The sequence below is a fragment of the Nocardiopsis sp. iso_237 genome (genome assembly GCF_056173345.1).
In genome coordinates this window covers 2003105-2059542 of record NZ_CM149669.1, presented here as the reverse complement: position 1 = coordinate 2059542, position 56438 = coordinate 2003105, and the positions used below count along the sequence as shown (strand labels likewise).

The following is a 56438-nucleotide window of genomic DNA, read 5'->3' as shown; positions in this document are numbered from 1 at the left end:
TCGGACGTGGAGTGGGTGGCGCAGCTGGTGCAGCTGCGCCACGCGCACGAGTTCCCGGACCTGCGCACTCCGCAGACGCTGCCCGCGCTGGCGGTGGCGGTGGCGCACGGGTTCCTGTCCGCCGACGACGGCGTGGTGCTGGAGCGGTCCTGGCGGCTGGCCTCGCGGGTGCGCGGCATGGTGATGCTGGTGCGCGGCCGGGGCGGTGACTCGATCCCGCACGACCTGCGGGTGCGCGCGGCACTGGCCCAGGCCATGGGGTACGGCGACGACGACGCGGTCGACACGGACGGCGAGGGGACCGAGGAGGACGGCGCGGTGGCGGAGGGCCCCGAGCCCGAGGGTCCGGCCGAGCAGCTGACCGAGTCCTACCTGCGGACCACCCGGAGGGCGCGCGCGGTGATGGAACGCGCCTTCTACGACGACTGAGGGGCGCCCCGGGCGGGGAGCGTGACCGTGACCGTGAGCCCTCCGCCCTGGTCGGCCCCGCGCGGGCGCAGGTCCAGGGTGCCGCCGTGGACCTGCGCGACCCGGGCCACCAGTGCCAGGCCCAGCCCGTGTCCCTGGCCGGCGCCGACCCGTCCCGCGCCCCGCAGGAAGGGCTCGCGCAGGCGGGCGGCGGCCTCCCTGGTGTACACGGGGCCGGTGTTCTCGACCCGCAGGACGGCGCCGCCGGTGCTCGGGTCGCGGCCGGTGGTGACGAGGGCGATGGCCGCCCCCGGCTCTCGGAGGTTGTGCCGCAGGGCGTTGCGCACCAGGTTCTCGGTGAGCTGGGTGAGCAGCGCGGTGTCACCGACCGCCGGGGCCGGGGAGAGCGCGTCGTCCAGGCGCACCCCCGCGCGCCGTGCCTCCTCGGTGGTCTCGGCCACGACGCCCCGCGCGATGGCGGCGAGGTCGGCGGGCTCGGACACGGCGGTGACGGCGTTGGCGTCGGCCAGCCGCAGCAGCGCCTCGGTGAGGGCGATCGCCCGGGCGTTGGTGAGGTCCAACCGTTCGAGGAGGCGCGGGTAGTCCTGTCCCTCGGGATCGCGCCGGGCCACGTCCAGGAGGGTCGCGTTGACCGCCAGCGGGGTGCGGAGTTCGTGGGAGGCGTTGGCGGCGAACCGCTCCTGGGCCTCGAAGGCGTCCTGGAGGCGGTCCAGCATGTGGTCGAAGGCGTCGGCCAGCTGGCGGAACTCGTCGTTGCGGCCGGAGAGTCCGACCCGGTGCCCGAGCCGCCCGGTCGCCGCGACGAGGACGGCGTCGTTGATCCGGTTCAGGGGGCGCAGCACCCATCCGGCCAGGTACCAGCCGCCGACCAGGCCGATCACCGCCAGCACCAGCAGGACGCCCCCGGAGACACGGACGACGGCCTCCAGGATCTGCGGGCGGGCCGCGATGGGCTGTCCGAGGTCGCTGGGGTTGGCGGCGGTCAGCGGGTAGTTGGGCACGTAGCGCAGCACCACGTACACCCCGGCCAGCACGGCCAGGCCCGCCACGACCAGGAACCCGGCGTAGCCCAGGGTGAGGCGCAGGCGGGCGCTGACCCGTACCTGCCCGCCGTTCACCGGCCCTCCCCGGGGACCACCAGGCGGTAGCCCACGCCGGGGACGGTCACGATGGGGTCCGGCTCCCCCAGGGCCCTGCGCAGCTGGGACACCGTGACCCGGGGCGCGCTGGTGAAGGGGTCGGCGTGCTCGTCCCAGACCTTCTCCAGGAGCGTCTCCGCGCTGACCGCTCCCCCGTCCGCCCGCATGAGCAGTTCGAGGACGGCGAACTGCTTGCGGGGCAGCCGGAGGTAGCGGCCGGAACGGTGGGCCTCCCGGCGGTAGGGGTCCAGGCGCAGGTCGCCCCGCTCCAGCACCGGCTGGACCGTGGCGGCGGGCCGCCTGGCCAGCGCGCGCAGGCGCATGACCAGCTCCTCCACCGCGAACGGCTTGGTGAGGTAGTCGTCGGCGCCCAGGGAGAAGCCGTCCACCTTGTCCCGGAGCCGGGCGGCGGCGGTGAGCATGAGCACCCGGGTGCCGGGGTGGTCGCGGGCGACGACCGCGCACACCTGGTCGCCGTGGGTCCCGGGGAGGTCCCGGTCGAGGACGACCACGTCGTAGTCGTTGACCCCGATGCGCTCCAGCGCCGCGTCACCGTCCAGGGCGACGTCCGCCGCGATGGCCTCGTGGCGCAGCCCCGCCTGGAGGGCCTCGGCCATGAAGACCTCGTCCTCGACCACCAGCACGCGCATGCGCTTCCCCCGTCACTCGGTCGACGACCCAGTCTAGGCAGGGGAGGTGTTGCGAAAGTGTTGGCTCGTCGGCACACATCCGCGCAACACCGCCCCTGGTGACCTGGGGCCTTCGGTGCCGGACACGGGGTCCGGTCCACGGAGGAGGGACGTCCCATGCGCTGTCGACCGACCGTTCTGGCCACCACCGTCGCCGCGGCGGTCCTGACCCTGGCGGGGTGCGCGACAGCGGGGGCGAGCGACGGCGGGAAGTCGGGGACCGGCCTCCCGGTGACCCGGCTGACCCCGCTGGGCGACGACGACGGGTTCGTCCCCGAGGGCGAGGGTCTGGACCCCGCCGAGGACGTGCCCGCGCTGTCCGGGCTCGACCCGGACCTGTTGGCGGCGGTGCGGGAGGCCGCAGGGGCGGCGCTGGAGGAGGACGGGATCGAGGTGCTGGTGACCAGCGGATGGCGCAGCGAGCGCTACCAGCGGTTCCTGCTGGAGTCGGCCGTGGGGGTGTACGGGAGCGAGGAGGAGGCGGCCCGGTGGGTGGCCTCCCCCGAGGACTCCTCGCATGTCACGGGTGCGGCGGTGGACGTGGGCCGGACCGACGCCGCGTACTGGTTCGCCCAGCACGGGGCGCGGTTCGGGCTCTGCCAGACCTACGCCAACGAGGTGTGGCACTACGAGCTCACGGTGGAGTCGGGCGGGACCTGCCCGGCGCCGAAGGAGGACGCCTCGGCGGGCTGAGCCGGACCGGGCGCCCTCGCAAGGGCGCCCGGTGGACTCAGCGCTGGCCCCAGGTGACGGCGGTGGCCGGGCCGACCCGGTTGGCGCCGGGTTCCCAGTCCGCGCCGTCCGGGGACACCCGGACCAGCTTCCACTCGGTGTCGGGGCCGAGGGTGACACGGCCGGACCACTGCGGGTAGGTGGAGGCGTCGGTGCTCAGCGGGGCACCGTCCGCCGGGTTCCACGACCCCAGTTCGGGGGTGGAGCCGACCACGAACACCTCCTGGCCGGGCCGGGTCTCGACGGTCGCGGTCAGGGTGTCGGGCTCACCCGGCTCGCCGCCGCAGTCCCGCTCGCACTCGCCGCCCACGTGCAGCGCCAGGGCGCCGTCGGCGGGGACGGTCGCGCTGACCCGGCCAGCGGAGACCGTGGCGGTGCCGGGGCCGGAAGCGTTGTCGTACTCGCCGTCCGGGAGCGAGGTCGGGGCGGTCAGGGCCCAGTCTCCGCCCGAGGCGTTGAAGGCGGCGAACCCGGCCGCGCCCCGGTCGAAGGCCACGCGGGAGGACCCGTCGCGGGCCCGTTCGGTCAGGCCGGTGTCCCCCACCGCGGACCGGAAGGCCACCATGCCGCTGACGGCCTCGTTCCGGTGCTCGCAGACCCACGCCGCGCCGGAGCAGTCACTGTCCTCGGTGATCCACCCGGCGGGGTTGCCGTCCTCGCCCGCGCTGGGCGGGCCCTCGCTCACGTTGCCCTCGAAGTCGTAGCTGGACATCACCACGGGGGTGCCGTAGGGGTGGGCGAGCATGAACGCGGTGGCGAGATAGTAGCGGTCGCCGTCCACGTACGTGAGGGTCGGCTCGTAGCGCTGGGTGTCGTGGTTGTCGACGAAGACCACGGCCTCGTCCGAGGTGAGGCCGCCGTGGTCGGGCATGTCGGTGAGACCGGCGATGTCGCCGTTGGCGAAGCCCGAGGCGACGGAGCGCTTGTAGTCGAAGTTGGTGACCTGGCCGTAGGGCGTGTAGGCGGTGTAGGGGATCGTCTGGTCGCCGTAGACCTCGTGGAACACCCGGGGGGCGCCGCCGAACCCGGGGACGTCGTCCAGGGCCCCGATGATGGCGCCCATGTCGTCCTCGGGGACGTGCTTGGAGGCGTCCACCCGGAAGCCGCCGACCCCCATGGCCACCAGTCCGTTCAGGTACCGGACGATCTGGTCACGGACGTGCGGGGAGCCGGTGTCCAGGTCGGCCAGGTCGAGGAGCTGACAGTTCTGCACCTCGTCCTTGTCGTTCCAGTTCTCGATGGTGTCGTAGCAGGGACCGAAGTCACCGTGGGAGTAGGCGGCCGTGCCGTCCCCGAACAGGTCGGGGTACTCGTAGCGCTGCCACTCGGTCCCGGCACTGCCGGTGCTGGTGCCCTCGGCCGGTCCGGTCATGTGGTTGACGACGGCGTCCACGTAGATCCGGACACCGTTGTCGGCGCACGTGGAGACCATCGCCTGGAAGTCCTCGGCGGTGCCGCGCCGGGTGTTGTCGATCCGGTAGGAGACCGGCTGGTAGTCCTGCCACCAGGGGTGGTTGCCGCCCTCGGAGAAGGGGACGACCACGTGTTCCTGCGGCGGGGAGACCTGGACGCCGCCGTACCCGGCGGGGCCGAGGAAGTCGGCGCACTCGGCGGCGACGGAGTCCCAGTTCCACTGGAAGAGGTGGACGATCGTGTCGTCGTTGGCGTTCTGCGCGGAGACGGGTGCGGCGTCCTGGGTGGCGGCCTGGCCGGGTACCGCCAGCAGGGCGGCTCCCATCAGGGCCGCTCCGGCGAGGGCGCCGACGCGGGGTGTTCTCATGTGCGCTCCTTGGGGGGAGGTGCCGCATTCTCTTGCAGTTTGCGCAAGAGTTTGCGTTGAGGTGACGAAGGTAACAGACCGACCTCACCCTGTGAACACCGCGTGAACACCGGATCACGCGGAAATGCGGCCCTGATCTGGCCGAAAGGGGCTGCAAGATTTTCCAGACGAAAAAGCCGGTGGCGGTCCGGAGCACTCCGGACCGCCACCGGCGGCAGACCCGTGCGGGCGGGTCGGGCGGGCGTCTACCAGAAGACCGCCACACCGATGTTGACGATGGCCAGGACCCCGGCGATGATCGCCAGGTTCTTCGCGGGCTTGCGCAGGTTGAGCACACCGACGACCACGACGCCCAGGGCGATCACGAGCTTCACGCCGATCTTGACGTGGTTGAGGTCGGCGGTGTCGGCCATCTCGGCCACACCGACCAGCAGCAGACCCGTGACGAACTGGAGCAGGGCGCTGTGCAACAGCACCTTGGTCGCCTTGACGTTGTCGGTCATCAGCTGCATGAGGAAACCGGCAATGATCCCGGCCAGGCCGATCATGTGCAGGAACACGAGCGCGGAGTAAAGGAAGTCCATGGCCGTAGACTACTACGCGTTGTAGTTGAAGCCCTCGTCTTTCTGACGCCATGACGTAACAAATCGGACACCCGGCCGGTCAGGTGCCGCGCGAGGCGCCCCACTGCCGCCAGAGCAGCCACACCAGCCCCATCAGTACCCCCACCCCCAGCGCGCGGACCAGACCCTCCCGGTCCACCGCCTCCCCCACCTTCGAGAGCACCGTGCGCTCCCCGACCAGCAGGGTGTCGCTCGCACAGGCCACGGGATCGGCGTCCCGGTCCAACAGCAGGCAGGCCGTGCTCACCACCCGCTCACCCGGCTCGGCGTCCTCCGGCACCCGGACCCGGACGGTGTAGTCGGCCTCCCCGTCCCCGGGCAGGTCCACCCTCCAGTTGGCCACGCCCTCCTCCAGGACCCCGCCCTGGCCGACCTCCCGCACCTCCAGGGGTTCGGGCACGTGCTGGGCGAGCAGCCCCTCCTCGACCTCCCCGGCTCCGCCGTTGACCACGGTGGCCCGGTAGACGACCTCCTCGCCGGGGAGCGGCGGCTGGTCCACCCCGGACAGGGACAGCCCCACCGTGTCCCCACCGCCGTCAGCCGAGGCCGGGGACGCGCACAGCCCGGCCAGGGCCAGCCCCGCGACCACCCCTGCGGCCCTTCGCCCGAACGCGCCCCGCCGGTCGGTCCCGCAAGCGACCCGAGTCATCCCACGCCTCCTGAGCATCGCTGAAGGGCCGACCAGGCAGCCTCCGGGAGGAGACGACCGGCCCCCCACACACTTGCCCGGCTCAGGGCTCCCGAGTCAAGGAAATGCCGGGGCGTTTGGTGAATCGGCCGTGGTCAGGCGGCGCTTAGGGCGGATTGCGCCCGTCTTAGGACGCGAGGGTCCGAAGACGGTGGGGAACCGCTGAATCCTCCCGATGCGCCGGGTCCGTTCTTAGTCGGATCGTGGAGGTCACCGGGGCGGAACACGGGTCCTCCCCGCAGCCGGGGAGACCGTGCTCCGCGTCCCGCCGCCCCAGGACGGCCACCAGCTGTCCGAGCGGGCCGCCCGCCCCAGAGCCGAACAGGCCCTGACCACCAGCAGAGGAACCACCATGACCTTCGAGGATCTGCGCTCCGCCACCGCCCACGCGATCCGTGACGAACGCCTGCGCCGGGCCGAGCTCAGCCGCCGCACCCGCCTCCAACAGGCCGAGGCCCGGGCCCGCGCCAAGGAGGACCGGAAGCCGCCGCGACCACGGCGAGCATAATGAGGGGTATGCCCCTGTTCTCCGATACCAGTCCGCTCTTCGTGGGACGCCGGGACCACCTCCGGCTCCTGGCCGAGCAGGCCGACCGCGTACGCGTCGGACCGCCGGAGACGCTGCTGGTCGGCGGGGACGCGGGGGTCGGCAAGAGCCGTCTGGTCTCCGAGTTCGCCGCCACCCGGCCCGCCGGGACGGTGTTCGTCGGGGCCTGCCTGCAACTCGGCGTGGACGGTCTGTCCTACGCCCCCTTCACCGCCGTACTCCGCCAGGTCCTGCGCGAACGGGGACGCTCCCCGTTCGACGCGGCCGCGCCGGGCGGGGTCGGTGAGTTCGCCCGGCTCCTCCCCGAACTGGGCGAACCCGCCTCGGACCGCCGGGAGAACCGGGGCATCCTCTTCGAGCAGGTGCTGCGCCTGTTCGAACAGGTGGCCGGGGAGGCGGGGGTCACCGTCGTCCTGGAGGACCTGCACTGGGCGGACGGCGCCACCCGGGACCTGTTGGTCTTCCTCGCCCGCAACCTCTCCCGGCCCGGAACCCAGTTCGTCGCCACCTACCGCAGTGACGACCTGCACCGCGCGCACCCGCTGCGGCGACTCCTGCCCCAGCTCGAACGCCTGCCGGGCGTGGGCCGGATCGTGCTGGAGCCGTTCACCCGGGAGGAGGTGGGCGCCCAGGCCGCGGCGATCCGGGGCGAGGAACTGGAGCACGACGCCCTGGACACGCTCTTCCGGCGCAGCGAGGGCGTCCCGTTGTTCGTGGAGGCCCTGGCCGCGGCCGAGACCTGCCCCTCCGACGACGACCCGGACCTGCCCGACCACTTCCGCGACCTCCTCCTGGAGCCGGTGCGCCGCTTCGACGAGAGCACGCTCTCGGTCCTGCGCGTGGCGGCGGTGGGGGCCGTGGCCGACGGCATCGAGCACGAGGTGCTGCACCACGCGGCGGGGCTGCCCGAGCACGAGTTGGAGGCCGCCCTGCACGTCCTGGTGGACTCCAACGTGCTGCGGCCCCGGCGCACCGGCTACCGGTTCCGGCACGCGCTGCTGCGCGACGCGGTACACGACGAGATCCTGCCCGGGCCGCACTCCCGGCTGCACCTGCGCTTCGCCCAGCTCATCGACGAGTACCCGGACGCCGTCCCCGAGGACCGCCGCGCCGCCGAGCAGGCCCACCACTACCACGCCGCGCAGGACCTGCCCCGGGCCATGGAGGCCGCCTGGCGGGCCGCCGTCCAGGCCAGCAAGACCCTCGCCTTCGACGAACGCCTGGGCATGCTGGACCGCGTCCTGGCCCTGTGGGACCGGGTCCCCGGCCCCAGCGACCGGGTCGAGGGGCACAGCTGGGCGGAGGTGGTGAGCCGGGCGGCGGGCGCGGCGCTCTCGGCCAACCGCAACCGGCGTGCGCTGGAGCTCGTCGACGCGGCGCTGGCGACCCTGGACGAGGACGCCGACGACGACGGGACCCTCACGGCGCGGGCGGTCCTGCTGCGCCAGCGGGGCCAGGCCCGCTCCTCCCACGTGCGCAACGGCGGCATCGACGACCTGGTCCGGGCCCTGGAACTGCACCCGCCGCACATGCCGGGATACAGCCAGCTCCTGGCCATCCTGGCCCGGGAGGGCGCCATGCTGCGCGAGGACCGGAACCCGACCCCCGAACGGAGGATCCTCCAGGAGCTGAACGACACCGGCCGCGGCTCCAGCACGTTGGCCGAGTTGGCGATCGACGCGGCCGACACCGACAGCCTCTCCGACCGGTGCGCGGCCGCCGACGCCCGGATCACGTTGGGCGGGGTCCGCATGCGGGACGGTGACGTCGAACACGGGCGCCCGCTGGTGGAACGGGGCATGGCGGAGGCCATCGAGCTGCGCGAGCCCTACATGGAGGCGCGCGGAGCCGGGAACCTGGCCCACTTCCTGCGTGAGCTCGGCCACCACGAGGAGGGCCTGCGCGTGCTGGAGGAGTCGCTGGCCCGGCACGAGGCGCTGGGCTGGGCGCCCTACCACCGGTCCTTCCACCACCAGAACCGCGCCGAGATCCTCTTCGAGACCGGAGAGCTGCGGCAGAGCCGCGAGGTCCACCGGCGCCACCTGACCGGGGGTCAGGGGGACGACAAGCACCGGCACTACGTCCGGGCGGTGGAGGCACGGGCCGCGGCGGCGATGGGCGACGCGGTCGCGGCGCGGGCCGAGGCCGGGTCCAGCGGCGACCGCTCCATGCTGGACGCGTACCGGACGGACGTCGTGCAGCTGCGCACCACGGGGATGCTGGACGCCGCCCTGGCCGAGGGTGACCTCGCCGAGGCGCTGTCCCTCTCCCGGGACGTCCTGGAGCAGGCGGCCCTGGAGTGCTCTCCGGGGTACACGTGGCCGCTGCTGGAGCAGATGGCCGAGGCCGCGCGCCTGGGAGCGGAGCGGGCACGCGGAGGTGCGGGGTTCGGGGAGGCGGTCCGGTTCGTGGGCGGGACGGTCGGCTCCATCGCGGGGAGGCTCCCCCGCAACGGCCTGGTCCGACCGGCGTACGCGGCGACCGTACGGGCCCAGCTCGCCGAGGCCGAGGGGGCCGAGCCCCCGGCCCTGGCCGCGTCGTGGGCCGCCGCCGTGGCGGCCTGGGAGTCCACTCCCCTGCGGCTGTACCTGGCCCGGACCCGGCTGCGCGAGGCCGAGGCCCGCGTCGCGGCCGGGGAACGGTCGCGTGCGGTGGAGCTGACCCGCCTGGTGCACGGGACGGCCGTCGAGTGTGGTGCGTCACCTCTGACACGCGCGGCCGAGGACCTGGCGCGCCGCCTCGGGGCGGGGCTCTCCGGCGGGTCCGTGCCGCCTCCCGCGCCCGCCGGCCTCACCGCCCGGGAGACGGAGGTCCTGCGGCTCCTGGCCTCGGGCGCGACCAACGCGGCGATCGCCGCTGCGCTGCACATCAGCCCCAAGACCGCGAGCGTGCACGTGTCCAACATCCTGGGCAAGCTCGGAGTGCCCAACCGCGCCACGGCGGGGGCGCGCGCCCGGGAACTCGGTCTGGCCCAGGCCGTCCCGAACCTCCTGGTTCAGCGGTCATAATGCCTGTGCGGGGAGGTCCGGGCAGGCTGGTCGGCGTGTGCGGAAATACCCCGGAAATATCCGCACGGCAGACTGGGCCCGGGAGATCGTTCCCGGCACGGCTCACGTGCGCGGACCGGGCCGGGACCGACCGGCATCGAGGAGGGTAATCGTGAATCGACAGCAGGAATTCGTGCTCCGCACGTTGGAGGAGCGCGACATCCGGTTCGTGAGGCTGTGGTTCACCGACGTGCTCGGGTACCTCAAGTCCGTGGCGGTGGCACCCGCCGAGCTGGAGGCCGCCTTCTCCGAGGGCATCGGGTTCGACGGCTCGGCCATCGAGGGCTTCGCCCGGGTCTACGAGGCCGACATGCTCGCCCAGCCCGACCCCTCCACGTTCCAGGTGCTGCCCTGGCGCAACGAGCCGCACGGCACCGCGCGCATGTACTGCGACATCCTCATGCCCGACGGTTCGCCGTCCCCGGCGGACCCCAGGCACGTGCTCAAGCGCCAGCTCGGGAAGGCCTCCGACCTCGGGTTCACCTTCTACACGCACCCCGAGATCGAGTTCTACCTCCTGAAGAAGTTCCCGGAGCACGGCGAGTTCCCCGAGCCCAACGACTCGGGCGGGTACTTCGACCACACGCCGCACAACAGCGCGCACGACTTCCGGCGCAACGCGATCAACATGCTGGAGGCCATGGGCATCTCGGTGGAGTTCAGCCACCACGAGGGCGGACCGGGCCAGCAGGAGATCGACCTGCGCTACGCGGACGCGCTCACCACCGCCGACAACATCATGACCTTCCGTCTGGTGATGAAGGAGGTGGCCATGGAGCAGGGCGTGTACGCCACCTTCATGCCCAAGCCCTTCACCCAGTACCCGGGGTCGGGCATGCACACCCACCTGTCGCTCTTCGAGGGTGACCGCAACGCCTTCTACGAGCCCGGCGCCGAGTACCAGCTCTCCAAGGTCGGGCGCGGGTTCATAGCCGGGCTGCTGCGCCACGCCGACGAGATCGCGGCCGTCACCAACCAGTGGGTGAACTCGTACAAGCGCATCTGGGACGACCCGGCCGCCTCGGCGGGGATGGGCGGCGAGGCTCCGGCCTACATCTGCTGGGGGCACAACAACCGCTCGGCGCTGGTCCGCGTGCCGATGTACAAGCCGGGCAAGTCGAACTCCAGCCGGATCGAGATCCGCTCGCTGGACAGCTCCGCCAACCCGTACCTGGCCTACGCGGTGATCCTGGCCGCCGGGCTGAAGGGGATCGAGGAGGGCTACGAGCTGCCGCCCGGAGCCGAGGACGACGTCTGGGCCCTCACCGACTCCGAGCGCCGGGCGCTGGGCATCAAGCCGCTCCCCCAGAGCCTGGACGAGGCGCTGCGCCTGATGGAGAACAGCGAGCTGGTCGCGGAGACGCTGGGCGAGCACGTCTTCGACTTCTTCCTGCGCAACAAGAAGGCGGAGTGGAACTCCTACCGCCGCCAGGTGACCCCGTACGAGCTCCAGAGGTACCTGCCGACGCTCTGACCAGCACAGGACTCCGTATCGGGAGGTATTCCCGGAATCCGTGACAAGCACGTCACATACCCCGGGGGGTAGAATTCCTACCAAAGTCGTGGACTACCCCTTCTCCCCTTCTGGAGTCAGACACACATGAGCGAGTCCGTCGACGCGGCGACCGTCAGAGCCCGGATCGACAGCGGGTCCTCCCCGCTCCTGGTGGACGTGCGCACCCCGGCCGAGTTCGAGGGTGCGCACGTCCCCGGAGCGGTCAACCTCCCGCTGGGCGAGCTCGACCACCACGCCGGGCGGGTGGCCCGGGACGCCTCCGAGCAGATCGTCCTGGTGTGCCGGACCGGGTCCCGTGCCGAGCAGGCGCGGCGGCGGCTGGCAGCGGCGGGGCTGGACGACGCCGTGGTGCTGGCCGGGGGTATGGACGCCTGGGCGGAGGCCGACGGCCCCGCCGTGCACGGCCCGCAGCGGTGGGCCCTGGACCGCCAGGTGCGCCTCGTCTCGGGTTCGATCGTGCTGGTCGCGGCGCTGCTGAGCCTGTGGTGGACCCCCGCCGTGTTCCTGGCCGCGTTGGTCGGCGCCGGGCTGGCCCTCGCCGGGATCACCGACACGTGCGCCATGGCCCGCCTGCTCGCGCGGCTCCCCCACAACCGGCCGAGCGAACGCGTGGACGTCGAGGCCTCGCTGTCCCGGATCAGCAGGGCGGGCTCCCGGGCCTGACCGGCTCGCCCCCGGCCCGGGGGCGCCTGGCGGTCGGGTCCGTCGGGTCGGTTCCGGGCCGTCGGGGGCCGAGCCGACCGGGCCGGGTCAGAGCAGGCCGAGCTCCCGGGCCCGCGCCACCGCCGCCGTGCGGTTGGTCGCCCCCAGCTTCCCCATCGCGTTGCTCAGGTGCACGCTCACGGTCTTGCCCGAGATGAACAACGCCTCCCCCACCTCCCGGTTGCTCGACCCCCGCGCCACCTCCACCAGCACCTCCACCTCACGCGGAGTCAGACCAGCGGGCCGGGCCGTGGTGTCGGGCCGATCGAGCGCCGCGCGCATCTCCTCCACCAACCGGCGGACCGTGTGCACGTCGAACGCGTCCAGCACGGACTCGGTCAGGCGCAGCAGTTCCCGGGCGCGATCGGCGTCGCCCGTCTCGTGCGCCGCCCAGAAGGCCCCGAACAGGCACTCCGCCCGGCTCAGGCCCAGGGTCCGCTCGGCCAGCGGCAGGGCCCGGTCCCAGTGTTCCAGCGCCCGTGCCGGGTCCTCCTCCATGAAGCCCAGGCTGACGTGCCGGGTCAGCATCGCCGCCGGGGCGACCGGCCAGTCCTCCCGCTCCAGCACCGCCCTCAGCTTCCCCGCCAGCTCCTCGGCCGTCTCCCGGTCCCCTGCCCCGGCACGGCGCCGCAGCCGCCACACCACCATCGCCATCGTGGACAGACCGCTGGCGCTGAACCTGACCTGGGAGAGCATGCCGATCCCGCGTTCCCCCTCGTGGATCGTCCGGGCCGCCTCCGCCCAACGCTCGCCCGGTCCGAAGAGCAGGAGCAGCACGCGCGTGTAGTAGTGCGGCATGTACTCCACCCGGGTGGCGGTCTCCCGGGGCAGCAGCCGGGTGAACTCCTCCAGCGCGCGTTCGCTGGTCTCCCAGTCGCCCTCCAGAGCGGCCAGCTGGGCGATGAGGGTCTGGCGCCTCCCCCCGGCCAGGTTCTCCCCCGCCGGGACTCCGCCCAGTCGTTCCCGCGCCTCGTCCAGGCGTCCCAGGTTCAGGAGCGCGATGACCAGCCCGTTGACCAGGCCGGCCCGGTCGCTGCGGGCCAGTCCCAACTCGGCGCTGCGCTCCAGTGCCTCCTGGGCGCACGCCCACGACTCCCGCGCCTCGAACCGCCGGCCGTGGTTGCTGCCGAGGTTGTTCAGTCCGCGCATCTCCACCTGCACGTAGCCCCGATCACGAGCGATCCGGACCCCCTCGCGCAACATCTCCAGGGCCTCCTCCGACCCCGTGTGGTCGAGCAGGGCTCCCAGCGTGACGAGTGCGTCGGCCTCGCTGGCCCGGTCACCGCAGGCGCGCGCCTCCTCGATGGCCACGCGGGCGGCCCGCTCAGCGTCGGCGTCGCTGCCCCGCATCATGAGGACCGTGGCGGTCGTGGCGCTCACCACGGCCCGCTCCGGGTGGTCCGCCGGGACCAGCGCGGCGGCGGCGCGCAGGTCGTCGAGCGCCTCGATCCGCCCCAGTTCCTTGTAGGACAGGCCCCGCGTGACCAGGAGGCGGGCGACCAGTTCGGGTTCGGTTCCGGGGTCGAGGTCGGACAGGGCCTCGCTGGCGTGCTGGACCGACCGGTGCAGCGCACCCGCGACCTGCGCAGCCCGGCACACCGTGAGCAGGAAGTCCCCGTGGGAGAGTCCGAGCAGGTCGGCGGCGTCGGGCACCATCTCCCACAGTTCCAGGACGCGTTCCAGCAGCGCCAGGTACTCGGGGTGGGCACTCGCGGCGCTGGCGTGCCCGGCCGTCTCCCACGCCGCGACGAGTGCCCTCGGATGGTCGTGTGCCGCGTAGGCGTGGTGGGCCAGCTGGGCGACCGACTCGGCGCGGGACAGCCCCGGCACACCGCCCTCCAGCACGGTCGCGTAGCGGCGGTGGGCGCGCACCCGCTGGCCGGGCAGCAGGTCGCCCTTGACCGCCTCGGCCAACAGCGCGTGCCGGAACACGTACCCGGTGTCCGTGGCACTGAGCAGCCGGGCGTCGACCGCCTCGCGCAGCGCCTCGTCGAGGTCGTCCTCGCCCACTCCGGAGGCCTCGGCCACCTCCGCGAGCAGCCCGTGGTCGACCCGGTCCCCGGCCACCGAGGCCAGACCGAGGACCCTTCGGGTGGTGGCGGCCAGGGGTTCCACCCGACGCATCAGCAGTTCGCGCGGGCCGTCGGGGACACCGCCGCCCTCGGGTGCCGCGAGGAAGGACTCCACGAAGAGGGGGTTGCCGCCGCTGCGTTCCAGGAGGAGGTCCAGGGCGTCGGGGTCCGGCACCGATCCGCTCAGCGCGGCGGCCTGCGCGGCGACGGCCTCCCGTGTGAGCGGCGCGAGGTCGAGCCGGGTGACCCGGGGCAGCCGTTCGAGTTCGGACAGGGCGCGGCGCAGGGGGTGGGTGCGGTGCAGGTCGTCGGAGCGCACCGAGACCACCAGGTGCACCGGTGCGGCGCCGAGGTTGCGCAACAGGAAGACGAGCAGGTCGCGGGTGGAGGCGTCGGCCCAGTGCAGGTCCTCGACCACCAGGCTGAGCCCGGCCGGGTCCGCCCGCTCCTCCAGGAAGGTCAGCACCGCCTCGAACAGCCGGGCGCGGTCGTGGTCGTCGGTGCCGGACCGCGCGGTGGGGGCCGCACCCCGACCGGGCAGGAGACGCGTGAGTTCGCTCCCGGCGGCCGGTGCCGGTCCGCCCTCCCGGACCAGCTGGCGCAGGAGCGCGGTGAAGGGGGCGAAGGCGATGCCCTCGGCGCCCAGTTCCAGGCAGGCGCCCAGGGCGCGGTTCCCCAGTGGAGTGTGCTCCAGGTACTCCTCCAGGAGCCGCGACTTGCCGATCCCGGCGTCACCGCAGAGCAGGACCGTCCTGGCCCCCTCGGCGCTGGTCCGTGCGGCGTCAGAGAGGAGGTGGTCGACCTGCAGCTGGCGGCCGACGAAGACGGAGGAGGACATACGCCCCAGTATGCCCGGGGCGCCCGGGAGCGGGCCGGGTCAGAGCAGTCCGAGCTCCCGGGCCCGCGCCACGGCGGCGGTGCGGTTGGCCGCTCCCAGCTTCCCCATCGCGTTACTCAGGTGCACACTCACCGTCTTGCCCGAGATGAACAGCACCTCCCCCACCTCACGGTTGCTCGACCCCCGGGCCACCTCCAGCAGCACCTCCACCTCACGCGGCGTCAGCCCGGCGGGCGCCGACGCGGGCCCCGGGACGGGCCCGGCGGGGAGCGCGGCCCGTTCCGGCGCGGGGCCGGTGGCGGCGTGTCCGTCGGGGTCGGGCAGGGCGTGGCGGGCCCGCAGGGCGCGGGTCTGCCTCTCGAACAGGGCGATGCCCCGCCGGACCGCCAGGCGGTGGACCGTGTCGATGTGCCCGGCGGCGCGGTCGCGGTGCCCCGCCCGCAGGGCCGCCTGCGCCGCCGCCAACCGGTACTCGGCTCCGACGACGACATGGCCGGTGGGCTCGACCGCCCCCAACGCCGCCTCGAACAGTGCCAGGGACTCCTCGGGATCCGGGGCCAGCCAGGCCTCGGCGGCCAGCCGGGTCGCGTGGGAGTCGGAGTGCTCGGCGGCGGTCGGCTGGTCGTCCAGGAGCTCGCGGATCTCACTGGCCAGGCGGCGCGCCTCCTCTCCGGGCTCCTCCGCCAGGCGGGCCGCGACCGAGGCGTGCCAGACCACGATGGACCGGTAGAGGCTGTGGGCGAGGGCGGTCGTGGAGCGTTCCTTCGCGGCCCTGAGGAGCAGGTCCCGGGTCATCCGTCCGGCGTCCACCAGGCGCCCCTCGTGTATGGCCAGCTGTTGGCGGACCCCGTGCACCGGAAGGTGCTCCACCGGGGAGCTCACCCGTTCGGGCAGCACGCGGTGGAACTCGTCGATGGTGGCGCGCAGCGCGTCCGGCCGCCAGCGGTACAGCTCCAGGTGCATGCGCAGGGTGAGCGCCCGCGCCCACGTCACCCCGCTGTCCGTGACCCCGGTCAACAGCTCCTCGCTCTCGGAGAACCGTCCCTGGTGGAACCGGGTGGCCGCCAGCCCGAAGGCGAACGCTCCACCCTGGGTCCGGGTCAGCCCGAGCTCACGGCAGCGTCGCATCCCCTCCTGGGAGACCCGGGCGCTCTCCTCCAGCCGGTTGCGGTTCTTGAGGTGGCCGCTGAGGTTGACCAGCCCCCGGATCTCGACCGGCACGTCACCGATCTCCCGAGCCAGACCGATTCCCTCTTCGAACAGCTCCAGTCCCTCGTCGGCGTCGAGGGGGTCGCTGAGGCTGCCGAGGGTGATGAGCGCGTCCGCCTCGCTCCGTCGGTCGCCGCGCTCGCGCGCGCGGTTGAGGACCCGACGAGCCATCCTGCCCGCCTGGTCCAGGTGGCCGCGCATCATCAGGGTGGCGGCCAGGGTCGCGCCGACCGCCGTGTCGTCCGGGTGGTCGTGGGCGAGCAGCATGAGGGCGTCGGCCAGGTCCTCCAGCGCGCCGTCGCGGCCCATCTCCTTGAGGGCGCGTCCCCGGGCGTGCCGCAGCCGGGAGGCGCGTTCGAAGCTCTCCCTGCGGGCCCCGAGGGGGTCGTGGAAGCCCGTGATCCCGAGTTCCTCCAGCCCCTCGGTGGCGTAGCCGACCGCGCGGCGCAGCGAACCGGCGACCAGGGAGACCTCGGCGGCCCGGACCAGGACCTGGTCCCGGGGCACCCCGACGCGTTCGGCCGCGTCGGGCACCTGGTCCCACAGTTCCAGGACGCGTTCGATCAGCCCCAGGTGCTCGGGGTAGGCGTCCACGGCGGCGGCGTGGTCGGCCGCCCGCCAGGCGGCTGAGAGGGCGAGCGGATGGTCGTGCGCGCGGTGCGCGTGGTGGGCGAGCTGGAGCTCCCGCTCGCGCTCGGGCATCCGCTCCACGCCCTCCTGGAGCGCCTCGGCGTAGCGGCGGTGCGCGCGCACGCGTTCACCCGGCATGAGGTCGGTGTGCACCGCCTCCGCCAGCAGGGCGTGCCGGAACGCGTAGCCGTCCGCCGTCGAGCGCAGGATCCGGGCGTCGACGGCCGGGCGAAGGGCTGCGTCGAGTTCCTCCTCGGAGATCCCGGCGCGGCGGGCCACACCGGCCAGGAGGGTGTGCCGGACCCGGGTCCCGGCGGTGGCGACCAGTCCGAGGACGCGGCGGGTGGGTTCGGGCAGGGGTTCGACGGCGGAGAGCAGCAGGTCCCGGGGCCCGTCCGGGAGGGGCGCCCCGGCGGGGTCGTGGCCGGTGGCGAGGAACGACTCCACGAAGAGCGGGTTGCCCCCGCTGCGCTCGAACAGCAGGTCGAGGTCGGCGGGGTCGAGTTCCCGGCCGCGGAGGGCGGTGGCCTGGGCGCCGACCTCGTCCCGGGAGAGCGGTTCCAGGTCCAGGCGGCCGACCCCGGGCAGGCGTTCGAGCTCGGGGAGCAGGCCGCGCAGCGGGTGGGTGCGGTGCAGGTCGTCGGTGCGCACGCTGATGAGCAGGTGCACCGGCGCGGCGCCGAGGTTGCGCAACAGGAAGACGAGCAGGTCGCGGGTGGAGGTGTCGGCCCAGTGCAGGTCCTCGACCACCAGTGTGAGACCGGCCGGTGCGGCGCGCTCCTCCAGGAAGGTGAGGACCGCCTCGAACAGGCGTGCGCGGCTCTCGCCGACGGCCCCTGGGACGCCCCCGAGTTCGGGGAGGAGGCGGCCGAGGTCACCGGTGGGGTCGGCGGCGGGGCCGCCGGAGCGCACGAGTTCGCGCAGGAGGGCGGTGAAGGGGGCGAAGGGAACGCCCTCCGCGCCCAGTTCCAGGCAGCCGCCCACGGCGGCGGGGGTGTCGGGGAGTCGCCGCAGGTGCTCGGTGATCAGGCGGGACTTGCCGACCCCCGCGCCGCCGCGGACCAGCACGGTGCGGGCGCCCTCGGGGACGGTGCGGCGGGCGTCCGCCGCGAGCAGGGACAGGTGGTGGTGGCGACCGACGAAGACGGGGGAGGATTCGTGGACCTGCATGGTGCCCAGTATGGCCGCCGACCCCTCCGCGCGTCGTGCGTCGGCGCCCCGCTAGGACCTGCTCGCGGTCCGATCGCTCGACTCGTGGTCCGGGGGCTCCCGGGGCATCCACACCCACACCACGACCAGGCCCACCAGCCCGAAGCACAGCGAGACCAGCGCGGCCGAGTGCAGGCCCGCCACGAAGGCCTCCTTGGCCGGGGCGACCAGCGCGTCTCCCGCACCGCCCAGCCTCTGGGCCAGCACCATGGTGGCCTCGATGGACTCACCGGCCGCCCGCACCTGGGCCGGGTCCACGTCGTGGCTGCGCTCCACCACCGAGTCCAGGGTGGGCTCGATCCCCGCCCGGTAGCGGAACGAGATCACCGCTCCGAGGACCGCCACCCCCATGGCGGTGGCGACCTGCCGCACCGTGTTCTGCACCGCCGAGGCGGCCCCGGCCTTGCCCGGCGGGACCGACGACATGATGGCGTTGGTCGCCGGGGTGAGCACCACCGCCATGGCCGAGGTCTGGAGGAAGAAGAACGCGATGATCAGGTACAGCGGGGTGTCCACCCGGATCTGGGTGTAGAAGGCGAAGCTGCAGCAGACCGTCGCCACACCCGCCAGGGCGAGGGCGCGCGGACCCACCCAGCGCACCAGGGTGGGGCTGAGCGGCGCGAAGATCATCTGGCCCACCGCCGCGGGCAGCACCAGGAGGCCCGCGATGAACGGCGGGAACTCGCGCACGCTCTGCCAGTAGAAGCTGAGGAAGAAGATGATCCCGGCCATGCTGAAGAACAGGACCATGATCGTGGCGACGGAGACGCTGAACCGGGGGTCCCGGAAGAAGCGCACGTCCAGGGAGGGGTCGGTGGTGCGCGACTCGTGGAACAGGAACAGCGCCAGCACCGCCACGCCCGCCAGCAGCGCCCCGTACACGTCCCAGTCCGCGAGCGAGGCCCGCTCCCCCGCCGTGATGATCCCGTAGACGATCAGGACCAGACCGGGGATGGACAGCAGCACGCCCAGCACGTCCGGACGCCCGGCGTCCTCGTTCCTGGACTCGGGGATGAGCACGAACATCAGTGCCAGCCCGAGGATCACGAAGGGCACGTTGACCAGGAAGATCGAACCCCACCAGAAGTTCTCCAGGAGCAGCCCGCCCGCCGACGGTCCGATCGCCATCGCCAGCCCGACCGCACCGGCCCACAGACCGATCGCCCGGGCCCGCTCCTGCGGCGGGAACACGTTGGTGATCACCGACAGGGTCTGCGGCATGACCATGGAGGCGCCGAACCCCATCGCGGCGCGCGCGGCGATGAGCTGCTCGGGGCTCTGTGAGTAGGCGGTCAGCGCGGACGCGGTGCCGAACACCGCCAGCCCGGCCACCAGCAGCCGCCGCCTCCCCCACCGGTCACCGAGCACCCCGAAGGTGAACAGCAGCCCGGCGAAGACCAGGGTGTAGGCGTTGATCGCCCACGCCAGCTGGGCCTGGCTGGCGCCCACCCCCCGGTTCGGATCGGAGAGCGTCTTCAGTGCGACGTTGAGGATCGTGTTGTCGGCCACGATCACCAGCAGGCAGATGATCAACACCGCCAACCCGCCCCACCTGCGCCGGTGCGCTGTCTGCTGGTCCACGGACGTCCCTTCAGCCGCTCAACCCGGTGCCGCTGTCATGCTAACCAGCCGTCCCCGTCCGACACGGGGGACACGGGGGACGCGGCACCGGGGTTACCGAACGGGTACGGAAGAGGCACCCTCCCCGGGGAGGACGGCCCGACCCGTCCCGTGCGATGATGCTGGCGTGCGCCCCCGCGCACCGTTCTTCCCCGCACCGGCGCCGCCGGGTGGGCAGGAGGCCGGTGGCGGGGGGACGGGGAACATCCCTCCCCGGCACACCGTTCCTCCCGAGGAACCCCTCCCTTCGGGGAACCGCGCGTGAGTGCGCGCACGACAACAGTTTTCGTCCACAGGTCCGGGGACACCCCAACGGGTGCTTCGAGACAACGGAGGAAGAACCCATCATGAGCACCACAGCCAAGACCCCCTCCGCCGGGAACGCCCTGTACGGCGGGGTCACCAACCGGCGCGTCACCATCCGCGACCTGGCCCTGGCCAAGCAGCGCGGCGAGCGGTGGCCGATGCTGACCGCCTACGACGCCCTCACCTCACGGATCTTCGACGAGGCGGGCATCCCCGTCCTGCTCGTCGGCGACTCCGCCGCCAACGTGGTCTACGGCTACGACTCCACCGTCCCGGTGACGGTGGACGAGCTGATCCCGCTCACCGCCGCCGTCACCCGCTCCACCAAGCGGGCGCTGGTCGTGGCCGACCTGCCCTTCGGCTCCTACCAGGGCTCCCCCCAGCAGGCGCTGGAGGCGGCCTCCCGGTTCATGAAGGAGGGCAACGCCCAGGCGGTGAAGCTGGAGGGCGGCCACGCGGTCGCGCCCCAGGTGGAGCTGCTGACCTCGGCGGGCATCCCGGTGATGGGCCACATCGGCCTGACCCCGCAGTCGGTCAACACCCTGGGCGGCTACCGCGTGCAGGGCCGGGGCGAGGCCGCCGCCGGTCTGCTCAAGGACGCCAAGGAACTGGAGCGCGCGGGCGCGTTCTCCGTCGTGCTGGAGGCGGTCCCGGCCGACCTCGCGGCCGAGGTGACCGAGCAGCTGGCCGTCCCGACCATCGGTATCGGCGCCGGTCCCTCCACCGACGCCCAGGTGCTGGTGTGGCAGGACATGGCCGGGCTGAGCCCCCGGGTGGCGAAGTTCGTCAAGACCTACGCCAACCTCGCGGAGACCCTGCGCGAGGCGGCCACGGACTACGCGTCCGAGGTCGTCGGCGGGAGCTTCCCCGCCGAGGAGCACACCTACGCGAGCTGATCCGGCGGCTGGACGGCCTCCGGTTCCTCCGGGGGCCGCTCCAGCCCCGCGGCCGCGCGCCCGAAGGCGGGCAGGCACACCGCCGCCAGGTACAGCCCGGCCCCGGCGACCAGGACCGGGGAGACGCCGAACAGGCCGATCGCCACCCCGACGCCCGGCGCCGCGACCGGCGCTCCGATCCGGGCGAGCGCCCCCACCATGGACATCCCCCGACCGATCATGCGCGGGGGCAGCCGTTCGAAGATCACCGCGCCCAGGATCGGGTTGATCAGGCCGCCGCCGAGTCCGGAGGCCGCCCACACCGCCACGACCGCCCACAGGGGGACGTCGAGGGCGAGCACCAGGACGCGCGGCGGACCGGAGAGCACCATCGCGGCGAGGAACGTCGCCCGGCGCGGCAGCCGGTGGCCGATCCACACCGCCAGCAGGGAGCCCGCCACGGAGGTGCCGCCGAGCGCCCCCGCGACCAGTCCCACCGCCTGCGGGCCCCACCCGTGCCCGGCCGCCCAGACGGGCAGGGCCAGGCTCATGACCGCCACGTCCACGATGTTGGTCACCATGATCATCGTGACCAGCGCGCGCAGCGGCAGATCACCCCAGACCGCCCGCCAGCCCGCGTGCAGCCGGACGAGGTAGCCGTCGCCCTCCTCCGGGTCCCTCCCGGTCCGCCCCGCCTCCTCGACGTCACGGCGCAGGAGCAGCGCCGTCACCAGGGCGGCCAGCACCATGAGGGCGGCGTTCACGTACAGCGCGGTGAGCGCGCCCAGGGCGGCGACCACCGCGCCGGCGGCGATCGGTCCCACGGTCATGGAGAGCCGGTCGACCGTCCCGGTCAGCCCGGTGACGCGTTCCAGCCGGACGCCCGAGGCGGCGGCCACGAACGGGGACAGCGAGACCTTGGCCGCCTCCGAGGGGCCGGTGGCCAGTCCGATCACGGTAACCAGGACCAGCAGCACCGGGAACGGCAACAGCCCCAGGGAGTGCAGCAGGGGGACGACCGCGAGGGCGGCGGCGGCCAGCAGGTCCACCCGGACGCTCACCGCGCGCTGGCCGACACGGTCCAGGAGGGGGCCGACGAACAGCCGGGTCAGGGTGTAGGAGCCCAGTTCGAAGAGGGTCACCAGCCCCATGTGCGCGGGGCTGCCGGTGGTCTCCAGGACGAACCAGGGGATGGCGATCATGGCCAGCCTGGTGCCCGTGTAGGCGAGGGCCTCGGCGGCGACCAGGCCGACGACCGGTCTCATAAGGCTCCCTCTGCGGTGGGATCGGCGCCGGGGAAGGCGGCCAGCTGGACGTGCACGGTGCGCTCCCCCGCCGCGCCGGTCCCGCCCTCGGCCGTGTGCCGGTCGAGCACCTCGACGAGCTCCGCTCGCAGGCGGTCCATCTGTTCGAGGGTGAGGTGGAGGGTGCGGTCCGACATGAACTGGGCCTCGCGCCACCCCTCGGGCTGGGCCGACCACTCGTTGACCGCCGCGCCGAGGCGTTCGGTCCACCCCGCGGCGATGGTGTGGCGCAGCGCGGTGGTGAGTTCGGGGGCCTCGGTGTCCAGGCTCTCGGGGAGCCGGAACCCGTGCGGGGCCGCCCTCCACCAGCGTTCGCGGCTGGTGCCCAGTCCCGGGTCCTCGCTGATGAACCCGTGGGTCTCCAGCTGGCGCAGGTGGTAGCTGGCCGAGGCGGAGGAGACCCCCAGCCTCTCGGCGACGGTCTTGCCGGTGGCGGGGGCCCTCTGGAGCAGCTGGTAGACGCGCATGCGCAGCGGGTGCGCCAGTCCGCGCAGGGAGTGGGCGTCCAGGACGGCGGCGTTCTCGAAGGGGTCCGGGACGGTGCGGTCGCGGTCCTCGGGTGTGGCGTTCATACCGGCACCCTAGACGACCAAGGAGTCTTGGCCAAGAGTTCTTGGCCAAGAACTCTTGGGCATGAGGGTCGGGGTGACACGGAAACCGAACGTGACTCGGTAGTACAGTGTCGGCACACCGAGCACCGACGCGGGCCGGGGTCCGGCCCACCGGGAGGACAGCACATGCGCATCTCGATGCCGCTCCAGTACGCGGGCGAGCCCAAGGAGGCCGTCGAGCAGGTCGTCGAACTGGAGAGGGCCGGGCTGGACACCGTGTGGGTCGCGGAGGCCTACGGCTACGACAGCCCCACCCTCATGGGCTACCTCGCCGCCCGCACCGAACGCGTGTCCATCGGTTCCGCCATCCTGCCGATGTACAGCCGCACGCCCACCCTGATCGCGATGACCGCCGCCGGTCTCGACTACCTCTCCGACGGGCGCGCCGTCCTCGGCCTCGGGGCCAGCGGCCCGCAGGTGATCGAGGGCTTCCACGGAATCCCCTACACCAAGCCGCTCGGCCGCACCCGGGAGACCATCGAGATCTGCCGCAAGGTCTGGGCGCGCGAGGAGCGTCTGACCCACGACGGCAAGGTGTTCCAGCTGCCGCTGCCGCCCGAGCAGGGCACCGGGCTGGGTCGGCCGCTCAAGATCATCAACCACCCGGTGCGCCCGCGCATCCCGATCCACGTCGCCTCCCTCGGTGAGAAGAACGTCGAGATGACCGCCGAGACCGCCGACGGCTGGCTGCCGCACCTGTTCATCCCGGAGAAGGCCGAGAGCGTGTGGGGCGAGTCCCTCGCCAGGGGCCGGGCCAAGCGCGACCCCGGCCTCGGCGGGCTGGAGATCTCGGCGGGCGGCCTGCTCGCCATCGGTGAGGACGAGGAGACCCGGCGCCTCGCGGACCTCACCCGCCCGATCATCGCCCTGTACGTGGGCGGCATGGGAGCCAAGGGGAGGAACTTCTACAACACGGTGGCCCAGCGGTACGGCTACGAGGAGGCCGCCGAGAGGATCCAGGACCTCTACCTGGCCGGGAGGAAGGACGAGGCCGCCGCCGCGGTCCCGGACGAGTTCGTGGAGCTGACCAACCTGGTCGGCCCCGAGTCCTACGTGCGCGAGCGCGTGGAGGCCTTCCGGGCCGCCGGGGTCACCCAGCTCAACGTGACCCCGGTCGGTGAGAACCCCGCCCGGCTCATCGAGAAGGTCAAGGAGTGGGCCGCCTAGGAGGCCCGGACCTACAGGCCGGTGATCCGGACACCCGCGTGCGTCTTGTAGCGGCGGTTGACCGCGATCAGGTTGGCGGTGAGGGCCTCGACCTGGCGGGCGTTGCGCAGGCGCCCGCCGAACACTCCGCGCACCCCCGGGATCCGGTCCGCCAGGGCGCGCACGGTGTCCGTGGCGTCGCGGTCCTCACCCAGCACCAGGACGTCCAGCTCGATCTGGTCGACCTCGGGGTCCAGGAGGAGCACGGCGGAGACGTGGTGGAAGGCGGCGGTGACCCGGCTGCCCGGCAGGACCTCGGCGGCCTGCTGGGCGGCGCTCCCCTCCGGGACGTCCAGGGCGAAGGGGCCCTTCTTGTCGAAGCCGAGCGGGTTCACGCAGTCCACCACGATCTTGCCCGCCAGGCGGTCGGCCAGCGACACCAGCAGCTCACGGTGACCGTCCCACGGAACGGCGACGACCACGATGTCCCCCTGCGCCGCCGCGTCGGCGTTGGCCCGTCCCCGCACGTCGATCGGGGTGGACTCGGCCGCCACGAGGTCGTCCGCGGCCTTGGCCGCGCGCTCGGCGTCGCGCGAGCCCAGGAGGACCGTGAGCCCGGACCGGGCGAAGCGGCGGGCGAGTCCCCGTCCCTGGTCACCGGTCCCGCCCAGGACCGCGATGGTCAGCCCGGTGATGTCCGCGCCCTGCTGTGCGTCGTGTTCGCTCATGGGCCGATCCTGTCAGAACGGCCCATGAGGGGGAACGCGCAGGGCCGGTGCCCGCCGACTCGGCCCCGCGCTCCCTCAGCTGTTGCCCTCGTTCTCGTCCTGCTCGTCCCAGGCCTCGTTGCGCTCCGCCGCGATGTGCAGCGCCCGCGCGGCCGTGGCCTCGTCCGGGTAGGGCCCGAGCCGCTGGGAGTCGGGACAGCCCGCGCCGTGTTCGACCCTGCTGTGACGGAGGCAGTACCACCAGCCGTCGTCCTCTGCGTCGTTCACCACGACCACCTCTCGTCGTTCCGGTACGTGTGGCATCTACCCTTCCGCCGGGCGCTCCTCACCCGCCGCCCACGAACTACAATCAGTGTCCATGACTACTCCGCTGGTTCCTGGGCGCATCTCGCCCCAACGTTCGGTCCCCTCGCACATCGTCCGGCCGGAGTACGTGGGTCAGAAGCGTCCGGTGGAGGGTGTCCTGGGCGACGTCCAGACCCCGGAGACCGTCGAGAGGATCCGTGTGGCGGGGCGCATCGCGGCCCGGGCGCTCGAGGAGGTCGGCAAGAACGTCCAGCCCGGGGTGACCACGGACGAGCTGGACCGGATCGGCCACGAGTTCCTGCTGGACCACGGCGCCTACCCGAGCACCCTGGGTTACAAGGGCTACCCGAAGTCGCTGTGCTCCTCCCTCAACGAGGTCATCTGCCACGGCATCCCCGACGACACGGTGGTCCGCGACGGCGACATCGTGAACATCGACATCACCGCGTACAAGGACGGCGTGCACGGCGACACCAACGCCACCTTCCTCTCCGGTGACGTCTCCGAGGAGCACCGCCTCCTCGTCGAGCGCACCCGCGAGGCCACGACGCGCGCCATCAAGGCCTGCCGCCCGGGGCGGCAGATCAACGTGATCGGCCGCGTCATCGAGTCGTACGCCAAGCGCTTCGGCTACGGGGTGGTGCGTGACTTCACCGGCCACGGCGTGGGCCCGGAGTTCCACTCCGGCCTGGTCGTGCCGCACTACGACGACCCGCGCGCCACCACGGTGATGGAGCCGGGCATGACCTTCACGATCGAGCCCATGATCACCCTGGGCGCCGTGGAGTACGACATGTGGGACGACGGCTGGACCGCCGTCACCGCCGACCGCCGGTGGACCGCGCAGTTCGAGCACACCCTGGTCATCACCGACTCCGGCGCGGAGATCCTCACCCTGCCGTAGTCCCCCGAGCCCCGGCCGCCGACGGCGCCGGGGCTCTCGCACACCCCCCGAAGCCACCCTGGGTGACCGAACGAACGCGGAGCGCCCACATGTTTGCCGGGGGTCGTGTGTCGCAGCGGAACCGCGCGCTGACGGAGCGGCATCCTATGCTGTGCGGGATTCGAACGACCGCGAACCTGGGTACCTCTCCTTCGGCGATCCCGAGCGGGACGCGTTCGCGTCCGGGGTGACCCGTCGACCGCGTGACGCTCCCCTCCCCCAGGGCCCTGGCCGCCAACCGGCACCGGGGCCCTCACGTGTGCGGACACCACGGAGCCGGTCCGAACAGGTTGCGGAGAACCCCTGCACCGGGAGCGCTGTTGCGGATTGACTGATCCCCGCACTCATCGACCCACCGTCACGTCCCATCAACACACAGGAACCAAGCCATGGCGATGTTCGTCCACCTGACCCCCCGCGCCAACATCTCCCGCGTACGGAGGTCCGGCCTGGGCACCGCTGTGGGGCCCGGAGGCGTACGCGGGGTGTTCTGCTTCCCCGTGCTGCCCTCGTACACGGTGACGCACCAGTGGCTGCGTGAGCTGACCGGCCATCACGGACCCCGCGGCCTGATAGGGGTGTACCTCACCCTCTCCGACGACGAACCGGTCACCGTGGGGCACTTCGACGACAGCGACGGCCCCCGCCTGGTCGACGCCGCCGAGGCGGTGCGCGTCGTCGCCGGACTCCGTGAACCCCGTGGCTGGGAGGTGTTCGTACCCCGCGGGGTCGAACGCCGCGAGGTGCACCGCATCCGCGAGGTCCGACGGCTCTCCGAGACCCGGCCCCACCCGCGCAGCGGCCCGATCCCGATCGAGCTCGTCGCCGACGCCTGCGATCGGGGCGACACGGTCGCCCTGCGCGAGGCCCTGGCCAGGATCGGCGAGCGCCGCCGGGGCCCCCTGGACCGCGTGGCGTCCCTGTCCGGCCACCCCGAACCCCTGGTCCGCGCCACGCTGGCCGAGACCATCGCCGCCTGGTCCCTCCCCGGTGTGGCCGGGCTCCTGACCCGCCTGGCGAGAGACCCCGACCACAAGGTCCGTGAGGCGGCCGCCGAGGCCCTGGAGTCCCGCGCCGCCACCCCCGTCCCCCGCCCCCGCGGCGACCAGGCCCCCCGGAGCGCGCCCGGAGTCGCGCTTCCACGGGCCAGGAGCGCCCCGCTGTACCCCCGCACCCGTCGCTGAACGGCGCCCGGGGAGCACCGGCCCCGGCACGGGAGGTCCGTCGTCGCCACGGCGTGGCGCGCCGACCGGCTCCGGGCTAGGGTCTGCTGGATGAAGATCCTCATCTCCGCGGACATGGAGGGCGCCACCGGCGTCACCTGGCCCGCCGACTGCGAGCCAGGGACCGAGCAGTGGCAGCGCTGCCGTTCGATGTTCACCAGCGACGTCAACGCCGCGATCAGCGGGCTGGTCGAGGGCGGCGCCACCGAGGTGCTGGTCAACGAGGCCCACTCGACCATGCGCAACCTCCTGCTGGAGGAGCTGGACCTGCGGGCCACGATGATCACCGGCCGCCACAAGGAGCTCTCCATGGTGGAGGGCGTCCAGGCGGGGGACGTCGACGGGATCGTCTTCCTCGGGTACCACTGCGCCGCGGGCGAGGACGGCGTGCTGGCGCACACCTACCTGCCGAACGCGATCACCGGGGTGTGGCTGGACGGCCACACGGCCAGCGAGGGCTATCTCAACGCCGCTGTGGTGGCGGAGTACGGAACCCCGGTGATCCTGGTGACCGGCGACGACCGGGCGTGCGAGGACTCCCGCGCGTACGCTCCGTCGGCTGGCACGGTGGCGGTCAAGGACCACGTGAGCCGGTACGCGGCCCGCTGCCGACCGCCCGCGAGGACGGCGGCGGACATCCGCGCGGCTGCGGAGTCCGCCATGGCGCTGGCCGGGCGGGTGGCGCCGGCGAGGCGCACCCCGAAGACGATGGAGATCGAGGTCGACTCCGCGCAGCTGGCCCAGGCCGCCGCGGTCGTCCCGGGGGTGACCCGTACGGGTGCCCGCCGTGTCCGCTACACCTCGCCGGACGCCTACGAGATGATCAGGGCCTTCAAGGCCGTGTGCACCCTGATCTCGAACGCCATGGAGAAGGACTACGGGTGACCTCGCGCACGGGGTGATTGCGCATCGCGAGGACAGCGACCTGTGGAAACCGATAGAACTGTGACGGGGAACGGCATCGAACCACGCGTGTGAAACGTGTGTCTGACGTGGCAAGAATCCCCGCACCCTGCTGAGAGCGAGGCCGAGACCGTGGGCCAGACCAACACCTCCCTGACGGACAGCGCGCGCGGTGCCGCGCTGGCCGAGGCCGGAGAGGACGCCGTCCGTCTGACGCGGGAGCTGATCCGGCGGGACTCCACCAACCAAGGCAAGGGCGTGGGGGACGAACGCGCCGCCGCCGAGTTCGCCGCCGAGGCGCTCGGGGAGGCGGGGCTCTCCCCCGTGGTCCTGGAGTCCGCCGACCGGCGCGCGAACGTGGTGGTGCGCATCCCGGGGACCGATCCGGACGCGGACGCCCTGCTCGTGCACGGGCACCTGGACGTGGTGCCCGCGGACGCCCACGACTGGACGTTCCCGCCCTTCGCGGGGGAGATCGCGGACTGTCCGGTGACCGGGGTCCCCTCGCTGTGGGGACGCGGCGCGGTGGACATGAAGAACACGGTGGGCATGGTCACCGCCGTGGTCCGGTACTGGGCCAGGCTCGGTCTGGCCCCCCGGCGCGACATCGTGTTGGCGTTCGTCGCCGACGAGGAGGACAGCGCCGCCTACGGGGCCGACTACCTGGTGCGCGGCCACGCCGACCTGTTCGAGGGCTGCACGGTGGCGATCGGTGAGGGCGGCGGGCACACCGTCCACGCCCGGACCGCGTCGGGGGCCGCCGCCCGCCTGTACCCGATCGGCGCCGCCGAGCGCGGCAGCGCCTGGCTGACGCTGCGTTCACACGGAACGGCCGGGCACGGTTCCCGGCCGCCGAGGGACAACGCCGTGGGGGCGATGGCCGCCGCGGTGGCCCGGATCGACCAGCACCGTTGGCCCCTGCACCTGACGCCGGTCACCCGCTCCGCGATCGACGCGATCGCCCGGGCGCTGGAGGTCGGGCGGGCGCCGGGAGACACGGACACCAACGAGGCCGTGGACGCCCTGGTGGCGAGGTTCGGCACCGCAGCCTCCCTGGTCTCCGCGACCGTGCGCAACAGCGCCGCGCCGACGATGCTCTCGGCCGGGTACAAGGTGAACGTGGTGCCGGGAGAGGCGACCGCCGGTGTGGACGGCCGCGTGCTGCCCGGGGGCAGGGAGCGGTTCGAGGCCACGATGGACGCGCTGACCGGTGACCACGTGGAGTGGGAGTACGCGCACGGGTCGCCGCCGGTCGAGGCCCCTGTGGACTCCCCCGCCTTCGACGCCCTGCGCTCGGCGGTCCTGGCGCACGACCCGGAGGGCCTGGTGGTCCCGGTGTGCCTGGGCGGCGGGACGGACGCGAAGGTCTTCGCGCGGCTGGGGATCGACTGCTACGGCTTCTCCCCCATGCGGCTGCCCGGGGGCGTCGACTACCCGGGGCTGCTGCACGGGGTGGACGAGCGGGTACCGCTGGACGGACTCCGGTTCGGGGTGCGGGTGCTGGACAGTTTCCTGCGCGCCTGAGCTGGCGGGCACGGACGAAGGGATGGGACCAACGTGGGTGAGTCGGTGACCGAGGTGCGTGAAGGGGGCCCCGAGCCTGTGGCGGACCCCCGCAGAGCGCGGGCGCTGACCCGTCCGCCGAGGCTGCGCGTGGGGGACCGGGTACGCCTGGTCGCCCCGTGCAGCCCGGTTCCGGACCAGCAGCTGGACGCGGCGGTGGAGGCGCTGCGGGGGTGGGGCCTGGAGGTCGAGCTCGCCCCCCATGTGCGTGACCGCCATCCGGTGCTGCCCTACCTGGCAGGGACGGACCGGGACCGGGCCCGGGACCTCCAGGAGGCGTGGTGCGATCCGGACGTGCGCGCGGTGTTCTGCGCACGGGGCGGCGACGGCGCCCACCGAATGCTGGACCTGCTGGACTTCGACGCGATGCGCCGAGCCGCACCCAAGGCGCTGGTCGGGTTCAGCGACATCACCGCGCTGCACGAGGCGTTCGCGGTGGAGCTGGGGGTGGCGACCGTGCACGGGCCGGTGGTGGGGACCCGCTACTTCGTGGGTGACGCCGTGGCCCAGCGGGAGCTGCACACCACGTTGTTCTCCCCCCAGCTGCGCACGCTCCTGACCTCGCCGGGGGCACGGGCCCTGGTACCGGGCAGGGTCTCGGGGGTCACGTTCGGTGGGAACCTGAGTCTGCTCAACGACGGTCTGGCCACCCCGCACAGCCGGTTGTCGGCGGCGGGCGGCCTCCTGATCCTGGAGGACGTCAACGAGGACGCCGCGCGGCTCGACCGGATGCTGACCCATCTGCTGCGGACGGGGTGGATGGACGGCGTGGCCGGGGTCGCCCTGGGCACCTGGACGGACTGCCCGCCCGATCCGGGGGTCGTCGCGGAGCTGATGCGGGACCGCCTGGAGCCGTTGGGAGTGCCGGTGCTGTGGGGCCTGGATTTCGGGCACTGCGCCGAGCAGCTCACCGTGCCGCTGGGTGTTCCGGCGGTGCTGGACGCCGACGCGGGCACCCTGGAGATGGTCGTCCCCGGGCTGGAGTAGGCGGCGTCGGGGCCGGGGCCCGCCCGTGGGCTCCACGGGCGGGTCGTCGTTCCCGGCGCGTCGCGTCAGGGCAGGGTGAGCACCACCGGACCGTCCTCGGTGACGGCGACCGTGTGCTCGCAGTGGGCGGCCCGGGTGCCGTCGTCGCTGAGGACGGTCCACCCGTCGTCACCGTGGGCGTAGCCGTCGGAGCCGCCGCGCACCAGCATGGGCTCGATCGCGATGACCAGTCCCGGGACGAGCCTGAACCCCCGGCCGGGGCGGCCGTCGTTGAGTACGTCGGGGGCCTCGTGCATGGTGCGGCCGATCCCGTGGCCGCCGTGGTCGGCGGTGAGCCCGTACCCGGCCGCGCGGGCCCCGGTGGCGATGGCGTGCCCGATGTCGCCCACCCGGTCGCCGGGGCGCGCGGCGGCGATCCCCCGGGCGAGCGCCGCCTCGGTGGCGGCGATCAGGGCGAGGTCGGCCGGGTCGGCCTCCCCGACCACGAAGCTGATGGCGGAGTCGGCGGACCAGCCGCGCAGGCGCGCCCCGCAGTCGAGGCTGACCAGGTCGCCTTCGGCCAGGACCCGGTCGCCGGGGACGCCGTGCACGATCTCGTCGTTGACGCTCACGCAGGCCACCCCGGGGAAGGGCATGGGCGCCCAGGGCGGCTGGTAGCCCTGGAAGAGCGGTTCGGCGCCCGCCTCGGAGATGACCTCGGCGGCGGCGCGGTCGAGGTCGGCGGTGGTGCGGCCGGGTGCGGCGGCCCGGCGTCCGGCGGCGAGCGCGAGGGCGACGACGCGTCCCGCCTCTCGCATGAGGGCGATCTCTTCGGGGGTCTTGATCTCGACCATGGGGAACCCTTTCCGGGCGACGTGGGGATAACAATACCGGTATTACTATACGGCTTCGCGGGCTCGGGTTAGACTCACGGCATGGTTCGAGAACCGCTCACCGAAGACCAGATCGAACGCGGCCGTGCCCTGGGGACCCTGCTCCGCGAGGCCCGGGGCGACCGCACGACGGTGGACGTCGCCCGCTGCTCGGGGATCTCCGTGGAGACCCTCCGCAAGATCGAGGGCGGTCGCGTCCCCACCCCGGCCTTCTTCACCGTCGCGGCCGTCGCCGCCACCCTGGGGCTGTCCCTGGACACCCTGCTCGCCCGGATCGACCCCGCGCCCGTCCCCGCCCCCGTCCCCCTGCACGGCATCGCCGTCTGACCCGGCCCCGACCCCCTCTCCACCACCCTCTACCTTGGGACTCACGCGCCCGTGACCCGGGCGTGTACACGGCAGCCCTCCGGCGCGGAGTGGTAACAGGTGAAGGTCGCGTCAACGACGACCACAGGGGGAGCACATGAGCGAACAGGCTCTGTTGAAGCTGGACGAGGCCGAGCTGCGCGGTCTGCTCGACGGACGGTGGGCCCACGTGCGCGAACGCGCGCGTGACGTGGTCCGGGGCGAGGAGTTCGCCCCGGTGTACGGCCTGTCCGTGGAGGAGCACCGCGCCCGCACCCTCAAGCAGCTCATGGCGCTGTCGGAGACCGGCGTGCCCGCCTACGGCTTCCCCGAGTCCGTGGGCGGCACCGACGACATCGGCGCCTCGGTGGTGGCCTTCGAGATGCTCGTCGCGGACATGTCCCTCATGGTGAAGATGGGTGTGCAGTTCGGGCTGTTCGGCGGGGCCATCCGGGCGCTGGGCACCGACGAGCACCACCGGAGGTACCTGCCCGACGTCATGACCGTGGCCCTGCCCGGCTGCTTCGCGATGACCGAGACCGGCCACGGCTCGGACGTGCAGAGCCTGCGCACCACCGCCACCTTCGACCCGGGCACCGGGGAGTTCGTCGTCCACACCCCCGACGAGTCCGCGCGCAAGGACTACATCGGCAACGCGGCCCGCGACGGCCGCATGGCGGTGGTCTTCGCCCAGCTGCGCACGCCGGACGCCGACGGCGGCCTGGTCGAACACGGCGTGCACGCGGTGATGGTGCCCATCCGGGACGACGAGGGAGCGCCGCTGCCCGGCGTGACCGTCGAGGACTGCGGACCCAAGGCCGGGCTGAACGGGGTCGACAACGGCCGCCTGTGGTTCGACGGTGTGCGGGTGCCCCGCACCAACCTGCTCAACCGCTACGGCGACGTGGCCGCCGACGGCACCTACTCCAGCCCCATCGAGAACCCCAACCGCCGGTTCTTCACCATGCTGGGCACCCTGATCCGGGGCCGCATCAGCGTGGCCGGGGGCGCGGGCACCGCCACCAAGGCCTCGCTGGCCATCGCGGTCCGCTACGCCGACACCCGTCGCCAGTTCACCCGCCCCGCCACGGACACCCGGCCGGAGCGGGAGGTGCGCATCCTCGACTACCTCGCCCACCAGCGCAAGCTCCTGCCCGCGCTGGCCCGCACCTACGGCCTGCACTTCGCCCAGGAGGAGCTGGTCACGCGCCTGCACGAGCTGTCCAGGTCCAGTGAGCGCGACGAGCACGCCCAGCGGGAGCTGGAGTCGCGCGCGGCGGGGCTCAAGGCGATCGCCACATGGCACGCCACCGAGACCATCCAGACCTGCCGCGAGGCGTGCGGCGGCTCCGGGTACCTCGCGGAGAACCGCATCCCGCAGCTCAAGGCGGACTCGGACATCTTCACCACGTTCGAGGGCGACAACACCGTCCTGTTGCAGCAGCTCACCAAGGCCCTGCTCACGAACTTCAAGGACTCCTTCGGCGACCTCGACCAGCTGGGTCTGGCCCGGTTCATGGCGGGGAAGGTGTTCGAGACCGTCATCGAGCGCACCGCCGCGATCCCGCTCATCGACCGGCTGGTCGCCGCGTCGCCGGGCCGGGACGAGGCGGGCCTGTACAACCGGGGCTGGCACCTGGAGCTGATGGAGGACCGCGAGAAGCACATCATCGAGGGCCTGGCGGGGCGGCTGCGGCGCTCCAAGAAGGACGGCAGCGACGCCTTCGACGTGTTCAACCAGGCCCAGGACCACGTGCTCGCGGCCGGTCGGGCGCACATGGACCGGGTGGTGCTGGAGGCGTTCGTGGCGGGCATCGACCGCTGCGGCGACCAGTCCACCGCCAAGCTGCTCAACCGCCTCTGCGACCTGTACGTGCTGTCGGTGATCGAGGAGGACCGCGCCTGGTTCCTGGAGCACGAACGCCTCTCGACCGCGCGGACCAAGGCGGTCACGGCCGCGGTGAACGACCTCTGCCGGGGGCTGCGCCCCTACGCCGTGCAGCTGGTGGACGCCTTCGGGCTGCGTGACGAGTGGCTGGGCGCGCCGATCGCCCTGGGCGCCGAGCACCGGCGCCAGGACGAGCAGCTGGCCGCCGACCAGCGGGCCTGACCAGGTCCGCCACGCCCCTCACCCCGTAGGCTGGTCCGCGTTGACCACAGTCGGGGTGAGGGGTAGGGATGTCGGCCATCCGCTTGCTGGTGCTCGGGGCGGTCCGGCTCCACGGGCGGGCGCACGGCTACCAGGTCCGCAACGACCTGGAGTCCTGGGGCGCCCACGAGTGGTCCAACGCCAAACCGGGGTCGGTCTACCACGCGCTCAAGCAGATGGCCCGGCAGGGCCTGCTGGTGGCGCACGAGGTGGCGCCCTCCACCGCCGGGGGCCCGCCCCGGGTCGAGTACGAGGTCACCGGACGCGGCACCGAGGAGTACCTCTCGCTGCTGCGCGCCGCGCTGTCGGCGCACGACACCGGGCCGGACGTGCTCTCCGCCGGTCTCGGCTTCGCCGTGGACCTGCCCCGGAGCGAGGTCCTCGCCCTGCTGCGGCGCCGGTTGGCGGGGCTGGAGGGGTGGCGCTCCGAGGTGGTCCGCCACTACGACCCCGTGCGGGGCCCGGAGCCGGTGGGGCACATCGGGGAGATCATGGACCTGTGGGTGCACACCTCGGACTCCCAGGCCGCCTGGACCCGCGGCCTGGTCTCCCGGATCGAGGGCGGCGCGTACACCTTCGCGGACGAGGAGGGCACGCCCTTCGAGGGCGTCCTGGCCCCCGACACCGGGAGCTGAGCCCCGCGCTCAGGCGCCGGGGCCCTCGCCGTCACGCCACTCCTCCAGGCGGATCGCGTGGTCCAGTTCCCGCTCGACCCGCTGACGCTCCTCCTCGGTGAGCTCCACCGCCTCCAGCTCGGTCCGCCAGACCCGGGCCTGTTCCGGGTCGTCCAGGGCCAGGGACAGCTCGACCAGGGTGGCGTGCGCCAGGGCCCGGTCCAGCGCGGAGGAGGTCTCCGCGTGCCTGCGCAGGGCCGACTTGAGGTGCCGGTACGCCGCGAGGTCGTCGTTCTTGAACTCCCGGAAGTTGCGCGCCTGGTCGAGGGCCCTGGCGATGCCCTCCAGCTCCGGAGAGCCCCCGTAGTCCAGGCCCTCGGGCTCGTCGCGCTGGATGAAGATGAGGCTGTTCCCGGACGGGTCCATCAGGGTGAAGCGGCTGGCTCCGGGCCGGAAGCGGGTGACGCGGGGCAGGCCCCGGGAGAGGACCCTGCCGTGGGCCGCGCGCATGGCGGCGGTGATGGCCTCGTGATAGGGCGCCACGGCGTCGACCATCACCAGCGCGCCGCCGGTGTGCTCCTGGGCGGGGTCGAGCCCCTTGGGCGCGCCACTGTAGTGGAGCTCGAAGCCGCTCCAGGAGAACGCCAGGTAGACGTAGGGCCTGAACTGCTTCCAGGTGACCTCGAAGCCGAGCGACTCGAAGAAGTCGAGCGTGGCCCGGGGGTCGTGGGTGTGCAGCCCCGGCACGGTGGTCTCGTTGGGACGCATCGTCTCTGTCATGCCCCCCAGACTACTAGTCAAAGTTGACTAGACGCCCGTGGAATCCTCCCGCCCCTTCCCCGGGCGCCGCGACTGGACTAACATGAACTACTCTCATGTTAGGTGGGTCACACTGTGCGCACACCCCCGGCGCCGCCTCCCCCGGCCCTCGCCGAACCCACACGTGACGTCCGCGCCCTGTGGGTGGCCGGGATCAGCCTCGCCAACCTCGGCATGTGGATGGCCTTCTTCGGCCCCCTCCAGGTCCTGCTCCCCGAGCAGATCGGCCGGATCAGCCCCGCCGACAAGGAGACCGTCCTGGCCTGGGTCACCGGTGTCGGAGCGGCCATGGCCATGGTCGCCACCCCGCTGGCCGGAGCCCTGTCCGACCGCACCACCGGCCCCCTCGGCCGACGTCGGCCCTGGGTCCTGGCCGGGGCCCTGCTCGGCGCGGCCGGACTGGTCGTCCTCGGCACCCAGGAGAGCGTCGTGGGCGTCCTGCTGGGCTGGTCGTTCGTGCAGACCGCCCTGTCCTGCCTGAACGCCACGCTGCTCGCCGCCGTCCCGGACCACGTCCCCCGCAGCCAGCGCGGCGCGGTCTCGGGCTGGATCGGCGTCCCGCAGTCGGCCGGCGTCGTGGCGGCGGTCGTGCTGGTCACCGTGGTCGTCACCGAGGTGGCCCCCGGGTACACGCTCATCGGCGTCCTCACCCTCGCGTGCGCCCTGCCCTTCGCGCTCCTGTCCCCCGACCCTCCCCTCCCCCGGGAGCACCGACCGCCCTGGCGCGACCTCGCCCGGAGCCTGTGGGTGTCGCCCCGGAGGCACCCGGACTTCGCCTGGGCCTTCCTCACCCGGTTCCTCATCGGCACCGGCAACGCGATGTTCGTCCTCTACCTGCTCTACTTCCTGCGCGACGCCGTCGGGTACGAGGACCTGTTCCCCGGCTCCTCCGCCTCGGACGGGCTGCTCACGCTGATCCTCGTCTACACGGCGGCGGTCGTGGCCACCACCGTGGTCGCGGGAGCGGTCTCCGACCGGATCGGGAGACGGCGCGGCATGGTCGCCCTCGCCGGGGTGATGATGGGTCTGCCCGCCTTCGGGCTGGCGTTCACGCCCACCTGGACGGCGGTGGTGGTCTGCGCCGTGGTCCTGGGAGTGGGGTTCGGTGTCTTCCTGTCCGTGGACGGCGCGCTGGTCACCGAGGTGCTCCCGGCCGCCGAGGGGCGCGCCAAGGACCTGGGCATCGTCAACGTCGCCAGCACGGGACCGCAGGTGATCGCCCCCGCCCTGGCCGGTCCGATCGTCGTCCACCTGGGCGGCTACCCGGTGCTCTACACGATCTGCGGGCTCGTCTCCCTGCTGGGCGCGGCGACCGTCTGGGGGATCAGGGGCGTGCGCTGAATCCGCGACCTCCCGCCTCTGGCGCCACCGCCCCACCAGGGGTGACCATGGGGGCATGGACGAGAGCAAGACCTGGGACTGGCTGGTCAGGGAGCTCACCGAGGGCACGGAGACGACCGTCCAGCCCGGCGGGCTCGGCGCACCGGTCACCTACCGCGCCGCCAGCCGGGCCGAGGTCCTGCCCGGGGAGCGCGGGATCCGGATCACCTGCTTCCAGGGCCGCGAACTGGAGGAGCCGATGCTCCTGCACCTGGACCCGCCCACCCTGGCCGCACGGCTGCGGGACCTGGTCGAAGACGCGGTGGCGGCGTTCGGCACCCGGCGCGACGAGGGACTGGCCGAGGCCTTCGCCCTGCTCATGCTCCACCTCCAGGAGACGGTGGACACCGCCCGGCCCGGTGAGGTCCACCTGGTACCGGCCCGGGGCGGCTTCGACTCCCTGCGCGAACCGCCGGTCAGTCGCTGACGGCGTCCAGGGTGCCGCTGTCGGCGCGGGTGTGCGAGGGGGTCTCCTCACCGCGCTGGCGCGCCGGTTCCCACCACCACCAGTGCGTCTCCGGCACCCAGGCGGGGACCTCCTCGACGGTCGCGGGGCTGGCGTCGGCCGCCACCGCCTCCAGTGCGTCGTCGATACGCGGGAGCGCGTCGAGGTCGATGGGCCGCAGGAAGCTCTCCAGCGGCACGAACGCGTCACCGAGGATCTGGATCATGGAGCGGCGCCAGCAGGCCGGACGGTACCCCTCATGCCGACCGTTCTCGGCGGCGGTCTGGCTGCGCACCACGTACAGGCTGAGCCGGATCGGGTTGTTTCCGCTCACGAGGAGCTCGGAGAGGGCGGCGTTGAAGCCCTGCCCGGCCGGGGAGCCGCGTTCGGCCTCGGTCGTGGCCTGGTAGAGGTCGAAGAGCCGCGCGAACGCGGTGTCCATGAGGGCGTCGCGGTCCCTGCCGCGCGCGGCGCTCTCCGTGAACGCGTCCACCGCCCGTCTGGCCAGGCCGGGAAGGTCCCTGCCCGCATCCGCACCCACCGGTCCACCGCCCTGTCCGCAGAACTGTTGTGAGGAACTGTCGGGGTCGGTCCCCCGACCAACGACTTCGATCATAATCGCCCGCCACGCCGGGCGGCTAGGCGGTCACCCGACGAACCTACCGCCCCGCCTCCAGGGCCCGGTCGAGCATGGCGGCCCACTGGCGGACGACACGGCGCCGACGGGGGCCGTCGTCGGTGAGGAGGTTGGCCAGACCCAGCCCCCGGGCGAGGTCCAGGGTGGCCTGGACCGCCTCCCGGGTCCCGGGCACGGACTCGTCGGCGCCCAGCAGCTCCACGACCGCGCGGTGCACCTGCCGCCCCACCTGCTCCTCCAGCGGGATGACGCGTGCGCGCAGCGCGGGGTCGCTGGCGGCCCCGGCCCACAGCTGGAGGGCGGCGTTGAAGCCGTTGCCGCTGAAGGCGTCCACCACCATCTGGACGACGGCCTCGGTGCGGCCCGGACCCTCCGGGACCGCCTCGACGCGGCGGCGCAGTTCGGCACCGCGACCGTCCACCATGTGCCGCAGCGCGGCGAGCAGCAGGTCCTCGCGGGTGGGGAAGTGGTGCTGGGCGGCGCCCCGGGACACCCCCGCGCGGTGCGCGACGGCGCCCACGGTGGCCCCGGCCACGCCGCGTTCGGCCAGGCACTCCACGGCCGCGCCGAGCAGCCGGGCCCGCGTGGCCCGGCTGCGTTCCTGTCTCGGCTCCCGATCGGATGCCGTACCCACCGCGCGCCCCTTCTCTCCGTGTCAGTACGACTTGGGCAGCCCGAGGGACTGCTGGGCCACGTAGTTGAGGACCATCTCCCGGCTCACCGGGGCGATCCGCGCCAGCCTGGCGGCGGCGATCGCCGACCCCAGGCCGTACCCGCTGGCCAGACCGTTGCCGCCGAGGGTCTGCACGGCCTGGTCCACCGACCGTACGCACGCCTCGGCGGCGGCGTACTTGGCCATGTTGGCGGCCTCACCGGCACCCGCGTCGTCGCCGGAATCGTAGCGGAGCGCCGCGTGCTGGGTCATCAGGCGGGCCTGCTCCATCTCGATCTTCACCTGCGCCAGCGGGTGGGCCAGGCCCTGGTGGGTGCCGATGGGACGGTCGCGCCACACGGTCCGCTCCTTGGCGTAGGCGACGGCCTTGTCGAGGGCGTGGCGGGCGCTCCCCGTGGCCAGGGAGGCGGCCATGATGCGTTCGGGGTTGAGCCCGGCGAAGAGCTGGAGGAGCCCGGCCTCGGGGTCGCCGACCAGGGCGTCGGCGGGCAGCCGGACGTCGTCCAGGAAGAGCTGGAACTGGTGGTCGGGGCTGACCAGGTCCATCTCGATGCGCTGGGCCGTGAACCCGGGGGTTCCGGTGGGGACGACGAACAGGGCGGCCGAGAGGCGTCCGGTGTCCTCGTCCTGGACGCGCCCGACCACGAGGACGGCGTCGGCGACGTCCACCCCGGAGATGAAGGTCTTCTGACCGTTCAGCACCCACCCGTCACCGTCCCGGCGCGCGGTGGTGGTGATGCGGTGCGAGTTGGATCCGGCGTCGGGTTCGGTGATGGCGAAGGCCATGATGGACGCGCCGCTGGCCAGCCCGGGCAGCCAGCGGTCGCGCTGTTCGGGGGTGCCGAAGCGGGACAGGACGGTGCCGCAGATCGCCGGGGAGACCACCATCATCAGGGTGGGGCAGCCCGCCGCGCTGAACTCCTCCAGGACGGCGGCGAGGTCACCGATGCCGCCGCCCCCGCCCCCGTGCTCCTCCGGGATGTTCACGCCCAGGTAGCCGAGCCCGCCCGCCTCCTTCCACAGTTCGGTGAGGTAGGCGCCCTCCTTGGCCCTGGCCCGGTAGTACTCGGACCCGTACTTGGCGGCGAGGTCCGAGACGGCGGCCCGGAGCTCGACGCGTTCGGGCGGTTCGTTGAAGGTCATGGCACCAGTCACTGATCAGGCCCTTCGTTGTCGGTGTGGTCGAGGACGGCCAGTGGGGCCCCGGCCGGGACCCGGTCCCCCGCGCCGACGGGCAGTTCCCGCACGGTCCCGGCGGCGGGGGCGGTGACGCGGTGCTCCATCTTCATCGCCTCCATACGCAGCAGGGTCTGCCCCTCCCGGACCCGGTCCCCCACCGCGACGTCCACGGCGGTGACGGTGCCGGGCAGGGGCGCGGGCAGCGCGCCGGGGTCGACGGTGGGCTCGGGTTCGGGGAGCGGGTCGACGGGGGTGAGGGTGACCGCGCCCAGGGCGGACTCGACGTACACGTCCGTGCGGCCGGGGCGGGTTGCGTACACGTCGAAGGCGCGCCGCAGCCCGTCCACCTCCAGCACCACGTGCGCGGCCGTGGCCGAGAGCACCCGGACCCCCTCCCGTTCGGGCAGGTGGGCGCCGCGCACCGAGCGGAAGGAGGAGGTGGTCCCGCGTCCGTCGGGTGTGGTGTGGCGCCGCAGGTGCGGAGCCGAGGGCAGGTTGCGCCACCCGGCCGGGACGCCCGGCGGCAGGACGCCGCTCCCCCGGGTGGCCTCGACCGAGGCCAGGGACGCGGCGAGCGCGGCCAGATCCTCGGTGTCGGGGTCCGCGAGGGGGCGGGCGAGCTCGGTGAGGCGGTCGCCGGTCAGCAGGCCGGTGTGGAGCCGTTCGGGCCGCCGCTCGGCCTCCGTGAGGTCCGGGTGGCGCAGGGCGCGGACGAGCAGGTCCCGGTTGGTTCCCACCCCGTGCACGCGTGCGTGGGCGAGGGCGGCGGACAGGCGGCGCAGGGCGTCGCGGCGGTCGCGGCCGTAGGCGATGACCTTGGCGAGCATGGGGTCGAAGTCGGTGCCGACGGTGTCGCCCGCCTCCACCCCGTGGTCGAGGCGCACCCCGGGTGTGGTGAGCGGCGCGAAGGAGACGTCGGCGGCGGGGACGTCGAAGGCGTGCAGCGTGCCGGTGCGGGGCCGCCAGTCGTCGCGGGGGTCCTCGGCGTACAGGCGGGCCTCCACGGCGTGGCCGCGCGGAGCGGGCGGCCCGGTGTCGGGCAGCGGCTCGCCCTCCGCGATCCGCAGCTGCCACTCCACCAGGTCGAGCCCGGTGACGCACTCGGTGACGGGGTGCTCCACCTGGAGGCGGGTGTTCATCTCCAGGAAGACCGGTTCCCCCAGGCCGCCGTCCGCCACCGGGACCAGGAACTCGGCCGTTCCGGCCCCCGTGTAGCCGATGGCGGCGGCGAGGTCGCGGGCGGCCCGGTGCAGTCGCTGGCGGGTCTCCTCCGGCAGCCCGGGAGCGGGCGCCTCCTCCAGGACCTTCTGGTGGCGGCGCTGCGCCGAGCAGTCGCGCTCGCCCAGCGCCCAGACCGTGCCGTGGCGGTCCGCGAGGATCTGCACCTCCACGTGGCGGCCGCGTTCCACGTAGGGCTCGCAGAACACCGTGGGGTCACCGAAGGCGGAGGCGGCCTCGGAGCGGGCGGTCTCGGCCTCGACCGCGAGGGAGTCGAGGTCGCGGACCACGCGCATGCCGCGTCCGCCACCCCCGGACACCGCCTTGACCAGGACGGGGAGGTGTTCGGCGCGGACGTCGGCGGGGTCGAGGGCGTCCGCGACCGGTACCCCGGCGTCACGGGCCACCTTCTTGGCGAGGGTCTTGGAGCCCATCTGCTCGACCGCCTCGGCGGAGGGCCCGACCCAGGTCAGCCCGGCGTCGACGACGGCGCGCGTGAAGGCGGCGTTCTCGGAGAGGAAGCCGTAACCGGGGTGGACGGCGTCGGCCCCGGCGGAGCGGGCGGCGGCCACGAGTGCGTCGGGGTCGAGATAGGCGTCGACGGGGCCGCGCCCCTCGGGGACGGGCAGGCGCACGGCGGTGTCGGCCTCCCGTACGTGCGCGGCGTCCTCCTCGCCGGGGGCGTGCACGGCGACGGTGGCCACGCCGAGGGTCCGGCAGGTGCGGATGATCCGGCGGGCGATCTCGCCCCGGTTGGCGATGAGCAGGGTGCTGATGGGACGGGTGGGGGTCATGGTCCTTCCCCTTCTCACATTCGGAAGACACCGAAGCGGTCGGTGCCGCGTACCGGTGCGTTGCTGGCGAAGGACAGGCACAGCCCGAGGACGGTGCGGGTGTCGCGGGGGTCGATGACGCCGTCGTCGTAGACCCGGCCGGACAGGAAGGTCGGCAGGGACTCGGCCTCGATCTGGTGCTCGATCAGCTCCCGCATGGCGGCGTCCTGGTCGTCGTCGTAGGGCTGCCCCTTCTTGGCGGCGGAGGCGCGCGAGACGATCGAGACGACCTCCGCCAGCTGTTTGGGCCCCATGACGGCGGAGCGCGCGCTGGGCCAGGAGAAGAGGAAGCGGGGGTCGTAGGCGCGCCCGCACATGCCGTAGTGCCCGGCGCCGTAGGAGGCGCCGATGAGCACGGAGAAGTGCGGGACGGTGCTGTTGGAGACGGCGTTGATCATCATCGAGCCGTGCTTGATGATCCCGCCCTGCTCGTACTCCGCGCCGACCATGTAGCCGGTGGTGTTGTGCAGGAACACCAGCGGGGTGTGGGAGCGGTTGGCGAGCTGGATGAACTGGGTGGCCTTCTGCGCCTCGGCGCTGAACAGCACGCCGTTGTCGTTGGCCAGGAGGCCGACCGGGTACCCGTGCAGGGTGGCCCAGCCGGTGACCAGGCCCGGCCCGTAGGACGGTTTGAACTCGTCGAACTCCGAGCCGTCCACCACGCGCGCGATGACCTCGCGCGGATCCACCGGGACCTTGAGGTCGGGCGGCATGATCCCCAGGAGCTCCTCGGCGGGCAGGAGGGGTTCGCGGACCTCCCCGGCGGGGGCGGGTCCGGCCTTGGTGTGGTTGAGGCGGGCCACGATGCGGCGGCCGAGACGGATCGCGTCGTGCTCGTCCTCGGCCAGGTGGTCGGCGAGGCCGGAGACCTCGGCGTGCATGCGCGCGCCGCCCAGCGACTCGTCGTCGCTCTCCTCACCGGTGGCCGCCTTGACCAGGGGCGGGCCGCCGAGGAAGACCTTGGAGCGGTCCCGGACCATGACCACGTGGTCGCTCATGCCGGGAACGTAGGCGCCGCCCGCGGTGGAGTTGCCGAAGACCAGGGCGATGGTGGGGATCCCGGCGGCGGACAGCTGGGTGAGGTGGCGGAAGGTGCCGCCGCCGGGGATGAAGATCTCCTTCTGCGTGGGCAGGTCCGCGCCGCCCGACTCCACGAGGCTGATCATGGGCATCCGGTTGCGTTCCGCGATCTCCCCGGCGCGCTGGGACTTGCGCAGGGTCCAGGGGTTGCTGGAGCCGCCGCGCACGGTGGGGTCGTTGGCGACGACCACGCACTCGACGCCCGAGACGACTCCCACCCCGGTGACCACGCTGGCGCCCACGTGGAAGTCGCTCCCCCAGGCGGCCAGCGGGGACAGTTCGAGGAAGGGGCTGCCCTCGTCGAGGAGGAGTTCGATCCGTTCCCGGGCCAGCAGCCCGCCTCGGGCCCGGTGTCGCTCCACGTAGCGTTCACCGCCTCCGGCCAGGGCCTTGGCGTGTTCGGTGTCGAGCTCGGCCAGCTTGGCGAGCATGGTGTCTCTGGCCTCGGCGTAGGCCGGGCTCCGGGTGTCGAGTCCGGAGGTCAGGACGCTCAAGGGCCCTCCTCGGGTCGCGGGGTCTCGGGCAACGGGATCTCGGGGAGCAGGGACTCGGGGACGGGGAGGCGGCGGGCGCGCAGCCACTCACCGAGCCCCTTGGCCTGGGGATCCAGCCCTTCGCGGCGGGCGGAGCCGGTCGCGAGGATCCCCTCGATCCAGAAGTTGGCGGCCCGCAGTCCGGGCAGCAGGTGGCGGGTGACCCGGAGGTCGGCGGTCTCGGGGAGGAGCTCGCGCAGGGTGTCCGCGGTGAGGGTGTGGGCCAGCCAGCGCCAGCCCTCGTCCGAGGTGGCCCACACGCCCACGTTGGCGTCGGCGCCCTTGTCACCGCTGCGCGCGCCCAGCACCAGGCCCAGGGGGACGAGTCGGGTCGGTCCGTCGGGCGGGGGCGCGGGGAGCGGGGGTTCGGGGACCTCCCTGAGCGCCCTGGTGTGCCCGGGGTGCGGAACGTGCTCGCGTTCCCCGTCCGGGGTGATGACGGTGTGCTCGACCTCGGCGGCGGGGACCAGCGCGTGGGTGACGGTGACCCCGTCGGGGCGGGCGTCGCGGGGCGGCGCGGTCATGTGGAACCCGGCGTAGCTGGCGAGGGCCAGCTCCACGGCGGCGGCGCCGAAGCGGCGTCCGATGACGGCGGGGTCGTGGTCCCGGGCGACCACGCGCAGCCGGGCGGTGGCGTCGTCCTGGGTGTCCCCGTGGGGGTCGCGGGCCGGGACGAACTCGAACCGGAGGTCGGCGGGCCCCCGTCGGGCCAGGGCGGCGCGCAGCTGGCGTTCGGCCCGGGCCGCCTTGTCCCGGGCGTCCAGGCCGGTGACGAGGAACTCGACCTCGTTGCGGAAGCCGCTGATCCCGGTGAGGCCGACCTTGAGGTCGGGCGGCGGGGCCTCCCCGGTGACCCCGCTGATCCGTACCCGGTCCTCGGCCTCCTGGTCGAGCCGGACGGTGTCCAGGCGGGTGGTGACGTCGGGGCCGGGGTAGCGGGCGCCCCGGATCTCGTAGACGAGCTGTGCGGTGACGGTGCCCACGGTGACCGCGCCGCCGGAACCGGGGTGCTTGGTGATCACCGAGGTGCCGTCGGCGGAGACCTCCGCGATCGGGAACCCGGGGTGGTCCAGGTCGCGCCCGGCGAGCTCGCCCGGCAGGGCGTAGTTCCCGCCGGTGGCCTGGGCGCCGCACTCGATGACGTGCCCGGCGGCGGTCGCCCCGGCGAGGGCGTCGACGTCGTCCCGGGTCCAGCCGAAGTGGGAGATGGCGGGGCCCACGGTCAGGGAGGCGTCGGTGACGCGACCGGTGACGACGATGTCGGCCCCCGCGTCCAGGCACCGGGCGATCCCGAAGGCGCCCAGGTAGGCGTTGGCGGTGAGGGGGGTGCCGAGGTGGAGTTCCTCGGCCCGGTACAGCAGGTCGTCCCCGGTGACGCAGGCGATCCGGGGCTCGAAGCCGAGGCTGTCCGCGAGTTCGGTGAGGCGGTCGGCCAGGCCCCGGGGGTTGAGGCCGCCCGCGTTGGTGACCACGCGGACCCGGCGTTCCATGACGGTGGCCAGGCACTCGCGCATCTGCCGCAGGAAGGTGCGGGCGTAGCCCCGGCTCGGGTCGGCCAGCTGGTCGCGGCCGAGGATGGCCATCGTGAGTTCGGCCAGGTAGTCACCGGTGAGCACGTCGACGGGGCCTTCGGTGAGCATCTCGTGGACGGCGGCGAGGCGGTCACCGTAGAAGCCCGAGGCGTTCCCGATCCACAGAGAGGGGGCTGCTGTAGCGGTCATGGGAACGAGGGTGACACCGGACACAGAAAAGAACAAGCACCCGTGATTGTTTTTCCCCTGAAGGGCACTCCCGGGCGAAATGGCCGGAACCGGCCGCAGTCAACCGGTTGCGGCGCCACGTATCGGGGCGGACGCGGGGTATTTTGGCGCGCGTGAGTACCTCCTCAGAAGACACCGCGTCCCCCGCATCCCCCGACGAGACCTCGGAGTCCACCCAGACGCCCGAGCCCGGCCCCACCCCCGAGGCCCCCGCGTCCTCGGTGTCCTCACCCGCCTCCGAGGCGTTCCTCGAAGGCAAGCCCGCCCCGCGCCGCGCCCCCCTGTTCGGCCCCGGGACCCTCAGCGTGACCGGCCTCCTCCTGCTGGCCACCACCCTGCTGTCCACCCAACTGATCGGGATCTTCAACACGCAGACCCTGATCGGCGCGGAGGGCTCCCTCAGCCCGGCGGTCCAGGGCGAACTCACCGGCGCCGGACTGTTCTCCGCGCTGGCCGTCCTGTGCTCGGCCGCCGCCTTGTTCCGCTCGGGCCCCGAGACCGGCCCGTGGGTCCGCGGCCTCTCCGCCGCCACCGTGCTGGTGGGGCTCCTGTTCGTCGTGCTGACCGTGCTGTCGTACGTGCTGCTGAGCGCCCCGACCCCCGGCGCCTGACCGGAAATTGGCGGTATCCCTGGCCTGAGCAGGTGATTCTTAGGTCCCGCTTATCCGGATACGCGGGTACGTTGGCCGCGTGAGTACCGCACCGGAAGACAACAAGCCCGAGAACACCACGAGCACCGGCGGGGGCTCGCCGCAGCCGAAGTTCGAGCCGGGATACCCCGCCGAGGCCCCCGGCACGGCGGAGGCCGCCGACACCGACACCGCGGAGGGCGGACCCACCGAGGAGGAGGTCGGCCACGACCACGAGTTCGAGGTCACCGAGACCGAGCCCCGCCCCGGCGGCGCCTTCTCCAGCGAGACCCTGAGCATCGTGGGCCTGGCCCTGCTCGCCGTCACCATCTTCTCCGGCCAGCTGCTGGAGCTCCTCACCAGCATGATCATGCTCGGCGGCCAGCCCATCGAGGGCGGTCAGATCCGCTCGATCGAGGCCCAGCTGTGGATGGGCGGCGCGGTGGCACTGCTCACCGTGCTCGCCTCCACCCTGGCCCTGGCCCTGCTCAACCGGGGAACCAGCCTGTGGGCGCGCTGGTCCGCCACGGCGACGACGGTGGTCGGTTTCCTGTTCGTCCTCGTCGCCGCCGCCGCGTTCCTGCTGGTGCCGGACGCCGCCCCGCAGCAGATGATGCCGACCATGCCGAACTAGGGCGTCAGGAGACCCGGTCGATGACCAGTGGGTTCGGCCTCCGCTCGGCCGCGCCGCCGATGTCGAGGGCGCCCTCCAGCGCCTGGGCGGCGCGGTCGAAGCGTTCGGGCTCGTCCGCGTGCAGGGTGAACAGCGGTTCGCCCGCCGTGACCTCCTCGCCCGGCTTGGCGTGCAGGGTGACCCCCGCGCCGAAGGAGACCGCGTCCTCCTTGCGGGCCCGGCCCGCTCCCAAACGCCACGCGGCCAGACCCACCTGGTAGGCGTCCAACCGCGTGACCACACCGCTGGCCGGAGCCAGGACGGTGCGGCGCTCGGCCGCCACGGGCAGCGGCGCGTCCGGGTCGCCGCCCTGGGCGCGCACCAGCGCCTTCCAGGACTCCAGCGCGCTGCCGTCGCGCAGCGCCTCGGCGGGGTCCTTCACCCCGTCCTCCCCGGGCGTCATCCCCGCCGCGACGAGCATCTCGCGGGCCAGCGCCACGGTGAGCTCCACGACGTCGGCGGGGCCGCCGCCGGAGAGCACCTCCACCGACTCCGCGACCTCCAGGGCGTTGCCGACCTGGCGGCCCAGGGGCGTGGCCATGTCGGTGAGCAGGGCGACCGTGCGGACACCGTGGTCGTTGCCGATGTCCACCATGGTGCGGGCCAGTTCGCGGGCGGAGTCGGCGTCCTTCATGAACGCCCCCGAACCCACCTTGACGTCCAGCACCAGCGCGGCGGTGCCCTCGGCGAGCTTCTTGCTCATGATGGAGGCGGCGATCAGCGGGATGGACTCCACGGTGCCGGTGACGTCGCGCAGGGCGTACAGCCTGCGGTCGGCGGGTGCCAGTCCGCTCCCGGCCGCGCAGATCACACCGCCGGTGTCGGTGATGACCCTCCGCATCTCCTCGGTGGAGAGCGACGCCCGCCACCCGGGGATGGACTCCAGCTTGTCGAGGGTGCCGCCGGTGTGTCCGAGCCCGCGCCCGGACAGCTGCGGGACGGCCGCTCCGCAGGCCGCCACGGTGGGGGTGAGCGGGAGGGTGATCTTGTCGCCCACGCCTCCGGTGGAGTGCTTGTCCGTGGTGGGCCGGGCCAGGTCGGTGAAGTCCAGCCGGTCGCCGGAGGAGAGCATCGCCTCGGTCCAGCGGCTCACCTCCGCGCGGTCCATGCCGCGCAGGAAGATCGCCATCGCCAGCGCCGCCATCTGCTCCTCGGCCACCTCGCCACGGGTGTAGGCCCCGATCACCCAGTCGATCTGCTCCGGGGAGAGGCGTCCCCCGTCTCGCTTGGCGCGGATGATCTCGATGACGTCCATGTCATGTTCCTTCCGTCGTGAAGAGGTGGTGCGAAAAGACGACTCCCCGGCCGCCGTGGGTCGGCGGCCGGGGAGACGACCGGTGTTCCTCCGCCCGTCAGGCGAGGTTGTGCGGTCCGAAGGCCTGGGGCAGCACGCGTTCCATGGGCAGGATGCCCTCGGGCGTGTCCACCAGCAGGTCCGGCCCGCCGTGTTCGTAGAGGAGCTGGCGGCAGCGCCCGCACGGCATCAGGGTCCGGCCCTGGCCGTCCACGCAGGCGAAGGCGGTCAGCCGACCGCCGCCGGAGGCGTGCAGGGCGCTGACGAGTCCGCACTCGGCGCACAGGCCCACACCGTAGGAGGCGTTCTCCACGTTGCAGCCGCTCACCACCCGGCCGTCGTCGACCAGTGCCGCCGCGCCCACCGGGTAGTTCGAGTAGGGCGCGTAGGCGTGCCCCATGGCCTCCCGGGCGGCCTCCCGGAGGGCCTCCCAGTCCACGTCCTGTGCGGTCATGACCTGCTCGCCCTCCACTGTTTTCCGATCCCGGCGGGTGCGCGCAGCCGTTGCGAGGCCAGCGAGAGCACCAGCAGCGTGGCGATGTGCGGGCTGTAGGTCGCCAGCTCACGCGGCAGCGAGTCGGTGCTGAAGTACCAGAAGAGCAGGACGATCGCGGCGAGGAAACCCGCCACGGCGATGCCCTTGCGGTCCTTGCGCACCTGCCACACGGCCACCACGAGCAGGACCACGGCCAGGAGCAGCAGCAGCGCGTGGATGGCCGCGCCGCCGCCGCGCAGCTGGAGCGCGTCCGTGTAGCCGAACAGGGTCGCGCCCATGGCCAGGCCGCCCGGGCGCCAGTTGCCGAAGATCATCGCGGCCAGACCGATGTAGCCCCGGCCGCCGGTCTGCCCCTCCTGGTAGATCTGGGAGGCGACGATCGCCAGGAACACGCCGCCCATACCGGCCAGACCACCGGAGATGATCACGGCCACGTACTTGAGCGTGTACACGGGCACACCGAGGGACTCGGCGGCGTCGGGGTTCTCACCGACCGAGCGCAGCCGCAGGCCGAAGGTGGTCTTCCACAGCACCAGGTAGCTGATCGGGACCAGCAGGATGGCGATGAGGGTCAGCGCCGACATCCGGGTGGTGAGGCCGATGACCAGCGCGGCCAGGTCGCTGACCAGGAAGATGCCGCTCTGGGCCACCGGGGCGAGCGCCTCCGGTAGCCACGGCAGGTTCAGGGTCGGGAACGACGGGGCCGACGGGGACTGGGCCGCGCCGGCGCCGGGGATGTCGGAGTAGACCAGGATCGACAGGTAGCGCATGGCGCCCAGGGCGAGGATGTTGATCGCCACACCGGACACGATGTGGTCCACCGCGAAGGTCACGGTGGCCACCGCGTGGACCAGGCCGCCGAGCATGCCGCCCAGGGTCCCGGCCAGCAGGCCGATCCAGGGGTCGTTGAAGCTCCACGCGAAGTAGGCGCCGAACCACGTCCCGAAGATCATCATGCCTTCGAGGCCGATGTTGATGATGCCCGCGCGCTCGGCCCACAGACCGCCGAGGGCGGCCAGACCGATCGGGACCGCGAAGGTCAGCGTGGTGCGGACGGTGCCCGCGTCGGTCAGCATGTCCTGGCCGGTGATGACCCGCAGGCCCGCCAGGGACACGAAGACCGCCATCAGCAGGGTGAGGCCGCGCCAGCGCGACCACCCCCGGGGCCGGGACGCCTTGGTCACCGGCTCCATCACGTTGAGTTCCTGGCTCACAGTGCCTCCCCGCCGCGCTTGTCGTCGGTGCCGTCGTTGACGGGACCGTCGGAGGCGCCGCCGTCGGACACGGCCGCGGGCTCCGGGGTGGACTCGGTCGTACGGCCGAGCTGCCTGCCGATCTGCTGCTGCTGGTAGCGGCGGCCCCAGCGGTGCACGACCTCGTAGACCACGACGACCGTGAGGACGATGGTGGCCTGCGCGATGACGGCGATCTCCTGGGGGATGCCGTCGAAGGGCAGGATGCCCGCCGCCTGGGTGAGGAAGGCCCAGAACAGGGAGGCGAAGACGATGCCCACGGGGTGGTTGCGGCCCAGCAGCGCGATCGCGATGCCGATGAAGCCGATCCCCGTCGGGAAGTCGAGGGCGTAGTAGTGGGAGTTGCCCAGCAGCTGCGGCAGACCCACCAGACCGGCGACCATGCCCGAGAAGAGCATGGACAGGAAGACCATCTTCTTCACGTTCACGCCGCTGGCCTCGGCCGCCGACTGCGACTGGCCGGTGGCCCGCAGCTCGAAGCCGAACCGCGTGCGGTTGAGCATGATCCAGTACCCGATGCCCACCGCGACGGACAGCAGGATCAGACCGTAGATCTCCCGGTCCGACCCGAGGAAGGTCGCCGGGATGCCCGGGACCCAGCCGGACTCGGGGATGGGCGGGGTGCCGATGTTGTTGGTGCTGATCTCGACCGCGAGGCGGCCCTCGCTCAGCAGGTAGGCGGTGATGCCGGTGGCGATCGCGTTGAGCATGATCGTGGAGATCACCTCGGACACGCCGCGGGCCACCTTGAGGTAGCCGGCGATGCCCGCCCACACGCCGCCGACCACCACGGCGGTGAGGATGACGACGAACTGGCTGAGCACCGGCGGCAGCACCAGGTAGCCGCCGACGGCGGCGGCCAACAGCGCGGCGAGCCGGTACTGGCCGTCCACGCCGATGTTGAACAGCTTCATCTTGAAGCCGATCGCCACGGCCACGGCGGCCAGATAGTAGGTGGTGCTGTCGTTGATGATCTGCACCAGGCTGTTGGGCCGGGTGCCGTACTCCAGCATCCGCTCGAAGGTGGGCAGCGGCGCGATGCCGCTGAAGTACAGGACGGCGGCGGTGACGCCGATCGCGATCGCGCCCGCCGTCAGGACGGCGGCGAAGGACAGCGCCATCATCGCGGAGAGGCGGTGGAAGAGCGCGAACGCGAGCAACGAGCCGACCACCGCGCCCAGCGCGGCGGCCACGGGCTCGATCAGCGAGAGGTCCAGCATCCACGCGGCGACCAGGCCGCCCACGACCGACAGCACCAGGGCCATCGGGACGACGAGGATCTTGTGGAGGGGCGTGCCCTCTTCCTTGGTGCCGTCGGAGCCCGCCCGTCCCCGGTCGGGGGTCATCGGGGCCAGGGCGGCCACGAGACCGAAGGCGAGGACGACGCCGACGATGAGCGCGGCCCACCACAGCAGGAACAGGTCCAGGACGACGGTGGCCAGTCCGCCCAGGACGACCGCGAGGAGGATCACGATCGGTGCCGCGACGGTACGGCGTCCGGTGTCACTCATGCGCCGCCCTCGCTCTCGTTACGGTGGGCGCCCTCAGCACCGCTGTCACCTTCTGTGTGCGCGTCGGCGCCGCCCAGTCCGGCGCCGGTCATGGCGGAGCCGAGCTGTTCGGGCGTGACGCTGGTCGGGTCCGCCTCCGCGACCAGGCGGCCGCGCAGGATGACGTGGAGTGTGTCGGACATACCGATGAGCTCGTCGAGGTCCGCGGAGATCAGCAGCACGGCCAGCCCGGCGGCGCGGGCCTCGCGCAGCTGCTCCCAGATGGCCGACTGCGCACCCACGTCCACGCCCCGGGTGGGGTGGGCGGCGACCAGGAAGCGCGGGTTCCCGCTCATCTCCCGGCCGATGATGAACTTCTGCTGGTTGCCCCCGGACAGCGCGTCCGCGATGACGTCGATGTTGGGGGTGCGCACGTCGTACTCGGAGACGATGCGCTCGGAGTCGGCGCGGGCGCCGGGCCGGTTGATCCAGGCGCCGTTGACGCTGGGCTCCCGGGTCTGGTGGCCGAGGACGCGGTTCTCCCAGAGCGGGGACTCCAGCAGGATGCCGTGCCGGTGGCGGTCCTCGGGGATGTAGCCCACCCCGGCCTCGCGGATGCGCAGCGTGGACCAGTGGGTGATGTCGTTCTCTTCGAGGGTGATGGTGCCGGAGGTGGCCCGGCGCATCCCCATGATGGCCTCGATGAGCTCGGACTGGCCGTTGCCCTCGACCCCGGCGATGCCGACGATCTCGCCCTCGCGGATGTCGAGGGTGACGTCGTCGACGACGGGGCGGCCCTCGGACGAGAGCATGGTGACCCCGGTCAGGGAGAGCACGACCTTGTCGGTGACGGTGGACTCGCGCAGCTCGGGCACGGGCAGTTCGCCGCCGACCATGAGGGTGGCCAGCTCGCGGGCCGTGGTCGTGCGCGGGTCGGCGGTGGCCACCGTGGTGCCGCGGCGGATGACGGTGATGTCGTCCGCGACCGACAGGACCTCGTCGAGCTTGTGCGAGATGAAGATGACCGTGAGGCCCTCGCGCTTGAGCACGCGCAGGTTGTCGAACAGCTCGTCGACCTCCTGCGGCACCAGCACGGCGGTGGGCTCGTCCAGGATGATCGTCTGGGCGCCCCGGTAGAGCACCTTGAGGATCTCCACGCGCTGGCGGTCACCGACGCCCAGGTCCTCCATGAGGCGGTCGGGGTCGACGCCGAGCCCGTACTGGGCGGACAGCTCCTGGATGCGGGCCCGCGCCTTCCGGCCGATGCCGTGCCTGCGCTCGGCGCCCAGGACCACGTTCTCCAGGACGGTGAGGTTGTCGGCCAGCATGAAGTGTTGGTGGACCATGCCGATGCCGTGCCTGATGGCGTCGGAGGGCGAGTGGAAGCGCACCTCCTGGCCACGGATGTGGATGGTGCCCTCGTCCGGCCGGTGCATGCCGTACAGGGTCTTCATCAGCGTGGACTTGCCCGCCCCGTTCTCGCCGACGATGGCGTGCACGGTACCGGGAGCCACGGTGATGTCGATGTCGTGGTTGGCCACGACGCCGGGAAAACGTTTGGTGATCCCGCGCAGCTCAACGGCGGCGGGTTCGTTCGACCCGCCGCCCGATGGCGTGCTGCTCATCAGACTCCTCTGTGGGAATGTGCGGCGGGGCGCGGACGGGCCTGGGATCGGCCACGGCCGGGACGCCTTCGTCGCGGTGCGGCTACCGGGCGGAGCCGAAGGGGTGTGGCCCCTCCGGCTCCGTGTTCGTTCGGGTCACGGAGCGGGCCCGGTGCCCGCTCCATGGAGTGTCCCAGGGCCGTTACGGCTGGCTGGGAACCTCGATCTCACCGTCGATGATCTGCTGCTTGAGCTCGTCGAGCTCGTCCTTGATGGGCTCGATGGCCTCTTCGTTGGTCAGCGTGTAGTCCACGCCGCCCTCGCTGAGGTCGAAGCGCTTGATCCCGGCCTCGACCTCGCCCTCGGAGGCGGTGCGGATGAGCTCGAAGACCGAGAGGTCGACCTGCTTGATGGCGGAGGTCAGGACGTACGGCTTCTGCTCCTCCTCGGCGTTCTCGTACTGGTCGCTGTCGACGCCGATGAAGGTGAAGTCGTTGTCGACGGCGGACTGGAGGATGCCGTTGCCCGAGGCTCCGGCGGCGTGGTAGATGACGTCCGCGCCGCGGTCGTACTGGGCCTGGGCGGCCTCACGGCCCTGGGCGGGGTCGTTGAACCCGGCGAAGTCCGGCGGCTGGCTGAGGTAGTTGATCTCCACCTCGATGTCCTCGTTGACGTGCTGGACGCCCGCGACGTAGCCCGCCTCGAACTTGCGGATCAGCGGGGTCTCGACACCGCCGACGAAGCCGACGTGGTCCTCTTCGGTGGTCAGCGCGGCGGCCGCACCGGCGAGGAAGGAGGCCTGCTCCTCGGCGAAGACGAGGCTGGTGACGTTGTCGATGCCCTCGATCTCGGAGTCGACGATCGCGAAGTCGACCTCGGGGTACTGGGGGGCCACGGCCTGGACGGAGGCGTCGTAGGCGAAGCCCACGGCGATGATGACGTCATAGCCCTCCTCCGCCATGGTCGCCAGGCGCTCCTCCTTGGCGGACTCGGCCTCGCCGTCGGCGGGCTCGAAGTCGTTGGTCTCCACGCCGAGCTCCTCGGCGGCCTGCTCCAGGCCCCGGTAGGCGGAGTCGTTGAAGGAGCGGTCACCGCGACCGCCGACGTCGTAGGCCAGGCCGACCTTGAGGTCGGAGGAGACCTCTCCGTCGCCGCCGCCGTCGCCGCTGGCACCGTCGTCGGCCGCGTTGTCGCACGCGGTGAGTGCGAGCACGCCCGCGGCGGCGACCGCCGCGAACTTGGCTGCGTTGCTGCGCTTCACTAGAAAGTCTCCCCTTCGCCCTCTCAGCGGACCGCATTCCGCGCGGGACCGACCTGAGTTCTGCAGCCGGACGATATCCGCTGGCCGAATGTACATCTAACCAACGGACGGAGTTGTTATGAAGGCGAGAGCAGAGTGAAACGGGTCCTTACCGGGAAGTTACCAAGAGCACACCGGATCGGGGCAACCAGCGGCCTAATCTCCGTTTTTGACCTCCCGTTCCCCCGAGGAATCCGGCGGTGCGACCGCGCGTGTCGTGACCTTCACCTGTGGTCACACCGCCCCGTCCGGGCCCCGTGCGACCCCAGCCGGTCTAGACCGGACTGACCCACTGGCGCACGGCGGACTCAGTCCTCCAGGAACCCCACCGCCGCCTGCTTGAAGACCCGCGAGGAGACGGCGTTGGCGTGGTCGCGCCCGGGGATCTCCGCGAACGATCCGCCGCAACGCTCCGCGAGCCCGGCGGCGCCCTCCGCGACGGTGTCCCGGGCCCCGGAGACCAGCAGCATCGGGACCCCGACGGGACGGGGTTCCTCCTGGAAGGGGCGGGCGGCCTGGCCCCGGACACAGGCGGCGAGCGCCTCGGCGTCGTTGCCCGGAAGCGCGGCGACGGTCCGGTACACGTGGTCGAAGGGGGTGTCCCCCGCACCCGGGTCGGCGGTGTCCACGCCCGCCAGCGCGTCGCCCGGACCGAACCCGCCCAGCACCGCCCGCCGCACCCGCTCGGGCGCGCTGAGCGCGAGCTCCCAAGCGAGCCTGGAGCCCATGGAGTAGCCGACGACGTCGACGCGTTCCAGGCCCAGGTCGTCGAGCAGACCGAGGAGGTCGTTGACGAAGTGTTCGGGCAGGTAGAGCCCGCTGTCGGTGGGCTTGTCGCTGGCCCCGTGGCCGCGCAGGTCCGGGCCGATCACCCGTCGGCCCGCGGCGTCGAGCGCGCGCGGCCATCCGGCGGCGCTCCAATTCATCTCGAAGTTGGTGCCGAAACCGTGCAGCAGAAGCACCGGGAGGTGGTCGCCGGGGGTCTGCGGGAGCAAATCCGCATAACGCATTGTCACGTCTCCGACGAGATTCGCGTTCATGAATCTTTTCCGTTCTCGATCCGGGGTGGGATTTGTTGGAGGCGAACGGGGGCCCATTCAGATGTTCCTATAAACAGAATGATCGGAATGATCGGTCTGTTCGTGTCGACATCCGAACGGGCCCCCGCCGGAACGGCCTCAGTTCGTCGGCGGCCTGAGCCGGACCCGGCGCTGCGGTTTGGCGTCCTCCGAGGGAACCCGTCCCACGATCCCGGCCTGCGGCGCCTTTTCCTCGACCTCCACCGCGAAGGTCACCAGGGCCTCCCCGACCGGGACCACCTGTTCCTCCTCCGCGTGCAGTTCCACCACGCGCCCGGCCTTGGGCGAGGGGATGACCACGGCGGACTTGGTGGTCTCCACCTCGACCAGCGGGTCGTTGCGGCCGATCGTGTCCCCGACCGCGACCTGCCACTCCAGGACGGTCGCCTCGACCAGGCCCTCGCCCAGGTCGGGGAGGGTGAAGGTGATGTTCTCTTCTGCCATGGGGGCTAGTACTCCAGGGTTCGCTGGACCGCGAGCAGGACGCGGTCGATCGTCGGCAGGTACTGGGCCTCCAGCGGCCCGGCCGGGTAGGGCACGTCGAATCCGGTGACGCGCTGGACCGGGGCCGCCAGTTCACGGAAGCAGTTCTCGGTGACGAGCGCGGCCACCTCCGCACCGAGCCCGGCGGTGAGCGGGGCCTCGTGGACGACCACGGCGCGCTTGGTGCGGGCCACCGAGGCGGCCAGACCGGCGGCGTCGATCGGCTTGAGCCAGCGCAGGTCGAGGACCTCCAGGTCCACTCCGTCCTCGGCGGCGAGCTCGGCCACCTGGAGGCAGCGGTGCACCATCGCGCCCCAGGCGATGAGGGTGGCGTGGCTTCCCGGGCGCACGATCCGGCTGGTGCCGATGGGGTCGGTGGGCTCGCTCAGCCGGACCGGGCGGCGGTCCCAGTAGCGGGCCTTGGGCTCCATGAACACGACCGGGTCGTCGGAGCGCACGGACTGGAGCAGCAGGCTGTAGGCCTCGGCGGGGTCGGAGGGGGCCACGACCTTCAGCCCGGGGGTGTGCGCGAAGAGCGCCTCCAGGCTCTCGCCGTGGTGCTCGGGGGCCTGGATGCCGCCGAAGGACGGCAGGCGCAGGGTGATCGGCATGGGGGCGGCGCCACGGGTGCGGTAGTTCATGCGCGCCACCTGGTTGACGATCTGGTCGACGGCCGGATACGCGAAGCCGTCGAACTGGAGCTCGGGGACCGGCCGCCAGCCGTTCATCGCCAGGCCGACCGCCATGCCCATGATGGCCGACTCCGCCAGCGGAGTGTCGAAGACGCGCTGGTCACCGAACTCCTTCTGGAGGCCGTCCGTGACTCGGAAGACGCCGCCGAGGGCTCCGACGTCCTCACCGAAGACGAGGACCTCCGGGTCCTCCTCCAGCAGGACGCGCAGGGCCCGGTTGATGGCCTGTTGCATGGACAGCTCGACCGTCCGGGCCTCGACCGGCGTGTCGGCCTGTTCGATCAGCTCGGTCACAGCTCGACCTCTTCCTGCCAGGTGCGGTGCTGCCGGGCCAGCTCCTCGGTGGTCTCCCGGAAGACGTGCGTGAACAGCTCGGAACCGTCGGGCTCGGGGGCCTCCGCGACCCCGTCGCGGATCTCCTCGGCGCGTGTGGCGGCCTCGGCGTCCACGGTGGCGAGGTGGGCCCCGTCGGCGTGTCCGGCCTCGATCATCGCGGCGCGCAGCAGGTCGAGGGGGTCGCGTCCGCGCCAGCGCTCGGCCTCC

At 72.7% G+C, this 56438-nt stretch carries 50 protein-coding genes (2 of these 50 running past the window's edge); 20 read left to right on the top strand and 30 right to left on the bottom strand.

The features are described 5' to 3' along the window. On the top strand, positions 1 to 429 hold the 3' portion of the coding sequence (locus AC0VYM_RS09305) for a bifunctional [glutamine synthetase] adenylyltransferase/[glutamine synthetase]-adenylyl-L-tyrosine phosphorylase (RefSeq protein ID WP_475461092.1). Its footprint begins 2673 nt before the window's first position; only the last 429 of its 3102 coding nucleotides appear in the window; the start codon falls outside the window, past its left edge; its stop codon occupies positions 427 to 429. On the opposite strand, the gene AC0VYM_RS09300 is transcribed toward AC0VYM_RS09305, so the two are convergent. After that, on the bottom strand, positions 417 to 1547 hold the full coding sequence (locus AC0VYM_RS09300; RefSeq protein ID WP_475461090.1) for a sensor histidine kinase: 1131 nt from the start codon (positions 1545 to 1547) through the stop codon (positions 417 to 419). The two genes, AC0VYM_RS09305 and AC0VYM_RS09300, sit on opposite strands and share 13 nt — an antisense overlap. Beyond that, a complete protein-coding gene (locus AC0VYM_RS09295) occupies positions 1544 to 2218 on the bottom strand; it encodes a response regulator transcription factor (protein WP_475461087.1) in 675 nt (224 codons plus the stop codon). Before AC0VYM_RS09295 ends, AC0VYM_RS09300 begins: the two co-directional genes overlap by 4 nt. A 156-nt stretch (positions 2219 to 2374) precedes the next feature. Between AC0VYM_RS09295 and AC0VYM_RS09290 the strand changes: the two genes are divergently transcribed. Next, a complete protein-coding gene (locus AC0VYM_RS09290; protein ID WP_475461085.1) occupies positions 2375 to 2950 on the top strand; it encodes a M15 family metallopeptidase in 576 nt (191 codons plus the stop codon). A 37-nt stretch (positions 2951 to 2987) separates the two neighbouring features. On the opposite strand, the gene AC0VYM_RS09285 is transcribed toward AC0VYM_RS09290, so the two are convergent. From AC0VYM_RS09285 to AC0VYM_RS09275, 3 genes are all read right to left on the bottom strand, one after another. Beyond that, on the bottom strand, positions 2988 to 4769 hold the full coding sequence (locus AC0VYM_RS09285) for a carbohydrate-binding module family 20 domain-containing protein (RefSeq protein WP_475461083.1): 1782 nt from the start codon (positions 4767 to 4769) through the stop codon (positions 2988 to 2990). A 245-nt stretch (positions 4770 to 5014) separates the two neighbouring features. After that, positions 5015 to 5353 carry a hypothetical protein gene (locus AC0VYM_RS09280; protein ID WP_475461081.1) on the bottom strand — a complete coding sequence of 113 codons (339 nt, stop codon included), beginning with the start codon at positions 5351 to 5353 and terminating at the stop codon, positions 5015 to 5017. Between the two features lie 79 nt (positions 5354 to 5432). Then, complete coding sequence (locus AC0VYM_RS09275; RefSeq protein WP_475461078.1) at positions 5433 to 6041, bottom strand: hypothetical protein; 609 nt, start codon at positions 6039 to 6041, stop codon at positions 5433 to 5435. Positions 6042 to 6333: 292 nt separating this feature from the next. Between AC0VYM_RS09275 and AC0VYM_RS09270 the strand changes: the two genes are divergently transcribed. The 4 genes from AC0VYM_RS09270 (at position 6334) to AC0VYM_RS09255 (ending at position 11853) form a co-directional block, all read left to right on the top strand. Continuing rightward, a complete protein-coding gene (locus AC0VYM_RS09270) occupies positions 6334 to 6588 on the top strand; it encodes a hypothetical protein (protein WP_475461076.1) in 255 nt (84 codons plus the stop codon). After that, positions 6588 to 9635: a helix-turn-helix transcriptional regulator gene (locus AC0VYM_RS09265; RefSeq protein WP_475461073.1), complete on the top strand. Its 3048-nt coding sequence runs from the start codon at positions 6588 to 6590 to the stop codon at positions 9633 to 9635. Before AC0VYM_RS09270 ends, AC0VYM_RS09265 begins: the two co-directional genes overlap by 1 nt. 151 nt (positions 9636 to 9786) lie before the next feature. Next, a complete protein-coding gene (locus AC0VYM_RS09260; protein WP_184365415.1) occupies positions 9787 to 11148 on the top strand; it encodes a glutamine synthetase family protein in 1362 nt (453 codons plus the stop codon). Positions 11149 to 11274: 126 nt separating this feature from the next. Next, positions 11275 to 11853 carry a rhodanese-like domain-containing protein gene (locus AC0VYM_RS09255; protein WP_475461070.1) on the top strand — a complete coding sequence of 193 codons (579 nt, stop codon included), beginning with the start codon at positions 11275 to 11277 and terminating at the stop codon, positions 11851 to 11853. An 87-nt stretch (positions 11854 to 11940) separates the two neighbouring features. Here the strand turns inward: AC0VYM_RS09255 and AC0VYM_RS09250 are convergent, their stop codons facing one another. Genes AC0VYM_RS09250 through AC0VYM_RS09240 form a run of 3 tightly spaced genes read right to left on the bottom strand, consistent with a single transcriptional unit; the run spans position 11941 to position 19431 of the window. Beyond that, positions 11941 to 14802 (bottom strand): helix-turn-helix transcriptional regulator, encoded by a 2862-nt coding sequence (locus AC0VYM_RS09250; protein ID WP_475461068.1) that lies wholly within the window; start codon positions 14800 to 14802, stop codon positions 11941 to 11943. A gap of 39 nt (positions 14803 to 14841) precedes the next feature. Further along, positions 14842 to 17811 carry a helix-turn-helix transcriptional regulator gene (locus tag AC0VYM_RS09245; protein ID WP_475461065.1) on the bottom strand — a complete coding sequence of 990 codons (2970 nt, stop codon included), beginning with the start codon at positions 17809 to 17811 and terminating at the stop codon, positions 14842 to 14844. Positions 17812 to 17862: 51 nt separating this feature from the next. Continuing rightward, positions 17863 to 19431 (bottom strand): MFS transporter, encoded by a 1569-nt coding sequence (locus AC0VYM_RS09240; RefSeq protein ID WP_475461063.1) that lies wholly within the window; start codon positions 19429 to 19431, stop codon positions 17863 to 17865. A 386-nt stretch (positions 19432 to 19817) separates the two neighbouring features. Here AC0VYM_RS09240 and panB point away from each other — a divergent pair, with 386 nt between their 5' ends. After that, complete coding sequence (gene panB / locus AC0VYM_RS09235) at positions 19818 to 20672, top strand: 3-methyl-2-oxobutanoate hydroxymethyltransferase (RefSeq protein ID WP_475461061.1); 855 nt, start codon at positions 19818 to 19820, stop codon at positions 20670 to 20672. On the opposite strand, the gene AC0VYM_RS09230 is transcribed toward panB, so the two are convergent. Together AC0VYM_RS09230 and AC0VYM_RS09225 are read right to left on the bottom strand one after the other, a co-directional pair. Further along, a complete protein-coding gene (locus AC0VYM_RS09230) occupies positions 20660 to 21916 on the bottom strand; it encodes an MFS transporter (protein WP_475461059.1) in 1257 nt (418 codons plus the stop codon). The two genes, panB and AC0VYM_RS09230, sit on opposite strands and share 13 nt — an antisense overlap. Beyond that, positions 21913 to 22527: a helix-turn-helix domain-containing protein gene (locus tag AC0VYM_RS09225; protein ID WP_475461056.1), complete on the bottom strand. Its 615-nt coding sequence runs from the start codon at positions 22525 to 22527 to the stop codon at positions 21913 to 21915. Before AC0VYM_RS09225 ends, AC0VYM_RS09230 begins: the two co-directional genes overlap by 4 nt. Positions 22528 to 22692: 165 nt before the next feature. On the opposite strand from AC0VYM_RS09225, the gene AC0VYM_RS09220 reads away from it, so the two are divergent. Beyond that, positions 22693 to 23733 carry an LLM class F420-dependent oxidoreductase gene (locus tag AC0VYM_RS09220; RefSeq protein ID WP_475461054.1) on the top strand — a complete coding sequence of 347 codons (1041 nt, stop codon included), beginning with the start codon at positions 22693 to 22695 and terminating at the stop codon, positions 23731 to 23733. Positions 23734 to 23744: 11 nt separating this feature from the next. Here the strand turns inward: AC0VYM_RS09220 and npdG are convergent, their stop codons facing one another. Next, positions 23745 to 24440 (bottom strand): NADPH-dependent F420 reductase, encoded by a 696-nt coding sequence (gene npdG / locus AC0VYM_RS09215; protein ID WP_475461051.1) that lies wholly within the window; start codon positions 24438 to 24440, stop codon positions 23745 to 23747. Between the two features lie 75 nt (positions 24441 to 24515). Continuing rightward, positions 24516 to 24707, bottom strand: a complete 192-nt coding sequence (locus AC0VYM_RS09210) for a hypothetical protein (protein WP_475461048.1) — start codon at positions 24705 to 24707, stop codon at positions 24516 to 24518. A gap of 91 nt (positions 24708 to 24798) precedes the next feature. Here AC0VYM_RS09210 and map (AC0VYM_RS09205) point away from each other — a divergent pair, with 91 nt between their 5' ends. The 5 genes from map (AC0VYM_RS09205) (at position 24799) to AC0VYM_RS09185 (ending at position 30365) form a co-directional block, all read left to right on the top strand. Beyond that, positions 24799 to 25650 carry a type I methionyl aminopeptidase gene (map, locus tag AC0VYM_RS09205; RefSeq protein WP_475461045.1) on the top strand — a complete coding sequence of 284 codons (852 nt, stop codon included), beginning with the start codon at positions 24799 to 24801 and terminating at the stop codon, positions 25648 to 25650. 428 nt (positions 25651 to 26078) lie between these two features. Further along, the gene (locus tag AC0VYM_RS09200; protein WP_475461044.1) at positions 26079 to 26873 is read left to right on the top strand and encodes a HEAT repeat domain-containing protein; all 795 of its coding nucleotides are present in this window, start codon (positions 26079 to 26081) and stop codon (positions 26871 to 26873) included. Between the two features lie 90 nt (positions 26874 to 26963). Then, complete coding sequence (locus AC0VYM_RS09195) at positions 26964 to 27797, top strand: M55 family metallopeptidase (protein WP_475461041.1); 834 nt, start codon at positions 26964 to 26966, stop codon at positions 27795 to 27797. A gap of 150 nt (positions 27798 to 27947) precedes the next feature. Beyond that, positions 27948 to 29339, top strand: coding sequence for a M20/M25/M40 family metallo-hydrolase (locus tag AC0VYM_RS09190; protein WP_475461039.1), 1392 nt, complete (start codon positions 27948 to 27950; stop codon positions 29337 to 29339). A 33-nt stretch (positions 29340 to 29372) separates the two neighbouring features. Continuing rightward, the gene (locus AC0VYM_RS09185; protein ID WP_475461036.1) at positions 29373 to 30365 is read left to right on the top strand and encodes a S66 peptidase family protein; all 993 of its coding nucleotides are present in this window, start codon (positions 29373 to 29375) and stop codon (positions 30363 to 30365) included. 65 nt (positions 30366 to 30430) lie between these two features. Here the strand turns inward: AC0VYM_RS09185 and map (AC0VYM_RS09180) are convergent, their stop codons facing one another. After that, the gene (gene map, locus AC0VYM_RS09180; protein WP_475461033.1) at positions 30431 to 31198 is read right to left on the bottom strand and encodes a type I methionyl aminopeptidase; all 768 of its coding nucleotides are present in this window, start codon (positions 31196 to 31198) and stop codon (positions 30431 to 30433) included. An 81-nt stretch (positions 31199 to 31279) separates the two neighbouring features. Between map (AC0VYM_RS09180) and AC0VYM_RS09175 the strand changes: the two genes are divergently transcribed. The 3 genes from AC0VYM_RS09175 (at position 31280) to AC0VYM_RS09165 (ending at position 34366) form a co-directional block, all read left to right on the top strand. Continuing rightward, the gene (locus AC0VYM_RS09175) at positions 31280 to 31564 is read left to right on the top strand and encodes a helix-turn-helix domain-containing protein (RefSeq protein WP_475461031.1); all 285 of its coding nucleotides are present in this window, start codon (positions 31280 to 31282) and stop codon (positions 31562 to 31564) included. A 136-nt stretch (positions 31565 to 31700) separates the two neighbouring features. Further along, on the top strand, positions 31701 to 33692 hold the full coding sequence (locus AC0VYM_RS09170; protein ID WP_475461029.1) for an acyl-CoA dehydrogenase family protein: 1992 nt from the start codon (positions 31701 to 31703) through the stop codon (positions 33690 to 33692). A 68-nt stretch (positions 33693 to 33760) separates the two neighbouring features. Continuing rightward, positions 33761 to 34366 (top strand): PadR family transcriptional regulator, encoded by a 606-nt coding sequence (locus tag AC0VYM_RS09165; RefSeq protein ID WP_475461026.1) that lies wholly within the window; start codon positions 33761 to 33763, stop codon positions 34364 to 34366. Between the two features lie 9 nt (positions 34367 to 34375). On the opposite strand, the gene AC0VYM_RS09160 is transcribed toward AC0VYM_RS09165, so the two are convergent. Beyond that, positions 34376 to 35125, bottom strand: a complete 750-nt coding sequence (locus AC0VYM_RS09160) for a VOC family protein (protein WP_475461023.1) — start codon at positions 35123 to 35125, stop codon at positions 34376 to 34378. A gap of 114 nt (positions 35126 to 35239) precedes the next feature. On the opposite strand from AC0VYM_RS09160, the gene AC0VYM_RS09155 reads away from it, so the two are divergent. Together AC0VYM_RS09155 and AC0VYM_RS09150 are read left to right on the top strand one after the other, a co-directional pair. Beyond that, the gene (locus AC0VYM_RS09155) at positions 35240 to 36505 is read left to right on the top strand and encodes an MFS transporter (protein WP_475461020.1); all 1266 of its coding nucleotides are present in this window, start codon (positions 35240 to 35242) and stop codon (positions 36503 to 36505) included. Between the two features lie 55 nt (positions 36506 to 36560). Next, entirely contained in the window at positions 36561 to 36971 is a 411-nt protein-coding gene (locus AC0VYM_RS09150) for a hypothetical protein (RefSeq protein WP_475461017.1), read from the top strand. On the opposite strand, the gene AC0VYM_RS09145 is transcribed toward AC0VYM_RS09150, so the two are convergent. From AC0VYM_RS09145 to AC0VYM_RS09120, 6 genes are all read right to left on the bottom strand, one after another. Beyond that, positions 36961 to 37482: a hypothetical protein gene (locus tag AC0VYM_RS09145; RefSeq protein WP_475461015.1), complete on the bottom strand. Its 522-nt coding sequence runs from the start codon at positions 37480 to 37482 to the stop codon at positions 36961 to 36963. The two genes, AC0VYM_RS09150 and AC0VYM_RS09145, sit on opposite strands and share 11 nt — an antisense overlap. 166 nt (positions 37483 to 37648) lie before the next feature. Then, complete coding sequence (locus tag AC0VYM_RS09140) at positions 37649 to 38260, bottom strand: TetR/AcrR family transcriptional regulator (RefSeq protein WP_475461012.1); 612 nt, start codon at positions 38258 to 38260, stop codon at positions 37649 to 37651. A gap of 21 nt (positions 38261 to 38281) precedes the next feature. After that, positions 38282 to 39442: an acyl-CoA dehydrogenase family protein gene (locus AC0VYM_RS09135; RefSeq protein WP_475461010.1), complete on the bottom strand. Its 1161-nt coding sequence runs from the start codon at positions 39440 to 39442 to the stop codon at positions 38282 to 38284. Positions 39443 to 39450: 8 nt separating this feature from the next. Continuing rightward, positions 39451 to 41490, bottom strand: a complete 2040-nt coding sequence (locus tag AC0VYM_RS09130) for an acetyl/propionyl/methylcrotonyl-CoA carboxylase subunit alpha (protein ID WP_475461007.1) — start codon at positions 41488 to 41490, stop codon at positions 39451 to 39453. A 14-nt stretch (positions 41491 to 41504) separates the two neighbouring features. Next, on the bottom strand, positions 41505 to 43103 hold the full coding sequence (locus tag AC0VYM_RS09125) for an acyl-CoA carboxylase subunit beta (RefSeq protein ID WP_475461004.1): 1599 nt from the start codon (positions 43101 to 43103) through the stop codon (positions 41505 to 41507). Continuing rightward, positions 43100 to 44863: an acyclic terpene utilization AtuA family protein gene (locus AC0VYM_RS09120; RefSeq protein ID WP_475461001.1), complete on the bottom strand. Its 1764-nt coding sequence runs from the start codon at positions 44861 to 44863 to the stop codon at positions 43100 to 43102. The genes AC0VYM_RS09125 and AC0VYM_RS09120 overlap by 4 nt, the downstream gene beginning before the upstream one ends. Before the next feature lie 152 nt (positions 44864 to 45015). Between AC0VYM_RS09120 and AC0VYM_RS09115 the strand changes: the two genes are divergently transcribed. Beyond that, positions 45016 to 45513 carry a hypothetical protein gene (locus AC0VYM_RS09115; RefSeq protein ID WP_475460999.1) on the top strand — a complete coding sequence of 166 codons (498 nt, stop codon included), beginning with the start codon at positions 45016 to 45018 and terminating at the stop codon, positions 45511 to 45513. 79 nt (positions 45514 to 45592) lie between these two features. Then, complete coding sequence (locus AC0VYM_RS09110; RefSeq protein WP_475460996.1) at positions 45593 to 46165, top strand: hypothetical protein; 573 nt, start codon at positions 45593 to 45595, stop codon at positions 46163 to 46165. A gap of 4 nt (positions 46166 to 46169) precedes the next feature. Here AC0VYM_RS09110 and AC0VYM_RS09105 read toward each other — a convergent pair whose 3' ends face one another. From AC0VYM_RS09105 to AC0VYM_RS09060, 10 genes are all read right to left on the bottom strand, one after another. Further along, entirely contained in the window at positions 46170 to 47459 is a 1290-nt protein-coding gene (locus tag AC0VYM_RS09105; protein WP_475460993.1) for a thymidine phosphorylase, read from the bottom strand. Positions 47460 to 47556: 97 nt separating this feature from the next. Further along, positions 47557 to 47970, bottom strand: coding sequence for a cytidine deaminase (locus tag AC0VYM_RS09100; RefSeq protein WP_475460990.1), 414 nt, complete (start codon positions 47968 to 47970; stop codon positions 47557 to 47559). Continuing rightward, complete coding sequence (locus AC0VYM_RS09095) at positions 47949 to 49208, bottom strand: ABC transporter permease (protein WP_475460988.1); 1260 nt, start codon at positions 49206 to 49208, stop codon at positions 47949 to 47951. Before AC0VYM_RS09095 ends, AC0VYM_RS09100 begins: the two co-directional genes overlap by 22 nt. Further along, positions 49205 to 50758: an ABC transporter permease gene (locus AC0VYM_RS09090; protein WP_475460985.1), complete on the bottom strand. Its 1554-nt coding sequence runs from the start codon at positions 50756 to 50758 to the stop codon at positions 49205 to 49207. Before AC0VYM_RS09090 ends, AC0VYM_RS09095 begins: the two co-directional genes overlap by 4 nt. After that, positions 50755 to 52362, bottom strand: coding sequence for an ABC transporter ATP-binding protein (locus AC0VYM_RS09085; RefSeq protein ID WP_475460983.1), 1608 nt, complete (start codon positions 52360 to 52362; stop codon positions 50755 to 50757). The genes AC0VYM_RS09090 and AC0VYM_RS09085 overlap by 4 nt, the downstream gene beginning before the upstream one ends. Positions 52363 to 52543: 181 nt before the next feature. Further along, positions 52544 to 53602 carry a BMP family lipoprotein gene (locus AC0VYM_RS09080; protein WP_475460980.1) on the bottom strand — a complete coding sequence of 353 codons (1059 nt, stop codon included), beginning with the start codon at positions 53600 to 53602 and terminating at the stop codon, positions 52544 to 52546. A gap of 347 nt (positions 53603 to 53949) precedes the next feature. After that, on the bottom strand, positions 53950 to 54681 hold the full coding sequence (locus AC0VYM_RS09075; protein ID WP_475460977.1) for an alpha/beta fold hydrolase: 732 nt from the start codon (positions 54679 to 54681) through the stop codon (positions 53950 to 53952). 138 nt (positions 54682 to 54819) lie between these two features. Continuing rightward, on the bottom strand, positions 54820 to 55164 hold the full coding sequence (locus AC0VYM_RS09070; protein ID WP_475460975.1) for a biotin/lipoyl-containing protein: 345 nt from the start codon (positions 55162 to 55164) through the stop codon (positions 54820 to 54822). A 5-nt stretch (positions 55165 to 55169) separates the two neighbouring features. Beyond that, positions 55170 to 56189, bottom strand: a complete 1020-nt coding sequence (locus AC0VYM_RS09065) for an alpha-ketoacid dehydrogenase subunit beta (RefSeq protein WP_475460972.1) — start codon at positions 56187 to 56189, stop codon at positions 55170 to 55172. After that, positions 56186 to 56438: the 3' portion of a thiamine pyrophosphate-dependent dehydrogenase E1 component subunit alpha gene (locus tag AC0VYM_RS09060; protein ID WP_475460971.1), read on the bottom strand. It continues 785 nt past the right edge of the window; 253 of the gene's 1038 nt are visible here — the last part of the coding sequence; its start codon lies off the right edge, out of view; it ends in the stop codon at positions 56186 to 56188. The genes AC0VYM_RS09065 and AC0VYM_RS09060 overlap by 4 nt, the downstream gene beginning before the upstream one ends.

Bases quoted from the DNA above. Each gene is read 5' to 3' on its own strand.
- AC0VYM_RS09295 (WP_475461087.1), bottom strand. From the start codon at position 2,218: ATGCGCGTGCTGGTGGTCGAGGACGAGGTCTTCATGGCCGAGGCCCTC.
- AC0VYM_RS09290 (WP_475461085.1), top strand. From the start codon at position 2,375: ATGCGCTGTCGACCGACCGTTCTGGCCACCACCGTCGCCGCGGCGGTC.
- AC0VYM_RS09285 (WP_475461083.1), bottom strand. From the start codon at position 4,769: ATGAGAACACCCCGCGTCGGCGCCCTCGCCGGAGCGGCCCTGATGGGA.
- AC0VYM_RS09280 (WP_475461081.1), bottom strand. From the start codon at position 5,353: ATGGACTTCCTTTACTCCGCGCTCGTGTTCCTGCACATGATCGGCCTG.
- AC0VYM_RS09275 (WP_475461078.1), bottom strand. From the start codon at position 6,041: ATGACTCGGGTCGCTTGCGGGACCGACCGGCGGGGCGCGTTCGGGCGA.
- AC0VYM_RS09265 (WP_475461073.1), top strand. From the start codon at position 6,588: ATGAGGGGTATGCCCCTGTTCTCCGATACCAGTCCGCTCTTCGTGGGA.
- AC0VYM_RS09255 (WP_475461070.1), top strand. From the start codon at position 11,275: ATGAGCGAGTCCGTCGACGCGGCGACCGTCAGAGCCCGGATCGACAGC.
- AC0VYM_RS09250 (WP_475461068.1), bottom strand. From the start codon at position 14,802: ATGTCCTCCTCCGTCTTCGTCGGCCGCCAGCTGCAGGTCGACCACCTC.
- AC0VYM_RS09245 (WP_475461065.1), bottom strand. From the start codon at position 17,811: ATGCAGGTCCACGAATCCTCCCCCGTCTTCGTCGGTCGCCACCACCAC.
- panB (WP_475461061.1), top strand. From the start codon at position 19,818: ATGAGCACCACAGCCAAGACCCCCTCCGCCGGGAACGCCCTGTACGGC.
- AC0VYM_RS09230 (WP_475461059.1), bottom strand. From the start codon at position 21,916: ATGAGACCGGTCGTCGGCCTGGTCGCCGCCGAGGCCCTCGCCTACACG.
- AC0VYM_RS09225 (WP_475461056.1), bottom strand. From the start codon at position 22,527: ATGAACGCCACACCCGAGGACCGCGACCGCACCGTCCCGGACCCCTTC.
- AC0VYM_RS09220 (WP_475461054.1), top strand. From the start codon at position 22,693: ATGCGCATCTCGATGCCGCTCCAGTACGCGGGCGAGCCCAAGGAGGCC.
- npdG (WP_475461051.1), bottom strand. From the start codon at position 24,440: ATGAGCGAACACGACGCACAGCAGGGCGCGGACATCACCGGGCTGACC.
- map (WP_475461045.1), top strand. From the start codon at position 24,799: ATGACTACTCCGCTGGTTCCTGGGCGCATCTCGCCCCAACGTTCGGTC.
- AC0VYM_RS09200 (WP_475461044.1), top strand. From the start codon at position 26,079: ATGGCGATGTTCGTCCACCTGACCCCCCGCGCCAACATCTCCCGCGTA.
- AC0VYM_RS09195 (WP_475461041.1), top strand. From the start codon at position 26,964: ATGAAGATCCTCATCTCCGCGGACATGGAGGGCGCCACCGGCGTCACC.
- map (WP_475461033.1), bottom strand. From the start codon at position 31,198: ATGGTCGAGATCAAGACCCCCGAAGAGATCGCCCTCATGCGAGAGGCG.
- AC0VYM_RS09175 (WP_475461031.1), top strand. From the start codon at position 31,280: ATGGTTCGAGAACCGCTCACCGAAGACCAGATCGAACGCGGCCGTGCC.
- AC0VYM_RS09170 (WP_475461029.1), top strand. From the start codon at position 31,701: ATGAGCGAACAGGCTCTGTTGAAGCTGGACGAGGCCGAGCTGCGCGGT.
- AC0VYM_RS09165 (WP_475461026.1), top strand. From the start codon at position 33,761: ATGTCGGCCATCCGCTTGCTGGTGCTCGGGGCGGTCCGGCTCCACGGG.
- AC0VYM_RS09160 (WP_475461023.1), bottom strand. From the start codon at position 35,125: ATGACAGAGACGATGCGTCCCAACGAGACCACCGTGCCGGGGCTGCAC.
- AC0VYM_RS09150 (WP_475461017.1), top strand. From the start codon at position 36,561: ATGGACGAGAGCAAGACCTGGGACTGGCTGGTCAGGGAGCTCACCGAG.
- AC0VYM_RS09135 (WP_475461010.1), bottom strand. From the start codon at position 39,442: ATGACCTTCAACGAACCGCCCGAACGCGTCGAGCTCCGGGCCGCCGTC.
- AC0VYM_RS09130 (WP_475461007.1), bottom strand. From the start codon at position 41,490: ATGACCCCCACCCGTCCCATCAGCACCCTGCTCATCGCCAACCGGGGC.
- AC0VYM_RS09120 (WP_475461001.1), bottom strand. From the start codon at position 44,863: ATGACCGCTACAGCAGCCCCCTCTCTGTGGATCGGGAACGCCTCGGGC.
- AC0VYM_RS09105 (WP_475460993.1), bottom strand. From the start codon at position 47,459: ATGGACGTCATCGAGATCATCCGCGCCAAGCGAGACGGGGGACGCCTC.
- AC0VYM_RS09090 (WP_475460985.1), bottom strand. From the start codon at position 50,758: ATGAGTGACACCGGACGCCGTACCGTCGCGGCACCGATCGTGATCCTC.
- AC0VYM_RS09085 (WP_475460983.1), bottom strand. From the start codon at position 52,362: ATGAGCAGCACGCCATCGGGCGGCGGGTCGAACGAACCCGCCGCCGTT.
- AC0VYM_RS09075 (WP_475460977.1), bottom strand. From the start codon at position 54,681: ATGAACGCGAATCTCGTCGGAGACGTGACAATGCGTTATGCGGATTTG.
- AC0VYM_RS09070 (WP_475460975.1), bottom strand. From the start codon at position 55,164: ATGGCAGAAGAGAACATCACCTTCACCCTCCCCGACCTGGGCGAGGGC.